Below are 56,368 nucleotides of genomic sequence, written 5' to 3' on the forward strand. Positions count from 1 at the left end.
GTGGAACTGGCCATCTGCGAAGGCTGGCACGCCATGAATGTCATTCCGGCCACGGACATGGCCACCATCAGGGAAAAGGCCGATTTCGAATTGGACCGGATCCTCGAACTCGAAGAGACCACCAAGCACGACGTCATCGCCTTCCTGACCGCCGTGGAAGAAAAGGTCGGCCCTTCCGCCAGATACATTCACCTCGGCTGCACGTCCTCGGATATCGTGGACACGGCCAACGCCGTGCTTCTGACCAGGGCAGGCCGGATCATCCTGGCCGATCTGGACAGGCTGCTCGGCACCCTTGAGACGATGGCAAGGACCCACCAGGGCAGGCTTTGCATGGGCCGCACCCACGGCATCCATGCCGAGCCGACCAGCTTCGGCCTCAAGATGGCTGTCTTTCATGCGGAATTCCAGCGCCACAGACAGCGCTGGGTGGACGCCCTGGAGAACATCCGCTTCGGCAAGATCTCCGGCGCCGTGGGCACCTACGCCCAGCTCGAACCCGAGCTTGAGGAGCGCGCCCTGACCATCCTCGGTCTTGAGGTCGATCCCATCTCCACCCAGGTCATCCAGCGCGACCGCTACGCCCAGTATTTCACCACCCTGGCACTCATCGCCGGCGGCATCGAACGCATCTGTGTGGAGCTTCGGCACCTGCAGCGCACCGAGGTGCTGGAGGTCGAAGAAGGCTTCGGCAAGGGACAGAAGGGCTCGTCGGCCATGCCGCACAAAAAGAATCCCATCTCCGCCGAGAACCTGACCGGCCTTTCCCGCCTGGTGCGCACCAACGCCGTGGCCGCCTTGGAGAACATGGCCCTGTGGCACGAACGCGATATCAGCCATTCATCGGTGGAGCGCGTCATCATGCCCGACTCGACCATCATGGTGAACTACATGCTGAACCGTTTGAACGGGCTGCTCGCGAACCTGCGCATCATCCCCGAAAACATGGAGCGCAACCTGATGGGTTCCTACGGGCTCTTCTTCTCCCAGCGCGTGCTCATCGCCCTGGTGGAAGCGGGTCTCCCGCGTCAGGAGGCGTATGTCATGGTCCAGGCCGTGGCCATGGACTGCTGGCGGGATCGGACCTCGTTCGAGGCTGCCGTGCGTGACAACGCCAACATCACCGCCCATCTCGACGCCGCCCGGCTGGACCAGGCCTTTGATCTGAACTACTATCTGCGGCACGAACAGACCGTGTTCAACCGCGTTTTCTCCCGGGAGAAGAAAAATGATTGATCTGAAGAGACGCCTGGCCAGGCTGCTCATCGAGAAGTCCTATCTCGAGGGCGACTTCACCCTGACCTCGGGCAAGAAGAGCGACTATTATTTCGACTGCAAGCACACGGCCCTGCATCCCGAAGGGGCATGGCTCATCGGCAAGCTCTTTTTGGACATGATCCGCGCCAAGGGCGGGGTCAAGGGCGTGGGCGGAATGACCCTGGGCGCCGACCCGCTGGTGTCGAGCGTGACCGTGGTCTCCCATCTGGAGGGTTACCCCCTGCCCGGATTCATCATCCGCAAGCAGTCCAAGGGTCACGGCACCAACCAGTACCTCGAAGGCCTCAAGAACTTCGAGCCGGGCCACAACGTGTGCCTGCTCGAAGACGTCATCACCACCGGCGGCACGCTGCTCACGGCGGTGGAACGGGTGCGCGACCAGGGCCTCAACATCGTCGGCATCATGGGCGTGCTCGACCGCGAACAGGGTGGCCGGGAGAATCTGGAAAAAGCCGGATTCGACCTGCAGACCATCTTCACCCGCAAAGAACTGCTCGAAACCGCGAAAAGCTAGGGAGGCTTCGGCCTCCCCTCCCCAAAAAATGGGTTCCCGCACCTTCATCCTGCTCGCGGCGTTCCTGTCCGTCCTCTTCGCCGCTCCGTCCAGCTCCCAGAGCTGGACTTCATCCTTTTCCGCACATCCAAGCACCCCTGCGGCATTCATGGCCGTGGACATGGGTCGGCAACGCGCCTTTCTGGTCGGCAACAAAAACGGCGAACTCAAAAAAATGAGGGATATGCCCTGCACGACAGGTATGCGCGGCGGCGGCAAGCTCCTGGAGGGCGACCGCAAAACCCCTGAAGGCGTCTATTTTCTGGAGGGCAAGGCCACAGGGGGCCTTGATTTCGACAGCTTCGGCAACACGGCCTTTCCTCTGAATTATCCAAACCCCGTGGACCGCATCCACGGCAAGACCGGGAACGGGATCATGATCCACGGCCGGGGCCGCAGCTTCGGGCCGCGCCAGACTCTTGGGTGCGTGGTTCTTGAAAACGACGACGTGGACACCCTGGACCGGCATGTGCGCATCCACGCCACGCCTGTCGTCATCGCGGAGTCGGTGAGCCTGACGGGCAAGGCTGGTCCGCCCCCGGAGATTGTCCTTGGCACCTGGGGCTGGATCAAAGCCCGTGAGCGACGCGAGAATGCTTTTTTCGAGATCTACGATCCCGTGCGTTTTGAAAAATCATCAAACATGAGCTTTGCCCGTTTTCGGCAGAAAACCCTGCAGGAATTCGCCGGCGCGAAGTGGGTCGACATCCGAATGGAAAATCTACAGGTCCTGCAGGGACCGGACTACATGGTCTCGGTCTTTGCCCAGCGCACCTTTCCTCAGGGGGAACAGGGCTGGCGCAGGTTGTACTGGATGCGTCAGGTGGAGCTCTGGAAGATCGTTGGCGAGGAGTGGATACCGCGGAACATGGGCGGAAGCGAGGACTACGCCGGGCTGGTCGGCAAGGAGATTCGCGAACGGCTGCGCGAATGCGCAGAGGCCTGGGACAAGGGCGATCTCAAAACCCTGGTGAGGACCTACGACCGGACCGGCAGTCGAAACGGCACCCAGGGCCGCAAAGCCATCGCCGCATCGCTTGAGCGCGACATGGCGGCCAAAAAGAAAAATCCCTACAGCGCCGAACCCGTGGTGCGCGTCACCAAAAACGGCATCGAGGCCAAACTCATGACGGATGGGCATTCCCGGAACATCCTCTTTCTGCCCGGGGCTTTTGACTCCTGGCTCATTGCAAGCGACGGGACGGCGAGGCAGCCATGACCTTCACCAACCTGCCCCTGCGCTACATTGAAGAGCACCCGCGATATCTGGACCTCTTTTTGACCCATGGGCTAAGCCCCGAACTTGGCCTCGACGCCCTGGCCCTCGATACGTTTTCGCCCGATTGGCACAAAAAGACCGCCCGCATTTTTCATGATGCCGGACTGACCTGCGCCGTGCACCTGCCCTTTTTCGATCTGCGTCCGGGAAGCCTCGACCATATGATCCGCAGGGCGAGCAGGGAGCGCCTGCTGCAAGCCGTTGACACCGCCCGGATCTACGACCCGGTCCATTTCATCGCCCATCTGGACTACAACAGCGTCATCTATTCCCATTTCGAGGAAGCGTGGCTTGAAAACTCCCTGCGCACCTGGGAGATGGTGCTGGACCAGACAGCAGATACGCCGCTCTATCTTGAAAACGTTTTCGAACTGAGCCCGGATCAACATGTGCGCGTGCTGCGGGGACTTTCCGGCAAGGCCGGAGCCTGCCTGGACGTGGGGCACTGGCACTGTTTCGCTAAAGGACGCAAACGCCAAAATCTTGCGGAATGGCTTGCGGCCCTGGCTCCCTTTCGCCTGCACCTGCACCTGCACGATAATGATGGCGAGTCCGACGCCCACCTTGGCCTGGGCCAGGGGACGATACCCTGGGACAAGCTCTGGTGTGGCCTGGCCGGACGGAAGGCCTCGGCCACCTTCGAACCGCACACCGAGGCCGCTTTCCTGGCCACCCAGGACTACCTGCGCGCCCACGCCCCGATGCTCTGAGCCGCAAAATTCGCGACACGAATCACGACACGCGCCTTGTAAATCGCGACATATCATGACATATCCATGTCGTGATTCGTCATCATTTGTCACGTCAAGGTTCACGCATGCATATTTCCACCCACAGACATGAAGAGATCCGGCAGCTTTTGCTCCAATATCCTGACGGGCTGACCAGCACCGCCATCTGCGCGTTTTTGCGAAATCCGCCCCATCCACGCACGGTGCAGCGCTGGCTGGCCGAACTCGCTGCGACCGGAATCGTGGCCGTTTCCGGTCGCGCAAGAGCCACCGTCTATCAGTTGACCACCCCGATCACGTCGCCTCCTGCGCTGCTGGCGGAGCCATCGGCGCCGTTTGACGCCACGGACGGCATTCCCCTGTCGGAGCAGGGCAGAGAGATTTGTGCCTACGTCAGGCGGCCACGCACAGGCCGGACCCCGATTGGTTATGATCGAAACTTTCTTGACGATTACGTTCCAAACCAGACCTGGTATCTGAGCGAGACAACCAGGAGGCATTTGCGGAACATTGGCGAGACGGACGCGTTCGGCCGCCCGGCAGGCACCCATGGCCGGGCCATTTTGAACCGGCTTCTGATTGACTTGTCCTGGTCTTCGAGCCGCCTGGAAGGCAACACCTATTCCCGGCTCGATACGCAGAAACTGATCGAGTTCGGTCGGCATGCGCAAGGCAAGGGCGCCCAGGACGCCCAGATGATCCTCAACCACAAGGCGGCCATCGAACTGCTGCTCGATGACGCCGAATCCGTGGGTTTTGACGCACATACCCTGCTCAGCCTGCATGGCCTGCTTTCGGAGAACCTGATGCCTGATCCGGATGCATCCGGACGCCTGCGGTTCCGGCCGGTGCAGATCAGCGGATCAGTCTTCATTCCCCTGGCCATGCCACAGATCATCGAAGAATGTTTTCATGGCATTCTTGATAAGGCAGCGGCCATTGCGGACCCTTTCGAGCAAGCATTTTTCGTGCTGGTCCAGCTTCCGTATCTGCAGCCGTTCGAGGATGTGAACAAGCGCGTCTCACGCCTTGCGGCCAATATTCCGCTTATCAAGAACAACCTTTCGCCGCTGACATTCATCGACGTTCCGGATCGGACATATGTCGATGCGATCCTCGGGGTATATGAAATGAACCGCATCGAATTGCTGCGGGATCTTTTTGTCTGGGCATACGAACGCTCGGCGAAGGAGTACGTGGCGGTGCGCAAGAGTCTGGCCGACCCGGATCCGCTGCGCCTGCGCTACAGGCAGCAGTTGCGGGAGATCGTCGTCGATATCGTGCGCAGCAGACGAGAGGATGTGCTGGAGACCATGGAGCGATTCGCGGATGAACATATCGAGGCCCAGGACCGCGATGCCTTTGTCGAGATGGTTCAGGACGAATTAAAGCGCCTGCACCAGGGAACGCTGGCCAGGTATCGGCTCCGGCTTTCCGAGTTCGAAGCGTGGCGGGAAGCGAGAAAGCTCTTGTGATCCAAGAAATGTCCCGCGCCTGGAGTACGGACCTTCGATGTGCCGCCCCGGTCGTTCTGCATCCGGGGCGGCTTTAGACTCGCAAAGGAAAAAAAACGGCGGGGAGAGGGTCCCCGCTACGTCAAAAAGAACGGCCCTCCTGCTCCGGCCACACGCCCTTGTAGCCCCGGCAAAGGAAGATGGTGAACGTCTGCCCGGTGCGTTTTCCGTGAGAGCTGACCACCACTCTCGGTTCATCCACGCTCTCGAACAGAGGGAGCACCCTGTCTGAAACCTTGTCCTTTTCGCCCTTGTAGACAAAAACCGCGTTTTGCATCCCGCTGTCCGGACCGGGCCACAGGTCGTACTGGTTCATCTTGCGCCCTCCGGCCAGGCAGAATGCCCGCTTCTGGCCCGGGACGTAAAAGGCCAGTTCCGCCGTGACACCGTATTCGCTCCCGAAGAGAAAGACGGTTTCCTCCCCGCCAAGCTCATCTCTGGCCTGCGCCACCTGCGCGCCCAGATCCTGCCAGCCCATGAGCCGGTGCACCGGATTCTTTGGACTATCGAAGGGAATGAATCCCTGCAAATGCAAGAGGATGAAAACGACCGCGCCCAAGGCAGGCCAGGCGAAGCGCCATTTGGGACGCGGATCGCGGTGCACGAACCGCTCCACGGCCAGGGCCGCGAGCATGATGCCCGCCGGGTAAGCCGTGGCCGACCAGTTGGCTTCGACTTTGGTGTGCAGACTCCAGAACAGGAAAAAGAGCCACACGGGCCAGAAAAAAACGGTCAGAATGATGCCCATGGACCGGGAAAGCCAGGGGAACACGGGCTCCTGATCGCTCTTTAAGAGCTGGCGACCGACCAACCAGGCTCCGATGAACAGAAAAACGAACCACCACGGGGTGACCACGCCCAGCTGACTGCCCAGATATTCGGGAAAGTTTTTCAGCTCAAAAAAGATCTTGGCCTTGTCCCCGGCCATGGCCCCACGATAGAGGACGTGCTTGATCCCGACCCAATCGTTGGTGGCGTTCCAGATCAGGATGGGCAGCAAACCGGCCACTCCCCCGATCCCCAGCGTCTTTAAAAGCCGTGGCCAAAAAAGGGCGGGCATGTCCTGTTTGCGACCGATCCAGAACGCGGCCGCAAGAGCCAGGGGCATGAAGAGCACCATGGTGTATTTTGCCGTGATCCCAAGCGTGAGGCACAGCCCGAGCATGATGAAGGCCGCGAGATGTCCCTTGTCCACGGCCACGCCAAGGCAGATCATGCCCAGAAGCCAGAAGACCAGGAGCGGATTGTCCGTGGTCATGAGCAGGCCCCCGGCCATGAAAAGCATGGTCGTGTTCAGCACCAAAAGCGTCCAGAAGGCGGTCCGGATGCGTTTCATATAGATGCCGATCCAACCCAGCACGGCCAGCTGCATGATCAGCGCCCCGATCATGGCGCCGGAGCGCACGCCAAGTTCCGTCGCGCCCAGAAAGGCCGTGCCCACGTAGTTGATGAACGCTATAAGCGGTCCCTTGGAATAATAGGACCACTGCAGACTCCGGCTCCAGTCCCAATACTGGGCTTCATCGGGCGCGAGATTGAGCTGTCCCGAGGCCACGAACCAGTATCTGGCCAGAGTTGCCGCCGTTATCAGAAGAAGACTCAAAGCCCAATACAATGCGGATTCTTGACGGTTGGTCATATGGCCCCCTCCTTGGCGGGAGCGGTTGCGAGAATATCCTTCATGTCCTGCGCGCAAATGCGCTCTATCCGAAACTCTCCCTGCCAGGACGGCAGAACAAAAAATTCGTGTCCGGGCCAGGAAAGGGCGGCTGCATGCAGCAAAAGCCCTCCGCCCCGACCATACCGGGGATCGCCGACAATGGCATGTCCGAGATCGGCCAGATGGACCCTGATCTGATGGGTGCGCCCGGTGCCGAGAACGACCAGCAGCAAACTTTTCTGCCCGTCCCCAAGCAATGGATGCACGTGGGAGACGGCCCGCTTGCCCTGTCCGGAGACCACCTGCTCGCCGCGACCCGTTTCGGCCTTGGCCAGCTTCGAGACGATGGTCCGCCAGCCGGTCGATTCCCAGACCCCTTCCACCCAGCACAGATAGGCCTTGGTCAGCGTGGGCCATGCCGCGTGCATCGAGCGCAGAAAATCATGGGTCTTGGCGCAGAGCAGAAGCCCGGATGTGTCACGGTCCAGGCGATGCACCGGGACGGGCACAAAGGCCTGTCCTTCGAAACAGCCCTTGAGACGGTCGTGCACGGAATCGGTCCAGCCCGTGCCGCCGTGAACGGGCAACCCTGCGGGCTTGTCGATCACGATCATCTCGTCGTTCTCGAACACGACTTGGAGCCCCGGCAGATCGCGCACCAGCTTATCCACGCGCTCCACGTTCACGGGCGGAACGCGCACCATCTGGCCCGCAAGGACGCGATCGAAAGGCTTGCAGCGGCGACCGTCGATGCGAACCTGGCCAGTGCGCACCAGACGCATGAGCAGACCCGTCGGAAGGCTGCCCAGCCGTGCCTCCAGAAAGGAAATGAGCTTGCGGCCGTTTTCCTCGCGCCCGACCTCCACCACCTGAACCGACGTCCTTTCCGACTGCATGGACCCTCCACTTTGACAGGCCCTTTCTTGATGGCTACAGGGGCTCTTGTCAAATAAGCCCTTAACCACCCCCCTATGAAAAATACCACTCGCTCTTTCAGGCTGGTGTGCGCACAGGATCAGATCAACGATGTGGAAGCCCTGCTTCATGCCGAAGGCTTCCGCTTCGAGCCGCAGCCCTGCTTCGCCCTGGCGCGGACCCTCACCGCCGAACCCATGCCGCTTGGCCGAAGCATCGCGGCCAAATTCGGCTACATCTACATTCAGGACAAGTCCTCCATGCTTCCGCCCCTGGCCCTGGCCCCCGAATCCGGGGAGCGCGTGCTAGACTTCTGCGCCAGTCCCGGCAGCAAGACCGGCATCCTCTCAAGCTTGGTTGGGCCCGAAGGGCTGGTGCTGGCCAACGAGCCAAGTCCGGACCGCCTGGCCACCCTGCGCGTGAACATGCGCCATCTTGGCTGCTATAACGTGGCTACCTGCAAATATGAAGGTCAGGCATTGCCCCTTCAGGATGACTCATGGCCGCGCATTCTGCTCGACGCGCCCTGCAGCGGCTGGGGCACTGTGGACAAGAACCCCAAGGCCGCCCAGATGTGGGCTGGGGAGAAAACAGCGCCGCTGGAAGCCCTGCAACGGGAACTTTTGACCAAGGCCGCCGGGCTTCTTGCTCCGGGAGGGCGACTCCTTTATTCGACCTGCACCACAAATGAGCGTGAAAATGAAGATCAGGTCCGTTTCGCCACGCAACACCTGGATCTTGTGTCCGAGCCCCTGACGGAATTCCCCGGATTCAGGTTCGCACCTTCCCTGCCGGGATGCCTGCTCGTGGACGGAGAGGGCAGCCTCGCACAGGGATTTTTCCTGGCCGCCCTGAAGAAGCCGGGCCAAAAAGAAAGGAACGTTCGCGCGCCCAAGGCGGAACTTCCCGGCGAACTTGTCTCAAGGCAGGAATTTTCGGCCCGCACCGGACTGGACACGGACTGGCTCCCGGAGCACTGTTTCCTGCGCGTGGGAGGCCGCATCTACCTTCTCATGAAGCAGGCGGCGGAACTTCCGGCGGAACTCCGCTGGCAGGGTTTCGCCGTGGGCAAGAGCGCCGGGGATGCCATCCTGGCCGACGCCACGCTGCGCATGTTCGTTCCGCCGAGGCCGGACGAAAAAAGCATGGTCCTCGAACAGGTGTCCACCATTCGGGAACTCCTGTCCGGACAAAGTTTGCCATGGTCCGGACCGGGAAAACGCCTCGCGTTCTATTTCAAGGGACTTCCCTTGGGTTTTTTGACGATCAAGGGCAATCGCTGCCTGTGGTCGGATCGATAACAAAAACAGGAGAGCATCATGATCGGATACCTGCGCAAGGCGGCCCGCCTCTTTCATCCGGGATCCAAACGAACCATCATCCTGCCTCTGGATCATGGAATTTCCGAAGGGAACATCCCCGGTCTGGAAGATCTGGGCAGTCTGCTTCGCGAAGTGCGGCATCTGCCCACCCAGGGCGTGATCCTGCACAAGGGCATGGTCATGGCCCACGCCGGGGAGATCCGCCTGGACCAGTCCCTGATCGTGCATCTCTCCGCCGGAACCCGGCACGGCCTGCCCTCGTACAACAAGGCCCTGGTCTGCTCCGTTCAGGAAGCGCTTCGACTCGGCGCGGACATGGTCTCCATGCACATAAACATCGGCAACGACCTCGAAGACCGCATGCTCTCGGATCTTGGCGCCTGCGTGGAAGAGGCGCACCAGCTCGGCCTGCCGCTGCTGGCCATGATCTACGCCCGAGGCGGACAGATCGTGAACGAGAACGATCCTTCCCTGGTCGCGCACAGCATCCGCATCGGCGCAGAGCTTGGTGCGGACGTGGTCAAGGTGCCCTATTGCGGAAACAATCAGAGCTTCGCCCGGGCCATCGCGGCCTGTCCCGTGCCCGTGGTCATGGGCGGGGGACCGCGTAATGGCGAGTTCAAATCCTTCCTGCGCTCGGTGCGCGAAAGCCTGGATGCCGGAGTGGCCGGGATGTGCATTGGACGCAACGTCTTCCAGCAGGAAAACCCTGCCAAGGCCCTGGAAGACATTTGCAACCTCGTGCACGGAAAAGGATAGAGAGCTAGGTGGTGGGTTCGGTATTCCAGGCCATGAGGGGAGTCTGGGCGCGGGGGGCGGTCAGATCGACGCGCACCGCCGTGAAGGCTCCCATCCATGGAAAGGCGGGCGTGCTGTTCAGATAGCGGATGACCGGAGCGGAATTCCAGGTGCAGGGCGGACCCAGAAGAATGGACCTGGCTTCGATGCCGCCCGGGGATAGATTCTTCTGGATCAGCGCGCGCATTTCGGGCCAGGTGAACCAGCGCGCCTCGCCGAGCGAGGATTTTCTTTTTTCAAGCCTAACGGACAGCCCGTACAGGGACATCCGGTTCAAAAAACAGATCAAGAGCCCCTTGCGCGCCACGCGCGCCGCTTCACGCAGGGCCAGGGCCGGATCTTCCACAAATTCGAACACGGTCATGAGCGAGGCGTAATCAAACTCGCGGTCTTCGAAGGGCAGATGCTCCGCGCTCCCAAGATGCAGATCTGCGCGATGACCTATCTTCTCCCGGGCCCGGGCCAGCATGTCCGGACTTTTGTCCATGCCCGTCAGATCAAACCCGCAGGACCAGAAAAACTCCAGAAACATTCCCGTTCCGCAGCCGATGTCCAGGAGCTTCTGCTTGCGCCTGGGCCAGGGCGCGATAACACCCTGCAGCAGTTTTTTTTCCTGCTGCAGGGCGAAACTTCCCCGCACGGTTCCGGCCCATTTGTCGTAGCGGACCGCGCTTTCCCGGTTCCAACGCATCAGATTTTGGTCACCGCTCCCTTGGCCGCGGACGAAGCCATGCGGCTGTAACGGCGCAGGATGGAGGAACGGATTTCCTTGGCAAAGGGTTTGAAATTCTGGCGACGCTTTTCAAGTTCCGCCTCATCGACCAGAAGCTCCAGGCTGCGGGCAGGGATGTCGATCCTGATACGGTCCCCTTCCTGCACCAGCCCTATGATCCCGCCTTCGGCCGCTTCGGGGCTGATGTGACCGATGGCCGCACCACGCGTTCCGCCGCTGAAACGGCCATCCGTCAAGAGCGCCACTTCACCGCCAAGGCCAAGGCCGGAGATGGCCGAGGTCGGGGTCAGCATCTCGCGCATGCCGGGACCGCCCACCGGGCCTTCGTTGCGGATGACGACCACGTCGCCGGCCTTTATCCTGTTGCCCATGATCGCGCTCACGGCGTCTTCCTCGCTTTCAAAAACCCGGGCGACGCCCGTGCGCTGCATCATTTCAGGCGCCACGGCGGACTGCTTCACTACCGCGCCGTCCAGGGCCAGATTGCCCTTCAGGATGGCGATACCGCCTTCATGAGAATACGGATCGGCCACGGTGCGGATGACCTCCGGCCGCAGAATGGCAGGCTTCAGGGCTTCCAGGTTATCCCCAAGGGTCCGGCCGGTCACGGTCATGACATCAAGGTCGATGCGCCCGCTCTGAGCCAATTCGTTCATGACGGCCGGGATACCTCCCGCCTCGTGGAGGTCGGCGATATGGTGCGGTCCGGCAGGAGACAGCCTGCAAAGATTGGGAGTCTTGCGGCTGATGTTGTCGAAAATGTCCAGGGTCAGATCAAGCTCGGCCTCGCGGAAAATCGCGGGCAGGTGCAGGACCGTGTTGGTGGAACAGCCAAGGGCCATGTCCACGGTCACGCCGTTGGCCACACTCTTTTCCGTGACGATGTCGCGCGGGCGGATGTTTTTTTCGACCAGGCTCATGACCTGCATGCCCGCATCCTTGGCCAGACGGATGCGCGCGCTGGTCGGGGCGGGGATGGTTCCGTTGCCGGGCAGGGACAGCCCAAGGGCCTCGGACAGGCAGTTCATGGAATTGGCCGTGAACATGCCCGCGCAGGAGCCGCAGCCGGGACAGGCGCATTCTTCCATGCGCTCAAGCTCCGCTTCGGTCATGCTGCCGCTCTTGACCTTGCCCACGCCCTCGAAGACCGTGATCAGATCGATGGTTTTGCCCTCGAACTTGCCCGGAAGCATGGGACCGCCGCTGATCATGATAGAGGGAATGTTGAGGCGCAGCATGGCCATGAGCATGCCAGGCACGATCTTGTCGCAGTTTGGAATGAAAACCAGCCCGTCGAAAGGCACGGCCGTGGCTGAAATTTCGATGGAGTCGGCGATAAGCTCGCGGCTAGGCAGGCTCATCTTCATGCCTTCATGATTCATGGCCAGTCCGTCGCACACACCGATGGTCGGAAATTCCATGGGCGTGCCCCCGGCCATCCGCACTCCGTCCTTGACGGCCTGGGCGATGATATCAAGATGCATGTGTCCGGGCACAATCTCATTGGCCGAATTGACCACTCCGATCAGTGGCCGCCTCATTTCCTCCCGGGTCATGCCGAGGGCAAAAAGCAGGGAGCGGTGCGGTGCCTTTTCCAAACCTTTGATCATTTTATCGCTACGATTCATTGAGAGATCCTCGAGTAGATTAATTGCGAAAAGCGACAAGGGAGCTCAAAACTCCAACTGACGCCAAAATGGCAAGAATGGCCAGGCTGTGTATCTGGGGCAAAAAGGAGATGGTGATCCACAGCGGTGGAACATTGAACATGTCCTCGATTCCGTGGTGCAAAAGCTTAAGCAGGCCAAGGGCGAGGCCTGCGCCCAAAAGTCCCTGAAAGGCTCCGCCCACGAGCAGCGGGAACTGTATGTATGCCCGGCTTGCGCCCACAAAGCGCAGGATTTCCAGTTCATCGCGCCGGGCCAGAAGAGCGAGTTTTATGGTGTTCCCCACCACAAGGCCGACGACAACAAGCAAAAATCCGGTCACCGGCCAGAAAGCCATCTTGGTCAATCCTACCCAAGAGGTCAACAGATCGACCTGCAGAGGATTGAAGGTCACTTTCTCGACCTTGGGCAAGCCTTCAAGACGCCTGACCATGCCCGCAGCCCATTTCTTCCCGTCTTTGGCGGGCAGATCGCATTCGACCAGAGCCGTCGGCGGCAGGGGGCTTCTGCCTTTCATCCAATCCAGATCCACATTTTTCTGAAATGATTGCTCAAGCACGCCAAGAGCCTGATCCGGGGTGAAGGTGCGCACGTTGACCACGCCCTCCATGGCGGACAGACCGGACCAGACCTCCTTCAATTCATCGGAGGCGACATCGGCCTGCCAGTAGACCTGAAACTGGACATTGCCCTGCCTGTTGCCGATCTGCAGATCGAGATTGTGCACGAGCATGAGAAAAGCCCCGCCCAGAAAGGACACCAGGGTGATGGCCGCGATGGTCATGCACAGGGACCACGGAGCCCGGAACAGGTCCCGCACGCCTTGCCCGATGAGCTGAAAAAATACGTTCATGGCCGCCCTCCGACCTGGGCGCATCCTTCGCGCATGACCCCGTCCTCCAGAGTCACGATGCGCGCATCGGCCATGCGTTCCATGATTTCACGGTTATGGGTAGCTATCATGATTGAAGTTCCAAACTTATGAAATTGTTGAAAAATATCCATCATGCGCATGGACAGCTCATGGTCGAGATTTCCCGTGGGCTCATCGGCCAGGAGCAGCTTGGGTTTGACCACCACGGCCCGGGCCACGGCCACCCGCTGCTGTTCGCCGCCGGACAGTTCCTCGCAGGGCGCTCCGGTCTTGTGATCGAGGTGCAGGCTTCTGAGCACCGCCCGGACACGTTTCTCGATGATGTGCTGCCCGATGCCGCGCACCTTCAACGGCAGGGCCACATTGGCGAAAACGGTCTGGTTGGTCAGGATCTTGAAATCCTGGAAGACCACGCTCACGTCGCGGCGGAGCAAATGCTTGCGGCTCTCGGGCAACGTGTTCAAATCATAGCCGGCCACATCGGCCTTGCCGCGTTGCACCGGAAGCGAGCCGTGCAGAATGCGCATGAAGGTCGTCTTTCCGGCACCGGATGGGCCGCACAGAAAGACGAACTCGCCGGGCTTCATGCAGAAATTTATGTCCTTCAATGCCAGCTGCCTGCCGAAGGAGTAGGAAAGTTTGGAAATGCTGATCATGTTTCGTCCCCGGATTTCTCGGCTTCGTCGTGTTTGTGCTCATGGGCGCTGATTTGCTTCAGGAGCGCCTTGGCTTTTTCAAAATCAGGATCATTGCCCAGGGCGTGGGCCAAAAGCGACTTGGCCTTGCCGTATTGTTTTCTGTTCACATAGGCCACGGCGGCGTTGAAGAGAATCTTGGGATTGTCGGGTTCCTTGGACAGCGCCGCGCGGTAGATTTCTATTGCCCGGGCCAGTTCACCCTTGCGCCGGTAGGCCACGGCCATGTTGTTCAGAGTGTCGCAGGTCAGGGATGAGAAAATATACGAACCGAAATCGCGCTGCACTTCATCGACCATGTCCAGATCGACATAGGCGTTCCAGATGTCCTGCTTGATCTGATCGTTCTTGCGATCGATGTTGAGTGCCGTCATGAAACTATTCCGGGCCGCGTGCAGATCTTCCCTGTGCAAGTTTATGGAGCCGCGCAGAATGTAATATTCGGTGTTGTTGGGGCTGATGGAGACAGCCTTGTCCACGGCGGCCAAAGCCTGATCGGGTTTTCCCTGCCAGCACTGGATCTTGGCCATGGTTTCCCAGCCTCTGGCGAAAAGCGGATTCGCGGCCAGAATTTCGCAAAGCATTTCCTCGGCCTTGGGAAAATCAGAAAATTCCATCATCACCCGCACATGCGCAAGCCGTATTCTCTGCATCTGGGAAGGATAGAGCAGTTCAAAGCGGCGCAAAAGATCGAGGGCCTTGGCCTGTTCCTTTGCCGCGCACAAATTCTGGATCTCAATCTTAAGCAGTTCAAAATCCTGTTCGAAGCCGCCATCGAAAACCGTGTTCAAGGCCTCGGACAAAGCCTTGATAGTCACGGGTTTGACCAGATAGGCCGAAGCGCCACCGTCCGAGGCCAGGGCCACGTCCTCCACCTCGGATTTGGAAGTCAGAAATATGAAGGGTATGTATGGAGTTTCCGGTCGTGAACGCACAGCGCGCAACAGGTTCAGACCGTTCATCTTCGGCATGTTCCAGTCGGAAATGATCAGGCCGGGAACGCCTTCCTTGATTTTTCCAAGAGCCTCCTCCCCGTTCTCCGCCTCCAGAAAATGAGTGAACCCAAGGGCACGCAAAAGATTCAAGACCGTCTCCCTGGCAGACAGGATATCTTCAACCACCATCACGGTGATATTTTTGTCCATCTCAAGTTTCCTCGGGGATGAAAAGAATGACGCAAAATCTGCTGCCATGCGGAGTGACATCCTCCACCCAGATCTTGCCTTGAAACATGTTCACTATCTTGCGACAGATGAAAAGTCCGATACCGGTTCCCTTTATCCCGCTTTCAACTGATTTTTCCGTGCGTACGAACTTGTCGAAAATGGATTCCTTGTAGCGATCCTCGATCCCCTCGCCATCATCCTCGACCCAGAACTTGAGCACCGTATGCGTGGGATCCGCTGTTCTGCGCGATTCCCAGGTGCCCATCCCCACCCTGATCCGCCCATTCACGGGCGTATACTTTATGGCGTTTGAAATCAGGTTCTGAACCAGATGTCCAAGCAGCATGGGATCGCCCAGAACCTGAACATCAAGCTCGCACCGGTTTTCGATGGTCATGTTCTTTTCACGGGCCAAGGGCATGAGAGCTTCGACCTGCTCATGCACCAGGGGCAGAAAAGAGACCGGGCAGGGGATGACTCCACGCTCCTGACATTCATCGACACGCGCTATGTGCAGGAATTCGTCGATCATTTCCAGAAGCTTGTTCGCTCCCTTGAAGGCCGTCTCGATGATCGGTTTCTGGGATTCGCTGGGCCCGAGATACGACAACAGATCCATGTTGGAGATGACGGCCGAAAGGGGGCTTTTAAAATCGTGAACCACCATCTGCACCAGTTCGGAGCGCTCGGTGGAGGCGATGATCAGCTCTTTTTGCTTGATCTCAAGCTCCTGCGCCAATTCCTGATACCGCTCCTTTTCCGCCTCCAGCCTTTCAAACATGCCAAGGCTCTCGATCAGGGGAGTGATCCAGCCCGCGTATTCGAGGAGGGCGGACAAATCGGACTTGGTGAAGGGCCCCCCGCCTTCCTTGTCGGAAACGTTTATGACCCCGATGACCCGTTCCTGATCGGAGAGCAGGGGCACGGAAATGAGCGACTTGGTCTTGTAGTTGCCGTTACGGCAGCAAAAACGGGAATCGGTTTCAATATCCTCGATCAGAAGAGGCACCTTGTGCGTGCAGACATACCCGGAGATGCTTTCCGGAGAGAGAGGCTGAGTCAGCCCCACTATCTCCTTTCTGCTGGCGGCCACTACTTTCAGTTCCAGCTTGTCCTCGTCGAACAGCATGACCGAGGCGTTGCGGCTTTTGATCCGTGTCTGGATGAGCATGCCGCCGCAATGCAGTTTTTCGGCCGCGTTCATGGCCCTGCTGGCCAGAATGGCCATCATGCTGCGCAGAAACTGCTCTATCCCGTTAGACTGCTCCATGATCCTGTCCGATCAGCCGCACTTGGTGAAGCCGCAGGACGGACAGACAAAACACCCTTCCTGAAAGACCAGCTCCGTGGTGCATTCCGGGCATTCGGTCTTGGACAGGGATTTGTAGGAACTGCTTGATGTCGTCCCCTGCAAATACTTGTTTTCAAGCACCCAGGACACGGCGTCGGGAATGGAGAGAAGCATGCCCTTTTTCTGAAAAACCGGGTGCTCTCCGCCGATCCCCTTGAGCTGCTTGACTATTTCACGAACATGCACCCCGGAACGCAGCGCCAGGGAAACCAGTCGTCCAATGGCTTCGGCCTTGGCCGTGATGGATCTGCCCGACCGGCCGATGGTGGTGAAAACCTCGAAAGGCTTGCCGTTGACCTCGTTGACCGTCAGATAAAGATCGCCAAGGCCGGTGCGCACCTTCTGCGTGAAACCGTAGACGATGTCGGGCCGGTCCATGGGACGGCAATTGTCATCGCCCTTTTCATCCTTCTGACCCTCTCCGGTGCACAGGACCTGCACGCTCTTGCAGCCGTCGCGGTAGACCGTGACGCCTTTGCAGCCCTCTTCGTAGGCCATCCAGTAGATCTTGTAGATGTCTTCCTGGGTGGCCGAATTGGGCAGGTTGACCGTCTTGGATACGGCATTGTCGGTATGCTTCTGGAAAGCCGCCTGCATCTTGAGGTGCCACTGCGGATCGATGTCCATGGAAGTGACATAGACGCTGCGCAGTTCTTCGGGAAGAAATTCCATGTTTCGGACCGAACCCTTTTCGATCACCTCGGCCATGAGCTTTTCGGAATAACAGCCCTGATCGTGCAAGGCCTTGACAAAGAAGCTGTTGGCCTCGGTCAGCTTTTCGCCGTCCATGACTTGGCGCACGAAGCACAGGGCAAAAAGAGGCTCCACCCCGGACGAACATCCGGCGATGATGGACAGGGTGCCCGTGGGGGCGATGGTCGTGGTCGTGGCGTGGCGATAGGGCCCCAGATTCTGTTCCTTGTAGATGGAGGTCTCGTAGGACGGAAAGGGTCCGCGCTCCATGGCGAGTTTCTTCGACGCCGACCTTGATTCCTTCTGGATGAAATCCATCATCTGCTCGGCGAGCACGATGGCCCGGCGGCTGTCGTAGGGCAGGCCAAGCTGGTAGAGAAGATCGGCCCAGCCCATGACGCCAAGTCCGATCTTCCTGTTCTTGCGCACAGTCTCCGTGATGCGTTCCAGCGGATATTCCGAAGCGTCGATGACGTTGTCCAGAAAGCGAACGCTGAGTTGCACCACTTCACGCAACCTGTCCCAGTCGACCTCGATCCCGCCGTCCTTTTCGAGCACGAACCGGGCCAGATTGATGGAGCCGAGGTTGCAGGCTTCGTAAGGCAGCAAGGGCTGTTCGCCGCACGGATTGGTGCTCTCGATCTCGCCCTGGTCGGGGTTGGGATTGTCGCGGTTGATGCGGTCGATGAAGATGATCCCCGGATCTCCGCTCTCCCAGGCCTTGCGCACCAGAAGCTCGAAGACCTCGCGTGCCTTCAGCGTTTCGATGACCTCCTGCGACTGCGGGGCGATAAGGGGATATTCCTCATCGTGTTCCACGGCCTGCATGAATTTTTCGGTCAACGCCACGGACAGGTTGAAATTGTTGAGGTCTCCCTCGCGTTCCTTGGCTCGGATGAATTCCAGGATATCGGGATGGTCGACGCGCAGGATGCCCATGTTGGCCCCGCGTCTGGTTCCGCCTTGTTTGACCTGCTCGGTCGCGGTGTTGAAAATCTTGAGAAAGGAGATGGGCCCGGAAGCGACGCCGCCGGTTGAACCGACCCGGCTGTCCTTGGGGCGCAGGCGAGTGAAGGAAAATCCCGTTCCTCCGCCGGACTTGTGGATCAGCGCCGCGTGCTTCACCGCATCGAAAATTTCGTCCATGGAGTCGCCGACAGGCAGAACGAAGCAAGCCGCCAGCTGTCCCAATTCCGTACCGGCGTTCATGAGCGTCGGGGAATTGGGCAGAAAATCGTACTGCGTCATCAACGTATAGAATGTGCGGGCCAGATCCTTGGTCTTGAACGGCGAAGAGGGGTAGTTCTTTTCCATGGATGCTATGCTTGCCGCCACCCTCCAGAACATTTCCTTGGCGGTCTCGATGGGCGTCCCATCCAGTCCCTTTCGCTGATAACGTTTTTTCAACACCAACTCGGCGTTGGAATTGAGATTCACGTCGGGCAGATCAGCCGGCATTTTCATAACGTCCATGGATACCTCACTTTCCTTGAAATTATTGTATAGCTATCGAAAATAATTGATTCTTCTTGATCGGTTTTTCTCTGTACTGGAGAAGGGCCCAGACTTCAATCGTGAGAAAAAGAGTTCAATCTTCAAGGTCTTTCAGGCCTCTTAAATAAAGAAAAGATTAGGTTATTGGGATTATTAGTGGGCACATTATGTGCGTTTCTTTATTAAGATACTGAAATATTTATGACTTAATAGTTTGGTAATTTTCAGGTTGATTGTTTTTCAGGTTGCCTGATTTGGGCTTCCTGAAAAACAAGGAACATGGGGACATGTTTGGAACAAAGTTTTCACCAGGTGTTCCTTTGTTTATCAACAATCTGATTTATATACATTTAAATAGACTCATCCGCGATTTCGTCGAGATATTTTCCGTACTCGTTTTTTTTGAATCGTGCGGCCAGCAGTTTGAGCTGGTCTGCATCAATGAACCCTTTTGAAAAGGCGATTTCCTCGATGCAGGCGATCTTGAACCCCTGCCTGTCCTGGATGGCCTGAACAAAACTGCCCGCCTGTTGCAGGGATTCGTGGGTTCCGGCGTCGAGCCAGGCATATCCCCGGCCGAGCAATTCGACCTTGAGGCTGCCGCGACGCAGGTACTCGCGATTGACATCGGTGATCTCAAGTTCCCCGCGTGGGGAGGGGCGCAGGTTTTTCGAGATTTCGACGACTTCGTTGTCATAGAAATAAATGCCCGGAACAACGTATTTCGACTTAGGTTTTTGCGGTTTTTCCTCGATGCTGATCACCTCGCCCGAGGCGTTGAACTCGACGACCCCATAGCGTTGCGGGTCCTTGACCGGATAGCCGAAGACGATGCCGCCTTTGTCGAGCCTGGCGCAGCTGTTCAGAACCTTGGACAGGCCTTCGCCGTAGATGATGTTGTCGCCCAGGACGAGGCAGACGCTGTCCGTACCGATGAAGTCCGCGCCGAGGATGAAGGCCTGGGCCAATCCGTCGGGCGAGGGCTGCACGATATAGGAGAACTTGAGGCCAAGTTCACTGCCGTCTCCGAGCACGTCCTTGAAGCGCGGCAGATCCTGAGGGGTGGAGATGATGAGAATGTCCCGTATCCCTGCCAGCATGAGAATGGAGAGGGGATAGTAGATGAGGGGCTTGTCATAAACGGGGAGAAGCTGCTTGCTGGTGCCGAGAGTCAGGGGATAGAGGCGTGTTCCCGAGCCTCCGGCCAGAATGATTCCTTTCATGGGATTGATCCTTTTGATGCTGTTTCAAGACAACAAAGCACTACTCCAGACCCACTTCACGGACAAGTGTCGACTGATTGCGGTAATGACAACCGCGTCGGGCTTTGGTAGGCAAAACAGGTCAATACAAAAATAATTCGAAGCACAAGGGGCCTGCATGCACGTTACCTGGAAGGATGCCTATACCGCCGGTACGGTGATCATTGGTCAGGGGCTGGATCATCCGCTGATTCACGGCTGGTTCGATGCTGATGCGGAACTGCGGGCCGGAGACATTGTTCACGATCCAAACTGTTCCGTGCAGCTTGAAAACCGGATTCGGCTCTGCCGGGAAGATGGACTCTTCATGCCCGCCTGGGTTGCACGAAAGGAAAAGGGCGTGTTCGTACCGGGAGAATTTTCATGCACGCGGTCCCGACGGGGTTTTTCCCTGGCCTGGATCACCCTGAGCGACAAGGGTTCCCGGGGCGAGCGCGTCGATGCCAGCGGCCCGGCCATTCGCGACGCGGCCATGGAAGCCATGGAGATAGGACTTGCCCGGGGAATGATCATTCCCGACGAGCCTGAAATCCTGAAAGCAGCCCTTGTGGACTGTTGCCTCTTCCAGGGCTTCGATCTTGTCTTCACCACCGGCGGAACCGGAGTCGGCCCCCGCGACATCACCCCCGAAGTGACCCTGCCCCTTTTGGACAAGCGCCTGCCCGGGTTTGAACGCGCCATGACCCAAACCTCCCTCGCCAAAACCCCGCATGCCATGATTTCCCGCGCCGTGGCCGGAGTCATGGGCCTCTCCCTGATTGTGAATCTGCCCGGAAGCCCCAAGGCCGTGCGCGAAAATCTGCACGCCATTTTGCCCGCGCTCAAGCATGCGGTGGAAAAACTACAGGGAGATCCTAGGGATTGTGGACAATAACCCTGAACTGAAACCTTCTGACGAATTCAAAAATTTCTACATAAAATTCTCCGTGATCCGTCTCGGGATCATGGTCTTTCTTTTGTTTTTGGCCTTGGCCGAGATCGTCAATATCTCGGATAGAGGCATGAGACTGGAAGTAAATCGAGATTTTCAGTATATTCTCTTTTTTATCAGCGGTTTTTCATTAAGTATCATATATCTGCTGGCAACAAAGAGATTCATTGGTTCTTTTCTGTTATTCAGGATTCAACTTTTCGCAGACATTTTTTTAACGACTTGGTGGGTTGTATTAACTGGTGGATCATTTAGCGCATTTGTTTTTCTTTATATATTATGTCTTTTTTTCTATGGACGGATAATCGGTTTTAAAACCATAATAATATCCTCATTTCTCGTCTGGATTCTTCTTTTCATCATCTCCTGTTTTCAATTCTACTTTCCACACTATTGGGCTCAGACTCACATTCGCGGTTCCGACCTTGCCTATAACTACAGCTTGTTGACGCTGGCGCTCATTCTGGTCAGTTCTTTGGTCAAATTGAGCCGCACGGCGGAGAATCGGCTTTTATACAGGATCATCGAGCAGGAAGAAGCCCTGCGCAAAGCCGAGGAGATAAAATACCGCGTTTTCGACTGGATCGATGCAGGACTTCTGGTCTTGAATGATAAAGGCAGAATCACGACCGTGAATCAACGCACCCTGAACTGGCTTCCCGGACACGATCGCAATGAGATGATCGGCACCAGATTCGATGTCTATTTCCCGGAATTTCTTCCCTTCTGGAATGATCGTGAACTTGCCTGTCTGCGTCGGAACATGGTCATAAGCAATGAACGTGGACTGGTTTTCGGGTTCAAGATCACCGAATTGCCCGAGAATCAGGGCTGGATGATTCTTTTTTCCGACATTACCGAAGTGCAAAGGCTCGAACGGCAGGTCAAGGAAATGGAGAAGCTGGCCAGCGTCGGCGAACTTGCAGCTGGCCTTGCCCATGAAATGAAGAATCCGCTGGCCGGGATCAAGACCAGTCTTCAGCTTCTTCTCTCGGATGATCTGGAAAAGGAATTTTCCGACAGGCTCTCACGGGTCATACTGCGAGATATCGACCGGCTTGATTTTCTACTCAAGGATTTTCTGATCTTTGCCCGCCCCAAGGCGCCCGAGCCGGAAGCCCTTGATCTGGCAAGGGAGCTGGAGCATGTACTCATGCCCCTTCGCCTGCAATACCCTGGAATTGCCATCGACATCGAGGTCGGGGACGAGCCGTTTTATTTTGATCGCAACCAGCTGCATCAGATCCTCATAAATCTTTTGGTCAATGCCTTGCAGGCTCTTGAAAATACGGAAGATCCGAAGATCAGCATCCGTGAGACGCACGGGCAGGACAGCAGAACCCTGATCATCGTCGACAATGGTCCGGGGCTGGCGCCGAATATGCTGGACAAGTGTTTCGATCCTTTCGTGACCAGCAAGGCCGTGGGTTCGGGGCTAGGCCTGGCCATCGCCCGCAGGCTCGCGGCTCAGAATGGAACATTCATTGATCTCGTCAATATTCCCTCTGGAGGAACCCGGGCCGTGCTGGTTCAGGACCTCTCCTTTTTCCGGACCCAAAAGGATCCCCAGGATACAACGTGAACAATTTCATCGCCGACCTGCACATTCATTCCAAATTTTCCCGGGCCACGAGCAAGAACCTCACACCCAGAAATCTGGTCGCCTGGGCCGGGATCAAGGGCATCGACATTCTGGCCACGGGCGACTTCACCCATCCGGGCTGGATGGACATCATCACCGAACAGCTCGAAGCCGAGGAAAGCGGACTGCTGCGCCTGCGCGACGACAGGGCGCTCGAACAGGAATTGCCCTGGTATTCCGGGAACATGAACACGGCGCACATCCGTTTCATGCTCTGCACTGAAATCAGCTCCATCTACAAGAAGAGGGGCAAGGTCCGAAAAATTCACAATCTGGTCTTCATGCCGAGCATCGACGCAGCCGTCAGGTTCAACACACGCCTGGCTCAGGTCGGCAATCTCGCCTCGGACGGCCGCCCCATTCTCGGGCTCGATGCGCATGATCTCCTCGAAATGGTTCTTGAAACCGATCCGCTGGCCTATCTCATCCCCGCCCATATCTGGACTCCGTGGTTTTCCCTTTTTGGCTCAAAGTCGGGCTTTGATCGTATCGAAGACTGTTTCGAGGATTTGAGTGGAGAAATCTTCGCTCTGGAAACCGGCCTGTCTTCCGATCCCGAGATGAACTGGATGGTCAGCGCCCTGGACCGTTTTACCCTGGTGTCCAATTCCGATGCCCATTCCGGGGAAAAACTGGGACGGGAAGTCAATGTCTTTTCAGGGGAAATGTCTTTTGCGGGCATTCGCGCCGCCCTGGGACGCAAGAGCGAGACGACGCGTTTTGAAGGCACCCTTGAATTCTATCCCGAGGAAGGGAAATACCATCTTGACGGCCACCGCAAATGCGGGGTGATGCTCGAACCCCAGGAGACCGCAGTGCATCGCGGGCTTTGCCCGGTCTGCGGCAAACCTCTGACAATCGGCGTGCTCAATCGCATCTTTGCCCTCTCGGACCGGGATCTGCCCGTGCGTCCCGCCCATCATCCGGGATTTTCGTCCCTGGTACCCCTGACCGAAGTCCTTTCGGAAATTCTGGGAGTGGGCCCCGGCACAAAGAAAGTGCTTGGCATGTACAATCAGCTGGTGCGGGATTTCGGTTCCGAATTCAACATATTGCGCAGCGTCCCCGAAGAAGATCTGCGGCGCTCCTCCGCTGTTTTGGCAGAGGCGGTGCGCAGGATGCGTCAGGGCGTGGTGCACAGGCATTCGGGCTATGACGGCGAGTATGGGCGCATTTCCATGTTCGCTCCTCAGGAACTGCTCGAATTCAAACACGGACGCATGTTGTCCATGGCCGCCCGGTCCGGGCCGCCGGAGGTCTTGGGACAGCGCTGGCGAAAGACCAGCGCGGAGACGCCCCCCTTGCCGGAGGACACGGCCCTGGCGGCCAATGAAATGCAGATGGCCGCGATTCTGGCCGGACCCGGGCCGGTGCTGGTCCTGGCCGGTCCCGGCACGGGCAAGACCCAGACCCTCATGGGCCGGGTGCGGCACCTGCTCGAACAGGGCGCCGATCCGTCGCGAATGCTGATCCTGACCTTCACCCGCAAGGCCGCGCGGGAGTTGAAAGACCGCCTGCAGCGGCTTTGTCCGGGCCTGCCCGTGCTGCCCAAGACCGACACCCTGCACGCACTGGGGCTTGAATACTGGACCTCCGTCATGGGCGAGGCCCCGATCCTTCTCTCCGAGGAGAGCAGCCGCAGGCTTTTCGCGGCGGCCAATCCCGATCTGCAGGGCAAGGAGCTAAGGACCGCGTGGAGTGAGCAGTCCCTGGCCCGCGAAGACGGGGTGCGCATCCCTGGCGAACACACAAGACGCTATCTGGACGACAAGGTCCGCTTCAATCTGGTCGATTACACCGACCTGCTCGAATTCTGGTTTGAACACCTGGAGCTTGGCCAATGCGTTCCGGACTACGATCACGTTCTGATCGACGAGGTGCAGGATCTCTCCGCCCTGCAGCTCGGACTGGTCACGATGCTTTGCTCCCAGGGCGGGCGGGGTTTTTTTGCCATCGGGGACCCGAACCAGGCCATTTACGGATTTCGTGGCGCGGTGCGCAATGTCGAGGCTAGGCTGCGTGATCTTTGGCCGGATCTCAAAAGGATCAGACTGGTTCACAATTACCGCTCGGCGCAGCAGATCCTGAGCCTTGCGGCGCATCTTTTCACGGAGAGGCAGACCCTGGTGGCCCGGAAATCCCTGTCGGCGTCCCTTGTGCTGTTCGAAGCCCAGGGCGCCGAACAGGAGGCGGGCTGGATCGCGGGGCGGGTGCGCGAACTTCTGGGAGGCACGGGGCACTGGCAGGCCGACACGCACGAGGGAAAAAACATTTCCCTCGGCGACATCGCCGTTCTGGTGCGTTTCAAGGCCCTCATCCCGCCCATCGCCAAGGCTCTCGAAAGTGCGGGAATACCCGTTTCCGTGCCCGAACAGGAATCGTTTTTCGTCGATGCGCGGGTGGACCTCATCTTGCGCATTGCCGGAAACGTGCTCGGACTGCCAGACGCCCTGGACGAACAGATCCCGTCCTGTCCGGAGGACGTGGTCGAGAAGGGCCCGCTGGCCATGGCCGTCCATTTTTCCGCAACTCCTCCTTTTGACGCGCTGTTCTGGAAGAGCAGGGCTTTCGTGGATCTGGTCAAGGCCTTCCAGGTCTGCTCGGGCTGGCGCGGGCTCTTGAACATGGTCAGGCTTGAAACCGAGCTCTGCGCCATCAGGGCCAAGGCGCAGAAAGTGCAGATCATGACCATGCACGGAGCCAAGGGGCTTGAATTCGAGGTCGTGTTCCTGCCCGGCCTTGAAGAGGGCATCCTGCCCTTTGCGGGGATGGACATGCTCCTTGGCAAGCCCGGCGACGACAACGTGCTCGACATGGACGAGGAACGCCGCCTCTTCTACGTCGGCCTGACCCGGGCCAAGTCCATGCTCTTTCTCAGCCACTGCGCCAGCCGGCGCGTTTTCGGCAAGACCCTGAAACTCGCCCTGTCGTCCCTGGTGCGCCGTTTGCCCCAGGACATGCTGCGCAAGAGTGCCATCAAGCGTCATGTGCGCCGCAATGAACGGCAGCTGAGCCTCTTTTGACTCCCATGCGCTTTCGACTGGCTGCCCCATCCTGCGTCATTCCCGACCGGGTCGGGCCCAATTGCCGGGCACTTTCCTCCATGGTGGGGGAGGTCGCGCTCATGCTTCTTGAGACTCGCGGTTGCCTGGAGTACGACGAGCTTGATCTGCCCGCGGATCTCCCCGGACTTGGCCTTGGTTATCATGCCCATCTGCCCCTCGACCTGCCCTGGAAGGACGGTCCGGCCGCCGTGGGCGACGTCATTTTCGCTCTTGAGCAAAAAATTGCCTTTCTGCGCCCACGCGGTTATGTGCTCCATCCTCCCGAGCCCGGGGATCTTTCCGGACTGCTGCGGCACAGGCCAAGCCTGTCGTCCAAACTCTGGCTGGAAAACACGCGCGAGGGGGATCTTTGCAAGCTCTGGGACGAGATAGGCGCCCTTGGCCTCGGTGTCTGCCTGGATGTGGGGCACATGGTCAGTTACGGGCAGGAAAGAGTGATGGATCTGCCCGGATTTTTCGAGCGCGTGCGTATTCTCCACATTTACGGCGGAGAATCGGAGCGCGGGCATGCGGGCCTTGACCGGTTGCCCGATCCGAACCAGTTGCGCGACATCCTGTTGCGTCTGAAGGGAGATGAAACGCTGGTGGTTGAAATCTTTTCTCTTGAAGAGCTCGGGCGTTCCCTGAATCTGCTTCAATCCTGGCTGCTTGGGTGGGGTTTGCATCATGATTGATCTGATCCTTGGGGGCAACAAGTCCGGCAAATCCGATTTCGGGCTTGAGCTGTTGTGCCGGGGGCCGCGCCCCTGGACGCTTGTGGCCACGGGGAAATCCCGGGACCTTGCCTTTCGGCGGCAGATCATTACCCATCGCCTGAGCCGGGATGCGGAAATAGCGGTGCGGGAAGTGGACACCGACCTGGCAGGCGCGCTTGGAGCCCTGGCCCCCCTTGGCGGCAGCGTCCTGGTGGACAGCCTTGATTTCTGGATGTTTTCGCTGGCGGGTCAAAGCCGGGAAGACGCCAGGCGCAAGAGAGAGGAGTTTTTTGCCTGCCTTCAGTTTCACGAAGGCGGAAATCTGATTTTAGTCTCGACTGAAATGGGCCTTGGGCCTCTTGCATTCGATGGCGAAATACGGGCATTTGCCCGTGATCTGGGCCAACTCAACCGTGAAATTGCCAGTGTCAGTACAAGTGTGTATCTGGTCGTTGCCGGGTTGGCCCAAAAACTCAAGTGAGAAGGTCATGGCCTATTTTCGAAAGCTGGATCCGAAGCTAGCCAAGCTTCAAGAATTGCTGAATAAAAATGAGCGCTGGCTGATCCTCATCAATGCCGATCCTGATGCCCTGGCCTCGGCCATGGCTTTGAAGCGCATCCTCGCCGGTCGTGTGGAGCAGGTCGCCATCGCCCACGTCAACGAGATCACCCGGCCCGACAATCTGGCCATGATCCGCCTTTTGCGCATCGCGACCAAGAAGCTCAACCCGCTTCTTCTGGCCCAGTACGACCGCTTTGCGCTGGTCGATTCCCAGCCGCACCACCACCCGGATTTCGCGAACATCCATTTTTCCGTGGTCATCGACCATCATCCCAAGGTCGCGGGGACGCCCGTGGAGGCCGATTTCGTCGAGATCGTGTCCGAGTACGGTTCCAACGCGACCATCATGACCGAGTATCTCTACAATCTGGGGCTGCGTCCGGGGAAACTGCTGGCCACCGCCCTTTTGTACGGGATCAAGACCGACACGCAGAGCTTCGAGCGCGAGTTTCATGACAACGACATGAAGGCTTTTCGCTATCTCTCGAAGTTCTACAACAAGCCCCTGCTGCACAAGATCATCCGCTCGGAATTTCGCCTGGAGTGGCTCAAGTACTTTACCCAGGCTTTCCGCAAGATGCGCGTCACCGGCAAGACCATCACCATCTTCATGGGCAAGGTCGATTCTTCCGACATTCTGGTCGTCTTGGCCGATTTTTTCCTGCGCGTGCACGGGCTGTCCACGACCATGATCAGCGGCATCAGCGAGGACAAGCTCGTTGTCGTGTTTCGCGGCGACGGCCTGCGACGTGACATGGGCAAGTTCGCCAAGCGCCTTTTTGGCGATGTGGGTTCGGCCGGAGGACACAAGTCCATGGCTCGGGCCGAAATTCCCATGGAGAAGCTGGGCTGTCAGCATGCCAGCCAGTTTGTGTGGGAGCGCCTGCATGGCGGCGCGGATGTGAAGAAAAAGAAGAAAGAGCTGGAGACAGCACCGAACGGGGCCTCATAACCGGCCCCGCTTCCCCCAAACCGGAGGGCGCATGAGTTTGCAAACAAGGCTCGGACTGAAAACCGAGCCGCTTTTTTTGATCGACGGCCACGCCTTCATCTATCGCGGTTTTTACGCCTATCCCGATTTCAAGCGCTCCGACGGGTTTCCGACCAGCGCCATGTATATCGTTTTCAAGCTGGTCCTGAAACTCCTGCGCGAAGAGAATCCATCCCACCTCGTTTTTGTCACCGACGGCCGCGCCCCCACGTTCAGGCACGAGCTTCTGCCCTCCTACAAGGCCAACCGGCCCCGCATGCCCGAAGGGCTTGCCGCGCAGCTCGAACCGTTGAAGGCTGGACTCAGGCTGCTGGGCATCCGCGTGCTTGAAGCCGAGGGTGGAGAGGCCGACGACTGCATCGCCTCCCTGGCTTCCCGTTTCAAGGAAGATCGCAGCGTGGTCATTGTCGGCGCGGACAAGGATCTGCGGCAGTGCCTGGATGAGAACGTGGTCATGTGGGACCCTGCCCAGGGCAAGGAGAAGCTCGTCACCCGGGATGGCTTTGTGGAGGAGACGGGCCTCAAGCCGGACCAGTGGGCGGATTTTCAGGCCATGACCGGCGACGCGGCGGACAACATTCCCGGCATCCCGAAAGTGGGGCCGAAGACGGCCATGGGCTTTCTGCGCCGCTTTCCGAGCCTTGACGCGCTCAAGAAAAATTTCGACCGGCTTACGGCCAAGGAGCAGACCCTGCTCGCCCCGCACATGGAGCAGGTCTTCGTGTATCGGGAGCTGACCACCCTGCGCACGGACATGTGCAGGGAGTACGGCCTTGACGATCTGGCCGTGGGCGAGATTGACGGCGGGGCGCTGGATTTTTTCAAGGAATATGAGTTCCGCTCCCTGTTGTCGGAATTTCAGGCCCTGGCCCGCAAGAACGGGCGTACCAGTACGAACGGTGCTCAGGCAGAAGCGGCCGTCAAGACCGATCCGGCCCCGGACAGGGAAGAAAAACCCGGCCCGGCGCGGGTCGAACCGCGTCTGGCGCCGAGTCTTGAGTCCATGGCCGGAAAGGACGTGGGCCTTTACGCCGAGGGCGAAAAGTGGATTCTGGGCACGGACGCCGAAGAGCTCCTGTACATGGGCGCGGCCTCGGATCTGTGCCGTGCGCTGGCCGGGGCGCATGTGTTCGTGACTTCCTACAAGGGCGTGCTCGAACAGGGCCGTCTTGATCTCTCGGGCTGCGCGGAAGTCTTCGACATAGAGCTTGCCGCCTATCTTTTGAGCCCTGAAGAGCGCAATTACACCCTGGAGCGGATTCGCGACGGGCTGGGGGACGAGATCGACGTGCACCGGGAAAATCACGGACAGGCAGTGCTCGCCGTAGGCCGCCTGTTGCGTGCGCGGCTTGCCGGTTCGGAGCTGCTCGGGCTTATGCAGGGTCTTGAACTGCCCCTGACCGAGGTGCTGGTGCGCATGCAGAAACGCGGCATCCGCATCGACGAGGCCAGGTTCCAGGATTTTCTCTCCATGGTCCAGACCGAGCTGGATCGACTGACGCAGAAAATTCATGAGCAGGCCGGAGAAGAGTTCAACATCCGCTCCAGTCAGCAGCTGGGCGAGGTGCTTTTTTCAAGGCTCGGCCTGACCAGCAAGCAGAAGACTCCGGGCGGGGCCCAATCCACGTCCAGCAGCGTGCTTGAAGGATTGGCCGGGGATCATCCCATCGTTGCCGATGTGCTTGAATTCAGGATGTACGAGAAGCTGCGCTCCACATACCTTGAGCCCATGCCCCGGCTGGCCGACAGGAACGGGCGCATCCACACCACCTTCAACCAGCTGGCCACGGCCACCGGCCGCCTTTCGAGCAGCAATCCCAACCTGCAGAACATACCCATAAGGGGAGTGCTCGGCCCGCGCATGCGCTCCTGTTTCGTGGCCGCTCCGGGCAACCGGCTTGTGGCTGCGGACTATTCGCAGGTCGAGCTCAGGGTGCTGGCGCACATGTCTGGCGATCCGACCCTCACGGACGCCTTTGCCGCCGGTGACGACATTCACGCCCGCACGGCCGGGATCCTCTTCGACAAGGCCGAGGTCAGCGCCGACGAGCGGCGCAAGGCCAAGACCATCAATTTCGGTCTGCTCTACGGCATGGGCCCGCAGAAGCTGGGGCGGGAGCTTGGCATCAGCCTGAAGGAGGCCAAGGAGTTCATCGCGGTCTACTTCAGCAAACTGTCCCGCGTGCGGGAGTTCTACGAGGAGATCGAGGCCGGGGCCAAGTCCCTGGGCTATGTGACCACCCTGGCCGGGAGAAGGCGCATGCTGCCCGGGATCAATTCCCGCAACGTGAACATGGCGCAGCAGGCCAGGCGCATGGCCATCAACACCGTGGTCCAGGGTTCGGCGGCGGATATCATCAAAAAGGCCATGCTCGAAGTGGACAAGAGCCCGGTTATTGGCGAATTAGACGCGAGCCTGATCCTGCAGATTCACGACGAACTTCTGCTCGAAGCCCCGGCGGCAAAGGCCCGGGAAGTGGGCCAGGCCGTCGCCGGGATCATGTCCTCCGTGCACAGCCTCAGCGTTCCCCTCGTGGTTGATTGGGGCGTTGGCGAGGACTGGGGCGCGGCTCATCAATAAACATTTGCAAACATCTTTTGCGGATACGATATGCTCAATAAATCAAGATTGTTGACTCCCGGACCCACTCCCTTGCCGGAGGAGGTTCGGCTGGCCCTGGCCAAGGACATGGTCCATCACCGCAAGCGCGATTTCGTGCAGGTCATGGAGCGCATTCAGCCCGGCCTCAAGTATCTCTTCGGCACCGCGCAGCAGGTCCTGCCCCTGTCCTGTTCGGGCACGGGAGCCATGCACGCGGCCGTGACCAACCTCTTCGCGCCCGGTGAAAAGGTGCTCGTTATCGAGGGCGGCAAGTTCGGAGAGCGCTGGCGCGAGATCGCCGAGGCTCATGGCCTTGTGGTCACCTCCCTGGTTTTTGAAAACGGCAGCGCCGTTGCCGCCGAGGATGTGCGGGCGGCCCTGGCGGCGGACCCCGAGCTTCGCGGCGTGCTGGTCCAGGCCTCGGAGACCTCCACCGGAGTGCTGCACCCCGTGCACGAACTTGGCGCGGTGACCCGTGACAAGGATGTGCTCCTTGTCGTCGACGGCATCTCCGCTGTCGGAATTTCTCCTTGCCCCATGGACGCCTGGGGCATCGACTGCCTGCTGACGGGGTCCCAGAAGGGTCTCATGCTTCCGCCCGGCCTGGCCTTGCTGGCCCTTAGCGAGCGCGCCTGGGACAAGGTGCGCGCGGTCGGTTCCACCAATTTCTATTTCAACCTGCTGGCCGAGCGGGACAAGAGCCTGGGTCATCAGACCCTCTTCACGTCCCCGGTCAATCTGCTGCAAGGGCTGGCCGTGAGTCTCGATCTGTTCAGGGAACAGACCCTTGAGGCCGTGTACGCCAAGCAATGGGCCCTGACCTCCATGGCCCGGGCCGGAGCGGCGAGCATGGGGCTTGAACTTCTGGCCAAGACACATTTCACCTGGGGACTGACCTCCATCAAGATCCCGTTGGGCGTCGATGGAAGCGAAGTGCTCAAGGTGGCGGCGGAACGCTGCGGAGTGATCATGGCCGGGGGCCAGGGCGAACTCAAGAAGAGCCTCGTCAGGCTGGGTCACATGGGTCATGTGGATTGGAGCGACGTCCTGGCGGGACTTCACGCCCTGCGCGTGGGTTTGCACGCGGCCGGAGGATATTGTGCCGCAAGGACGTATATGGAAGACGCCGTCAATGCCTATGAAGAAGCGCTGCGCGACGGTTGCCCCGAAATTCGGGCGTAAGGAGTGAATATGAGCGAAGAGAAGAAACTGGCCGAAGAATATGAGGAATTGTCCTGTTCCTGTCCGGAAATGCCGCAGTTGGATTTTGGGACCTTTGTCCTGTCCATGAGCTCTTCCGCCCTGGTCTATCTGGGCGAGGTACCCGAGCCCGAGAGCGGGCAGACCATGGAGAATGTGCTGGCCGCCAAACAGACCATCGACATCCTGTGCATGCTCGAAAGCAAGACCAGGGGTAATCTGACGGATCAGGAAGCCCGACTGCTTCGGGACATGCTTTTTGAACTGCGCATGAAATACGTGCAGAAGGCAAAATAGGGGGATCGAGGATGATGAAGCGCGTCGGTCTGGTCGGGGTTACCGGCTACACGGGAATGGAGTTGACCCGCATCCTGCTTGGCCATCCCAGCCTGCGTCTGACCAAGGTCACGTCGCGCAAGGAGGCCGGACAGCCCCTGCAAAGGATTTATCCCTTCCTGCAGGGCACAAAGCTTGGCGATCTTGAGATAACAACTCCGGACTGCACGGTGCTGGCGGCTGATTGCGACCTCGTCTTTCTGGCCGTTCCTCACTGCACGGCCATGGAAATGGCCGCCGAGCTGCGCGGGCTTGGAACCAGAGTCGTGGACTTGAGCGCGGATTTTCGTCTGCGCGACCACGAGGTCTACGAGAGCTGGTATCAGGTGCCGCACACCCAGTCCGCCCTGCTGGCCGAGGCCGTTTACGGACTGCCCGAGCTCTACGCCGAACGCATCGCCGGAGCCGGGTTGGTGGCCAATCCCGGCTGTTATCCGACATCCGCCATCCTGGCCCTGTATCCGGCGCTGGCCGCCGGACTCATCTCGCCCGAGGACCTGGTCATCGATTCCAAGTCCGGAACCACCGGGGCCGGGCGCAAGGCCGGGGTCGGCACTCTCTTCTGCGAGGTCTCGGACACGTTTCGGGCCTACAACCTGACCAAGCACCGTCACACCCCCGAAATCGAGCAGGAGCTGGGCGTGGCCGCAGGGCGGGAAATACGTCTCTCCTTCAACACGCACCTTCTGCCCATCAATCGCGGCATCCTGACCACCGCCTACGCCAAGCTTTCCCCCGGCGCGGATTTGGAAAAAATCCGGGCCTGCTACCAGGAGTTTTATGCGGGCAAACGCTGGGTGCGTCTTCTGCCCCAGGGCACCCTGCCTGAAACCAGATGGGTGCGCGGCACCAATTTCTGCGACCTCGGGCTGGTCACGGACCCGCGTACGGACAGGCTCATCGTGGTCTCGGCCATAGACAACCTTTGTCGCGGCGCCTCGGGCCAGGCCGTTGCCAATGCCAACCTCATGCTGGGCCTGGAAGAGGGTGCAGGCCTTCCTTTTGCGCCACTCATGCCTTAGAGGCTTTTAATGCCAGAACAAATGCCTGAACAGTTTTATGACAAGATCTTTGTTGCCAGGCAGCCCATTTTCACTGCCGAAATGAAGATTTGGGGCTATGAGCTGCTTTTCAGGCATGGGGATACCCAGTCCGCCGTGTTCACGGACGGCGACCAGGCCACGACTCAGGTCATCGCAGACGGCTTCGCCCTGGGAGTCCGGGGCATGGAGAACAGGATCAAGGCGCTGATCAACTTTCCGCGCAATGTCCTTCTTGGCCATGCGCCCTATGTGCTTCCTTCCGAGCGTTGCGTGGTGGAAATCCTGGAGACGGTTCTGCCCGAGGATGATGTCATGGAGGCGTGCCGGGAGCTGAAGGCAAACGGCTACACCCTGGCTCTGGATGATTTCGTGGGAGATCCCGGTTTTGAGCCGCTGTGCGAGATCGCGGACATCATAAAGGTCGATATCCTGGGCAAGACACCGAGCGAGGTCAGGGCCATCGTCAACGGCCTCAAAGGGTACAAGGTCCGGCTCCTGGCCGAGAAGGTCGAGAACATCAACATGTTCAACGTCTGCCAGCGCCTCGGCTTCGAATATTTTCAGGGGTATTTCTTCAGCAAGCCCGAGATCGTCCCCGGACGGAAGCTCTCCGCCAGCCAGAGCACCAAGATCAAGCTTTTGAAGGAACTCAACGAATCCGAGGCGGAGCTGTCCCGATTGGTGGAAATCATTCAGACGGACCTGTCCATTTCCTATCGCCTGCTCAAATACATCAATTCCGCCCGCTTCAGCCTGCGCGGCAAGATCGAATCCATCCAGCGCGCCGTGAACATGCTCGGTCGTCAGAACCTGCGCCAGTGGCTCCAGGTGGTCATTTTGTCCGATATCAATTCCACGGACAAGGGCCAGGAACTGGTCCGAATATCCGTGCTGCGTGGACGCTTCCTCCAGCTTCTGGCCGCATCCGGCACCGCTCCGTTTTCCTCGGACAGCATGTTCGTGATGGGCTTTTTTTCCGTGCTCGACGCCATCCTCGATCAGCAAATGGAGCAGGTCCTCGACGAAATTTCCCTTGACCCGGACATCAAGGCCACTCTGGTCGACCCTCAAAGCGAGCACGCCGTCTGGGTCGGGTTCTTGAACGAGCTTGACCGTGGCAGTTGGGCCGGACTTGAGGACAAGGCGAGGCAGATGGGCATTCCCATGGAGCTGGTCGACAACGCCGCCATCGAGGCCGCGATATGGACCGATGAAGTCATGGGAGATGCGTCCTAGGGTGGGCCCCAGATACTCGCGTTTTGATTCTGGGGAGCCTTTTTCACTGTTTCAAGGTCTGTAATTTGCGAAGGGACGCGCGATGCGCTCCTCAAAAAGGACCCGGTGATGGAAGAGACGTATCCTGAGCAGCTTTACGACAAGTTTTTTGTCGCCCGGCAGCCCATATTCACGGCACGGATGCAGATCTGGGGCTATGAGCTTCTTTTCCGTCACGGCGAAAACATCCAGGAGGCCGTGTTCGCCGACGGGGATCAGGCCACGACGCAGATCATCGCCGACGGCTACAACCTCGCGGTACAGGGGTTGCGTCAGGGAGCCAGGGCGCTGGTCAATTTTCCTCGCAGCGTGCTCCTCGGCGAGGCTCCCTATGTCCTGCCCGCCGATCAGTGCGTGGTGGAGATCCTTGAGACCGTCCTGCCGGAAGCCGAAGTCATCTGCGCCTGCCGGGAGCTCAAGAGGCGCGGCTACATGCTGGCCCTGGACGATTTCGAAGGCGGACCGGGCCTTGAACCCCTGTGCGAGATCGTCGACATCATCAAGGTCGACGTCCTCGGCAAGACTCCGGCGCAGGTCGAGGCCATCGCCAAGGGGGTCAAAAAGTTCGATGCGCTGCTGCTGGCCGAGAAAGTGGAGAATCACGACGTCTTCAAGGTGTGCAGGAAGCTGGGCTTTACGTATTTTCAAGGCTTTTTCTTCAATCGTCCCGAGCTTATACCCGGTCGAAAACTTTCCGCCTCGCAAATCAACAAGGTCAAACTGTTAAAGGAATTGAGCGCCCCGGACGTGGATACTTCCCGTCTGGTGGAAATCATCCAGACGGACCTTTCCATTTCCTACAGGCTGCTCAGATATATAAATTCCGCATTCTTCGGCCTGCAGGTCAAGATCACCTCCATCCCGCGCGCGGTCACCATGCTCGGATCCCGGAATCTGCGACAGTGGCTTCAGGTAGTCGTCCTGTCCGATGTCGGCACCGAGGACAAGGCTCACGAGCTGGTCCGTATTTCCGTGCAACGGGCGCGTTTTCTGCATCTTTTGGCAATGAGCCGTCCTACGGTGTTCGACCGGGACGGCATGTTTTTTCTGGGCTTTTTTTCCCTGCTCGACGCCATTCTGGATCAGTCCATGGACCTGGTGCTGGAGGAGATCCCCCTGGATCCCGCCATCAAGCGGGCGCTGACCGATCCGGATGACACCAACGCGGTCTGGATAGCGCTGCTTGACGAAATAGACCGCTGCAACTGGAAGCGCCTGAACAGGAAGGCCGAGCAGCTCGGGGTGCCCATCACTCTCGTCAACAGGCTCTCCGCCGAAGCCTCGATCTGGGCGGTCTGGGTCACGAGTTGAGCGGTGCAACCCTGCTTGACGGAGCGATGTGATGGCGTGTCAACGAATCGTAACAACTTTACATTATTCCAAACATAATCAGCTTCCAAGGTGTTCGCATGGTTGAGCTTTTTTCGTATCCCGCGTTTTTTTACACCATGGCCCTCATTCTGGGCCTATGCCTGGGCAGTTTCTACAACGTCTGCGTGCACCGCTATCTGGTGGGCAAGTCCGTGATCAGCCCCGGCTCGCATTGTCCGGCCTGCGGTCACGTGCTGTCCTGGTGGGAAAACATCCCGGTCCTGTCCTATCTTCTGCTTGGAGCCAAATGCCGCTCCTGCAAGGGGAAGATCCACTGGCGCTATCCGGCCGTGGAGCTGCTCTCCGGAGTCCTGGCACTGCTCTTTGCGGTCAAATTCGGCCCGACGGCGCAGTGGTTGACCTATATGGTATTTCTGGGGATTTTTCTGGTGGCTTCCTTCATCGATCTGGACTCCTTCATCCTGCCCGACGTCCTGACCTATCCGGCGGCCGTCCTGGCCTTGTCCACCCCGCTCTTTCTGCCCGTCGATTGGCTTGAAACCCTGCTTGGCGGTTTTTTCGGCGCTGGAATATTTCTTCTCTTGCAGCAGGCCTATCTGCGTCTGCGCGGGATCGATGCCCTGGGCACCGGCGACATAAAACTCATGCTCAGCCTTGGTGCGCTGGTCGGGCTGTCCCTGCTGCCGCTCATGATCCTCCTCTCCGCCCTGTGCGCCCTCATGGTCGCCGTGATCTACCTGCGCCGTCCCGAAGGGCAGGGCCTGCGCACGGCCGTCCCCTTCGGCCCGTTTCTCTGTCTCGGGGCGGTGCTGACCCTGCTCTGGGGAGAAGAGCTGCTTCTGATGATCATGAACCTTTGAAGCGGGCTACACGTCCGGGGCGCGCAAGGGGATAGTCCGGCATGGCCGGGTCGTGGAGGAGCGTACGCCGCCATAATGAATCTTGGGTTGTTTTACGGTCAGGTCAGGGCAGGAAGGCCTTGGCGATGAGATAGAGGTCGTTGAAGGGCGTCCCGGACTTGATGGCGGACATCATCTGCATGGACAGGTCCATCTTCCTTTCCGTGGCTTCGAGGATTTCCTTTTTGACCAGATTGAGGCGGAATTTGACGAAGTCGTAGTCGAATCCGTCATGGATGAGCATCAGGCCGTCCTTGAAATATCTGGAGGAGATGTATTCCTGAAACCCAAGAAGATGCTCCACCCCGTTTCTTCTGGCCAGCATGCAATAGAAGATGAGGTTTATGATGAGCGCCTCGATTTTTAGCTTGTGGTCGATATTGAGAAACTTGGTCTTGTTCAGCTCGGCGTTGTCCAGATTCCTGAGCATGAGCTGTGCGACCTCGAAGACCTGTTTCTCGAAAATGGGCGCGATGTGGAACTTGGACAAAAAGCGGACCATCACTTTTTGCGGGTTCTCCTTGGACACGATGCCCAAGAGGCCAATGGCCATGAGTACGTATTTGCGATGCAGTTCGCCCAGGATGTTTTTCTTTCTGACCTGAGCCAGCTCTTCGCAGCGGGTGGGCGAAAACGAGGAGGCGGCCAGTTCCAGGAGAAACCTGACGTGGGGTTCGCGGGTGTGCTTTGCCTCCTCAAGCAGGAATTCGTCGCCCCTTTTCTTGGAGTCCATGGTTTTTTTAACGGACAGCCAAAAAGCGGCCACTCCCTCCAGCGGCATCTCCATGAGGTCGAATTCCTTGGGAGCCGTCAGCGACTTGGCACTGGCCCCGAGCAGGAGCTCGGCGACCTGTTCATTGATGTTGCCCGCGCCGTTCATGGGCCTATTCGAAGCAGAATTCCAGGGTGAAGGTCCCGGCTTCGCAGGAGAAGGGGATGGCGATGGCCAGGGCCGAGCTCATGTGCGCGATGGTGTGGTTGTCGCCCATGATGACCGAAGGGGTGGAGCCTTGCAGCTTGAGGCCCATGTCCACCAGCCCGACGCGGGCCTGGCCGGAGATCATGTTCGTGATCTCGCCCATGGCGTCCTGCACGTCCTGCAGGATGTCCTCGATGGCGTCGCCGAGCATCTGCTTGACGATGTGCACGGCGGTCTTGCGGTCAAAGGAAATGGAGAAGGTGCCCTGCTTGTCTCCGGTGATGCCGATCACGGCAGAAACGTCGCCCCGGGCCATTTTGTCCTTTTTGACGTAAGGCGTGCCGGCCACGACTTCAAGGGCGGCCATGGCGGCGAGAACATCTTTTGTTGCTTTTATGAAGGGTTTGGCCAGCGAAGGGTCCATGTGATTCTCCTTGGGGGGTGCGTGGATGGAAAAACTTCACACCGTGGAATTTCATAAAGAAAATTTGTGGGCGGGGTCAACCACAAGACGGGAGCAAGTCCTGGATTTTTTGGCGGGCAGAAGGGTTTCGATGTCCGCCAAACACTTCAGGCCGGGTGCTCTGCCTCGGTGCGTCTTGAGCGGGCATGATGGAGGCGCGACCTTTGTCTGCATTTGAATTTCACGCGTTATGACGAGATGCTTGCCAGTCGTTCCCAGGCTCTCTACATGGTGCTGATTCGACATTCTAAGGATTTTGTCCGGACAAGCGATGCACGGAGAAAAGCATGAAGCAGCGGGTCAAGGAACATTTATGCCGGGTCTACGGCTTGGGCATGGATGACATCGATGAACTTTACGGCCTTGGTTGCCAGACGGTGGCCGCGACGCTGAGCCGCCTTGAAACTGCCTTTTCCGGCGCGGGTGACGAGCAGGAGATCGCGGACGCGGGACATATGCTCAAAGGGGCCCTTTTCAACATGGGGCTTTTGGAACTCGGGGAAATGGCCCGGGCCTTGGAACTGGCCGGCAAGGACGGGTACATGGAAGAGGCGCGTGCCGTGTACGAGAGGCTCCGCCCTGCCTTGAAATTCTTCTGAGGTCCCCATCGTTTTCGGCGCTCTTCCCTCCTGCGCCGGGCATCCCGAGGACGTGCCCATTCGCGTCCGCATGGCGGCTGCTCTAGTCGTGGTGATGATGCGGCTCGTCGCCCAGGGGGTGGGCATGCACATGCCGGTGCGGCAAGTGCGGCACGTCGGTCACGAGGCGGCCGTCCTTTATGGTCATGAATCGTGAGGTCGTTTGCGCCAGAAAGTCCCAGTCATGCGAAATGATGATGCGGGCCGTGGGCAGGGCGGCAAGGATCTCGATGATGCGTTCCCTGGTCTGCGGGTCCAGTCCGTTGGTGGGCTCGTCCAGCAGCAGCACCTTGGGCTGCATGGACAGGATCGTGGCCAGTGACACCAGCTTCTTTTCCCCTCCGGACAGGCGGTGGGTCAGGCGATTTTCGAACCCATCCAGGCCCAGCTCCTTCAGGGTCGCAAGAGACCTCTCCCGTGCTTCGTCCACGGACATTCCCAGATTCAGCGGGCCAAAAGCCACGTCGTCGAGCACTGTGGGGTTGAAGAGCTGGTCTTCGGCGTTCTGCAGGACCATGCCGACCTCGCGGCGCAGGGCCTGAAATTCCTTTTCACCACGCACCGCCCTGCCATGGAAAAGGACCTTGCCGCGTTGCGGAGCCATGAGGCCCATGACAATATGGAAAAGAGTGGTCTTGCCGCTGCCGTTGGTGCCGTAGAGCCCGATTTTCTGTCCGGGTTCAAAGGCGAAGTTCACGTCATGCAGCACCGCGTGGCCTGAAGGATAGGCAAAGGACACGTCCTGCAGGGCGAAAATGGGCGTTTCAGACAAGGCGTATCTCCGGAAAAAAGTCCATGAGCACGATGCCGACCGTGGCCGCCATCCACAAAAAGGCGAAGATCGCGTCCCTCGGGCGCGCCCTGAAGCGGACCACGGAGACGAAACGTCCCTGGAATCCGCGCAGGACCATGGCCTGATAGACCCGGCTTGAGCGGTCGAAGCTGTTGACCAGGACCATGGCCAAAAGGTTCCCGATGGTGCGGTAGGTGTGCATGCCGGTGCGGGGAGTGAACCCGCGCAACCTGGCCGCCGTGACCAGCCGTTGCCATTCGTCGGCGATGACGTGCAGGTAGCGGTAAGTGAAAAGGAACAGGAATACCAGCTTGGACGGCACGCCGAGGCGGTCCAAGGCGTGCCCCATGGTCGGGGAGTCCATGGTCGTGACCAGGGCCAGGAATGTCAGCAGGATGGCGTTGGACTTGAGGGTGGCGAGCAGAACCAGCTCGGCGCCCTCTCGGCTTGCCGTCAGCGGGCCCAGGGTCGCCAAGGGCGTGCCGGGCATGGTCAGGGGCACGGTCAGCCACAGGAAAAGAATGAAGACGTTGACCAGGGCCACGCGTTTGCAAAGCATTTGAAGGGGCGGCGCGCTCAGGCTCAGGACCGCCACGGCCGGAATCAGCGCCGATCCGGCCGCTATTGGGTCTTTGAGCAGGGCCACGCAGATGGAGAAAAGGGCGGCCATGGCCAGGCGCATCCTGGGGTCGAGGCCGTGCACCAGGGAGCGGCCCCGGGCAAAGGGTTCGTCAAACACGCGGACGGCTCTTGAAATAGGCGGCTATGCCGACCAGGCCGAAAATCCAACCGATGCCACCGATAATTTCCTGCATTCCCGGCCCGGCCTGGCTTTGTTCGAGCAGGCTGCGCTTGATGGGGGCAAGCTTGGCGTCGAGGGCGGCACTCACCACTTCTTCCACGTCGGCCCGCGATAGCCCCTGTGCATTGGAGGCCGCGTCAGCCGGGCTCCCAGGGGCAACGGCAGCGGTCGCCTTCTCCCCGTTCGGCGCAGGAGTCTTGGGAGCCGAGGCTTTCATGAATTCCGCAGCTTCCACGATCCACTCGTTTTGATGCCCTTCTCCGGCCTGAAGCAGGATGCGCAGGTCGGCTCCTGTTTTTCGCGCCTGGTCCGGGACGGGGAAACGGAACAGGCCCTCTTCGTCTGTCCTTCCCTGCAGCAGCGTTTGACCGGTGACGGCGTCACGGACCTCGATGGTGCCGTGCCTGACTCGTTTGGATTTGCTGTAGCTGCACTCGGCGACAATCTCATTGCCATCCACGTAGGCGAAAATGTTGACCCGGTGCGCCAGGGCCGGGCCCGAAGTCAGCAAGGCGAAGACAAGGAGCAGGAAAAGGCTACGCACGTGTTCCTCCTTCAAAACTTGATGCAAAATGCAGGAGTTCGGGTCGGACCCTGGACAGAAAGGATACGGCCAGCGTGGTCACGATACCCTCGACGATCATGATCGGGACATGGGCCAGGAAGAGCAGCCGTGCGGCCTGGAGGAAGCCTTCGTCCGTCTGGGCCAGGGAGAGGGCCGTGAGCAGGCCCGCGCCGGCCACGGACAGGGCCCCACAGCAAAACGCCGCCAGCGTGCGTATCCGCCCGGGACGGGACAGGAGTGGGCGCAGGAGCAAAAAACAGAGCACGGCCGGAAAAGCCATGTTGAAGGCGTTCACGCCCAGGACAGTGAAGCCTCCATACTGGAAGAGCACGGATTGCAGCATGAGCGCCACCAGGATGGCCGGAAAAGCGGCCCAGCCGAGAATGGCTCCGAGGAGTCCGTTCAGGATCAGGTGGGCGCTGGAGGGCCCGATGGGTATGTGGATGAGCGAGCCGACAAAAAAGGCCGCGGCCAGGATGGCCACGGTCATGAGCCTGTCGTAGTCGAGTCGACGCAGGCCAAGGGCCGTGCCGCCGACGGTCAGGACCGCGCCCAGGCCCAGTATGGCGGGAGATAGAACCCCTTCGGAAATGTGCACTTTTCTGCCCTCTCTTCAAGTGGTTCGGCGAGGCATGACAAAAAGCCGGGCATGTGTCCATGCCCGGCGCATGTTCCGGGTCCCGGAGCGGGACCCCGCAAGGCTCCCTATTTGCGCACGGGATCGAGAAACTGGGTCCACAGCACCGCGCCCAGCTCCACATCCTTGGGCGTACCTTCGTGGTCCATCTTTTCCGCCGCCGTGTTCAGGGCCGCAAAGCCCCACCATCCGGCGAAAGGCACGGCATAGGTGAACACGCCGTCGGCGTCGGTCCTGACTACCTGAGTGATCATGTAGTCGTTTGGCGCTTCGTACTTTTTGTCCTTGTTGTAGAATTCCACCTCGACGTCCGCGCCTGCCACGGGCTTGCCGTCAAGGAGCACCTGGCCCTGGAAGACATTGCCGGCATAGTTTCCGAAAGGCCGGGTCAGGGGAACGATCTCGGTCTTGAGGCCAAGGGGGGCGCCCCAGCCTTCTTCCTCGCCGAAGGCGGCGATCACGGTCTTGGTGTAATGGATGATGAAGCAGTCCTCGGCCGGTTCCCAGTAGGGTGTGGGTTCCATGACAAACTGGTACACGCCGGGTCTTTTGATCATGTACTCGGCGGTCCAGGACGGATGTTCCATGATCGTGGCGGGTTTCAGGGCATCCTTCATCTCCTGCGCCTCTCCGTCCTCGAAAACCTTGAACGAGGCCGGAGAGGCAAGGGGCATGCCGACCATTTCCATGGGATGGGAAAAGGACAGGGCAAGGGAAACGGTCGCATCCTTTTTTTCCATGACGATGTCAGATGAAGGGATGACCATTCCGAAATGGGCCAGGGCCGCGCCCGAAAAACAGAAAATCATGGTGAGACAAAGCGCGAGAGTTCTGAACATGGCAATGCACCTCCCCTCCTGGCCGGTCTTTGGCAATACGGATCGCGCCAGGACTTGCGAGTTGAAACTATGGAATTGGAAAACCGGCCTCAAGAATAACACCAATTGAGAAATAATAACATCGATGACCATAGGTATGCGGGAACTCGCGTTTTTGTCAACAACCGGATTTTATTGGGAGTCTGGATGCGGGGATATGCGGCGGGCTTGGTTTGTCTAGGGCGGCTCAAGGACGGTGCAGGCAGAAAGGGCCCGGCGCGTATGCTACGCGCCGGGCTGAAAGAATCAGGCGGGTTTGTTCCGCTTGGGTCCTGACCATACCTTTTGTCCGGCCTTGCCGGATTTCGCGCCGGGGAGCGCGGGCCCGCGTTTGCGGGCCACGGGTGGCGCGGCCTTGTCGTGGGATTGTGGTTGCCTGGCGGAAGTGGGCGGAGTCGTGGCGGCGGATTCCTTGCGAGTTTCAGGGCCTGCGGGGTCTGGCCTTTTCTTGCCGCCCCGGCCGGGGCCGAAAGGACGCGGAGCCGGGCGCAGGGTCTGCGCGGAGTCGCCCGTGGCCGGGACAAGGGCGCCGCGCACGAGCTGCACCTGTTCCAGGGCGATGTCCAGATCCTGGGCGTAACGCTTGGCCAGACGGCTCTCCGCCTCGGTCATGAGCGACAGCACAAGGCCCTCGGCCCCGGCTCGTCCTGTACGCCCTGCGCGGTGCAGGTAATCGCGGCTCTGGCTTGGCACGTCCACGTTGACCACCAGTTCCACACCGAAAATATCGAGCCCCCGGGCCGCGATGTCCGATGCGATGAGCGTCTGGGCCTTGCCTTTGCGGAAATCATCCAGGGCGGCCTGGCGCTCGAACTTGTCGTGCGCGCCGTGCAGATCGGCCACGGCCAGCTGGTGATGTTCCAGGCGTTCGGACATGCGCTCGGCGCTGGCCCCCCGGTGCACGAAGACCAGGGCCCGCTCGGGGGAAAGGCCGCGCAGCACCTTGCGCAGCCAGTCGGTCTTGTCGCGTTCCTCGCAGACCAGATAGCAGTGCCGGATGGCCGGGCTGATTCCGTCCTGCGTGCGCACGAAGTCAAGGTTCGGGGCCAGCCCGCGAGCGATGCGGGTCGTGGCCGGGCCCTCGGTGGCGGAGACGAAGACGAAACGAGTCTCGGGACCAAGCTGGCCCGTGATCTTGCGGATGTGCTCCAACCCTTCCTCGATGAGCAGGCGATCCGCTTCGTCAAGGACCAGCCATAGGGTTTCCTTCAACTTGAGTTTTCCAAGCTCCATGAGGTGCGTCATGCGGCCGGCGGAGCCGATCACCAGATGGGGCTTTTTCTTGAGCCCCTCGATCTGGCGACTGACTGCGGCCCCGCCGATGAGGGACTGCACCCGTACGCCAAGGCCGGCGTCCCGGGACAGGTCCGTGGCCACGCGGTGGATCTGCATGGCCAGTTCGTGAGTGGGAGCCAGGACCACGGCCTGCACGTGCATGCTCTCGGCGTTGATGCCCGCCAGAATGGGCAGCAGATAGGCGAGCGTCTTGCCCGAACCGGTCCGTGAGACCAGCATGGCCGATTTTCCGGCCATCAGCACCGGCAGCGCGGCCTCCTGCACGGGCAGGGGCGTGTCGAGTTTGCGGGTTTGCAGGGCCTGAACCAGAGCGGGCGGGAGCCCAAGGGAATCAAAAGACATATATATCCTTGTCGGCATGGAGCCGTGACTATGGAGAAAAGGAACCGCGCCGGAACATCCGGAGCGGAGGAAAAATCATTCGGAAGGCATGGCGGGCTGCTCATCACTTGAGGCCACGACCCGGTTGCGCCCCGATCTTTTGGCCTGGTACATGGCGCTGTCCGCTTTCTGCAGCAGCTTCGCCATGCCGTCATCACCGTCTTCAAGCCGAGGGGTCATGGACGCCACGCCAAAGCTCACGGTCACGAAGGGCGCCACCTGGGATGCGCCATGTTCCAGGTGCAGGTCCAGCACCGCCTGGCGCAAGGCCTCGGCCACATGCGTCACGCCCTCGGCGTCGGTGTCGGCCAGGATGACGGCAAATTCCTCGCCTCCGAAGCGTGCGACCAGATCCGCCGGGCGCTGCATCATGTGCTGCATGACCGCCGCCACGGCGATAAGGCACTGATCACCCTGCAGATGTCCATGTTTATCGTTGTAATCCTTGAAAAAATCCACATCCGCCAGGATGATGGCGATGGGGGTTTGATCGCGCATGGCCCGCCGCCATTCCTGCTTCAGGCAATTGTCGAACATGCGGCGGTTGGCGACTCCCGTCAAGCCGTCCAGGAGGGACAACTGCTTCAACTGTTCGTTGGCGCGCTTGAGATCCTCGGTGCGTTCGCGGATGGTTTGCACCATGTTGTCGAAGCTTTTGGCCAGGATTCCGACCTCGTCGTTGCGCCGCAGGTCGATGCGCAGGGAATAATCCCCTTCCTTTTGCAGCCTGGCCGCATGGCTGGTCAACCTTTGCAGGGGCCTGAGCACAACGGCCTGCAGTAAAACGTTCAGCAAAACGAGCACTAAAAGTCCGGACGAGACCACCAGGACCATGGCGTAGCGGATGCTCGAGATGCCCTTTTGGGTAATATCCCGGAGAAACAGATAGTTGATGCCGAAGATGGGCGACCCTGTCGGATCGAGATATGTCCCGCAAACCTTGACGAATTCGCCTTCGTCCAGGGTGAAGTAATCGAGGTCGTCGATGCTGGCGGAAGTGACTTCATTTTTGCCGCATAGCGTCTGTTCTTGTGTGTAGGGGTAGACGATTTCAAAGTCGATGCGGGTTTGTTCGCCCAGGGTTTTGACCATGTCCTGGTTCAAGATTCGCCCGATGACCAGGAAGCCGTTGCCGGGACCGCTTCCATCAGAACGCAGGATCTGCCGTGTGGCAAAAAGCAGGGGGCCAAGCTCGGTATTGACGACTCCGTTCATGCCTTTTTGCCCTTCTTCCGCGCCCGGAATTTTCAGCAGCGGGTGGTCCGGGGCGATGCGTCCCTGCTTCAGCAGGTCAAGAGAGATGGCACTTTGTTGAGTCGTGTCGCGGGCATTGCTCCAGACGATCGTTCCGTCCTGCGCGCAATAGATCATTACATTCACCGAAATGCTGTCCAGCGCTTCGTCGTAGAGATTGCTTGTTTTGTAGGTCTCGGAACGTGTGTTCATGAAGTCGTAGGTATCGTCCCAGGTCGCCCAGTCGCGGCAGATGCGCTCCAGATGATAGTTTTCCCTGTCGATGGCGTGAAATATGCGTTGCAGGTTCTGTCCCGCCTGCTGATGTTCGAGTTCCAGAAAATTGGGGTAGACGACAAAACGTTGGACGAAAAAATCCGCCACGCCCAGAGAGGCGAACAGGACAAGGATGATGGTGAACACTTTGGCGCGGATGGACATGAAGACTCCTTGAACCGGCGATGCAATCAATAACGATAAAGATTACCCGAGTTTTTTTACAGGTACAAGCCGCAAGAACCCCGGGCTTGCGCTAAGCATGGGCCGAGGCGTAAGAACAAGCCCTTCAGGCGGGCTTGTTCTACAGGAGTTGACCTGGACCCGGTCACGTTCGCGCCGGGCTGCCCCTTGACTCTCCGCACGTCAGCCAAGGAGGATTTTTGTGGCTTCGGAACTCAAACCGTCAGTGAATTTTGAAGAATCCCTGGGGCTTTTGGACATTCGCGTCGGGCGTGTCGTTTCGGCTGAACCCTGCGACGTGACGCCAAAGCCCACGTACAGGATGGTCATCGACTTCGGAAAATACGGCCGACGCGTCAGTTACGGCCGCTTCACCGCGCATCCGCCGGAAGAGGTGGTCGATCGACTGGTGCTTGCGGTGCTCAATTTTCCGCCGCGTCGGATGGGGGAGGTTGTCTCGGAAGTGCTGGTTCTTGGCGTTCAGTACCCGGGCAGGGACAGCGGCGAAGCGACATTCGTTTCCCCGGCGGTCAACGCCAAGATCGGCAGCAAGCTTTTCTAGGACGGCCATGAAACCCTACCTCTACGCATTCGGCGCGGTGCTCTGCTGGGCGAGTCTGCCGGCGGCCACCGGCAGCGGTCTGGACGGACTCGATGTCACCGAGCTGCTTTTTTTCAGCTTTGCCCCGGCGGCGCTTTATCTCGTGGCGCAGGAGATGATCATCTCCCGGCGGCGGGCCATCCCCTGGCCGGATCTGAAGCTCACGGCGCTGGGCATGGCCGGCATCTTCGGCTACCATGCGCTGTACTATCTGGCCCTCGACCACGCGCCCCTGGTGGAGGGAGCCATTCTGACCACGACCTGGTCTTTCTGGATAGTCGTCATGTCCTCCATTCTGGCCAATAAGCGCCTGTCCCCTCCTGTTCTGGCCGTGGCGCTGGTCGGACTCGTGGGCGCGGGCCTGGTCGTGTCCGGAGGCAAAGGCCTGCATTTTGAAGCACGCTATCTGCCCGGCTACCTCATGGCTCTCGGTTGCGGGCTGGTCTGGAGCAGCTTTTCCGTGGCGCTGTCCCTTCTTCGGCTCACCCGTGACTACATGCCGGCCTTCACGGTCCTGGCCGCCCTCTTTTCCTCCCTGCTCTACGCCGCAAGCGCTCCGCAGGCCCTGCCTCCGGTGGGGGCCCTGCTCTCGGCCCTTTATCTGGGCCTGGTGCCGCTGGGGCTTTCGTTCACGCTCTGGAACCGTGCCGTGACCACAGGCAACATGACCCTCATCGGTTATCTTTCGTACCTGACCCCGCCTCTGGCCGTGCTGCTGGCCGCCCTGACCCGGGGCGCCACCGTGACCCCGCACGCCGTGATAGGCATGGCGATCATTCTTGCGGCGGCCTTTGTCGGGAGAAGACTGAGCTGATCGCTCCGTATTTTTCGGTTTGCATATTTACAGAACGGGTAAATCCGGGCCAAGAGAAGATCCATGCCTTTCGCGTCGACGAGTCCGTGGTGGGCTTGCCCGGCGCCGGTCGGAAATTTCCGTTGATGGGCGAAAATCGGATCTGGTCTGCCATGAATACCCAAGACGTCTACGACAGCGCTTCCGGACTGGGCGCTGTACACATGTCCGTCGAGGACCTCCTGAGCTTCATGAACGATTTCCCGGCGCTGCTCTGGCGCATTGAAATCGCGAAATCCCGCATTGAATTCCTGAACAACAACTACATCGTCTCCAACGGCCTGGACGGAAAGCTGCTGTTGAAAAATATCCGGTATCAGCAGGACGTGGTCGTGCCGGAGGATGCATACCTGATCGGCGCCTTCATGGAATCCGTGAAGAAGGGAAAGACGGCGGCTACCATTTTTCGTGCGCGGTGCGCGCAGAACAGGATCGCCTGGCTCAAGATCACCGGGGCGACGAATTCCTGGGACCCTCGCTACTACTATGGATTCCTGCTCAATGTGACCGATACCGTGGAACAGATAAAGGCCATCCTGGACAAGGACGTCGACATCTGGTCCCTCCTCGACGACACCTACAACGCGGCTCTGGTCCTGGACTATGATTCGCGCAAGGTTCTGTGTTGCAACGCCGCTGCGTGCGACCTGTTCGAGATGAACCGGGGGGAACTGTTGAGGCTGACCCTGAACGATCTGTACCGCGAATCCATGAAGACGGCGGTGGAGAGCATGCTGGAGCAGGTTCTGCTGCTCCGCAAGTGGACCGGGAAACTGGACTTCTATCAGAGCGGCAAACGTGCTTTTTTCACCTCGGAGACCGTGGTCCGCCATATGAACTGCGGCGGCAAGAGACTCTTGCGCGTGAAGTTCGCAAATCCCAAGATCGGCCGGGAGAGAGCGCGTCCGCGTCGCCTTTTTTCCGATGATTCACGCCGGGAACGATTGATTCACGAACTGTCGATGGTCAGGGACGACATCGAGGCCGTCATGCGGGTGGCGTTCGAGTCCGCTCTCGACGACGAGAAGTACGACGTGATCATGTTTTCCGACGTGCATGTGCGCAGGAACCAAGTCTATGTATATTACGCCGGAAATCAGCCCATGTCACTCGAACAGGGACACAGGTTCGCCTACTCCGGGACCATTGCCGAGGATATCAGCCGCTTCCAGCTCTCCCACCTGACCGTGGACGACACCCAGGAGAGCATCAAGCCCATCGACTGGGCACTTTTCGTGCCCCAGGGCATCCGCTCCTATTTCGCCAGGCCTTTTTTCAGCCGAGGCGCCCTGCGCACCGTCCTTATCGTGTGTTCGCGCAGGCCAAACACCTTTTCGGGAGTCACTGTCGGCGATTTCGAAGATCTTCTGGCGCCGATCAACGAAGCCGTAAAGATGTGGCGTCAGTCCGGGCGGCGCTGAATTTCCCTGCATTCGCGGATATCTTCCGGTTCTACCAAAAAACCGTTTTTAAGCGCATATCCGGTATCATGGTGCAACTGTCCGATTAAATTGCGGACGGCGTTGCCATGGATCGATATTTTCCTGTATGGGTTTACCAAATCAATCTTTGAAGGAACCAATGCGCGATGGAAGATCATGGCCGTCTACTGAATCAGCTGGAGCTGGTTGTTCTTGAAAAAGGGTTGCAACCCGGCGACAAGCTGCCGCCCGAAAGAGAGCTTGCCGGGCAAATGCTCGTCAGCCGCAACACGCTGCGCGGGCTTTTGCGTACCCTTGAGGCCCAGGGCCTCGTTACCATCAAGCCGGGCAGCGGAACATTCCTGCGCAGCAGACTGGCCGGGATCGCTCATCTTCACCGATCATCGCGACAGGCCGCGGCCGATCAGATCAAGGCCGCCTTCCTGTTTCTGCCGCCCATTCTGGGCAAGGCCCTGCAAACCATCTCCGTGCCGCGAATCAACGATCTGCAGGCCGGCAACATCGCCCTCAGCCAGGCGATGTGCGACGGAGACCCGCTCAGGGTGTGGTCAGAGATCGCCCTTTTCTTCCGTCTCATCGCCCAGGAGACCGAAAACTATTTTCTGGTCAAGACCGTGGAGCAGATGTTCAGCGTCGACCCCTCGTTCGTGGATCATTTCTTTCAGACCGACCGCGACATTCTCGAGGATATCTTTGCTGGTCACGTCAGCATCCTGCAGGCGCTGCGAGAGCGAAACGCCGGCAGGATCTCCTCGCTGACCGGGCAATACCTCCTGAGCATCTGCCGGGCTCTGGAGGCGGGCAATAAATTTTCCGTCTGGGAGTCCGTGTCGCACAGGTCGCACGGAGAGGATGCACATGAATAGTGATGTTCAGCTGAATCGAAGGTTTTTTTTCAGGAAAAGCGTGGCGCGCATTATTGATTCCGTATGCAATGTATGCAGCAAAGAAGATGCACATTCATCAATAAATGAACAAAAAAATGAAATAAATGCATTGTGGAGTGATTTTACTCCTGAAATGATAAAATTAGAAGCGGATCGTCTTGGGATTGATCCTGAAGACAAGGCCGCGCTTTTCGACAGGATTCAGCAGGAAATGCTGAGTGCAAAGAGCTGATGTATTAATTTTGAAAAAAGAGAGGAATTCTTGTTGAGCACATGAATTAATCAGACCGTATAAAAAAGAGTCGGGGCGAGTTGTTGGTCGCAGGACGCCCCGCTCTTCACCTATGCCACAAATTCCAACCCAACCAAGGAGGACTTATGGAGAGGTACGGAGAAAATTATCTTGAGGAGCGAAAGCTTGTCAAGCGCTGGCCACAGCCGATTCCGGCGATCGTCGCCCTCGTGCTCACGCTGGCGGTGTTCTACGGCTCGTGGTGGATCTTTCAGGATCCCAGAGGACTGATGCGCATGTACACGCCGTACGTGGGTTACATGTATACCCGCTGGTGGCTGATCATGCTCATCTGGATGGTCTACATCTTCAACTTCTGGCCTTTCAGGCGCAAATGGCTGGAGACCACCCACCCCGCCATCAAGGGGGCTGTTCTGACCGGCATCTCGGTGGTCATCCTCTGGGTGCTGATCAAGGGATTCTTTGAATACTTTCTGGGCAATTTCGGACTGGCGTATTTCAATCCCGAGCAGTTGACCAAGCTTCCGGGGATCACCGAGTTCTTTGCCATCGAATACGCGGCGCTGGCCTGTCTCATGTTCGCGGCCATCGCCTCCTGGCTCAGTCCGGCTTGGGTCGTGGCCTTCGAGGAAGTGCCCTGGCAGGGAATGAGCCAGCCGGGCAAGGGCATCAGCATTCTGGTCATGACTTTTTTTCTGAGCACCCTGGTCTATTTCGTGACCATGCATTCGCACATGGGCATCCTCTACTACCCGTGGCAGTATTTCACCTCCATCGCCCCGCCGTACTGGGAGCAGTTCGCCGATACGGTATCCGGGAATTTCCATGTCTCCTGGATCATGTGCGCGACCGTGACCGTTTGGATGGTGGAAACGATCTGGGAGCGTTTTCCCTTCAAGCTGATCAGGACCAACTGGCTGCGCCGGGTGGTGGCTTTTTTCGGCATCATCGCCATTGCCTGGGCCATGCACCTCTTTTTGTACTTCGCCCAGGAACTGACCTGGGGCGAAGCCATCCGCGGCACGCGTCGCGACTTCGCGCCGGACTGGCGCTGGCTGCATGTCGGCGAAATGGCGGTTTTCTGGCTCGTTCCGGCCCTTTTCATCAACTTCTACTGCGACAATTGGCCCCGGCGCTTCAGCCTGCCCGTCAACGTGCTCGTGCGCACGCTGGTGAGCATCGCGGCCGCGATCATGCTCTACCTCTTCTACTACTCCACCTCCCATTTCTTTCTGGGCACGCAAAAGGGATTTTCCCATCCCCAGCAGTTCCCTATGATTCCAACCATCTGGCTGATCAACATCTGGCTGGTCCATCACTGGTTCATGGACAACTGGCCCGCCTGGAAAATGGTCCCCAAGACCGCGACCGAGATCGCAGCAGATCACGCCGCCGAAAAGGCCCAGCTTGACGGCCTGCGCTGGAGTCCCGCCCTGGGGCTCGGGCTCGGAGTGGGGCTGGCCTGCGGCGTGGCGGTGTACTTCATTGTCCTGAAGGCGCTGCCGCTGGCGTATCAATCCATCACCATCATCAAATAGCCGGCCGGGCAGGGAGCAATCATGAGTAACGATCAGAACACGTTCAGCCGACGCAACTTCTTCAAGGGCGCCGCCATGGGTGCGCTGGGCGGAACCGTCCTGGCCATGGGGGCCTATTCGTACAGTCCGTGGCGCAAGTCCTTTCTCTCCAGTGCCGAGCGAAAGATGGTCGACATCGGGGTGTGCAGGAACATCAAGGTGACGAACATTTCCGAGACGAGCTGGTTCAGCAACGCCGATCTCATGGGCGACATCAAGGGCGCGGGCGGACTTTTGGTCAACCAGTACAGCTACAACTGGCCGCCCTTCGCCGACGGCACGGGCCTTGGCAACGGCAGCTACGAGTCGGGCATCGCCAAGATCAGGCACCTCTTGCCTCACGACCTCGAAGAGGCCTGGGCAATCACCGAGAAACTGGCGGTGCATCCCGAGAATGCCGGGGGCTTCGCCTGCCTCATCGAGGTCGAGGACATGGACGGGACCAAGCACAAATACCTGCTCGATAGTGGCTGGTCCTACAAATGGATGGACGAATGTTTCAAGCGCGAGGGCATCGACGTAATGCTGAAGAATCGGGAGATCAAGGCCCTGTTCATTTCGCATGAGCACTTCGATCATTATTGGGGCGTTCCGGTCACCTACAAATACGACCCGACCATAACCACCTATGTCCCGGACGGTTTTTACAAGGAAGGGCTGCAATATCTCAAGGACGCAGGGCACAAGGGCAAGGTGGTCACGGTCAAGGCCGGGCTCCAGCACGTATCCCCGGGATTCGCCTCCTATGTGTTCGGTGTTCCGATCATTTGCCGAGTCTATGGAGAGCAGTCACTGTACTTCAACGTCAAGGATGTCGGCCTGGTAAGCGTGACCGGTTGTTGCCACCAGAGCATCATCCAGTTCGCGGAGACCGCCTACCGGGAAATCCAGTATGAAAACGATCAGCTTCACGGGATATACGGGGGGCTGCACATCTCGCCCTTTGAGGACTGGGACCCCAAATACGACGATCTGGTCATTTCCCTGGGGAAATACGGTTTCCAGAAAATTGGGTGCAACCACTGCACCGGCATTCTGTGCGCCAAGAAATTCGTCGAGGCCGGTTACCCTGTGATCAAAGGGACGGCCCGTTTCGGTTCCAAGGATCCGGTGTATCTCGGCAACGGCGACAAGATCGGCTTTGGCGTGGATGTCTAACCGAAAAAGGATCATGACTCTCTCCGTCGGCGGCGGCCTGTCGCCGACGGAGATCAGCGCCTTGCGGGTGCCTGCGGGTCATGCATGGAGTTGCCATGTTGTTTGACGCTTTTTTGCCGGGGGATTTGTTCAGGCATACCCCGCAGGGCATGCAGGAACTCTTTCGGATCATTTTGATGCGCACGAATTTTGTGCCGGTGCTGCGCCATGTCATCGGATGGCGCGGTCTGAAACAATTGACCGGACCGGTGGAGGGCTGGACCGCAAGAATCCATGGCTTCGACGGTGTGTTCGGAATTTTTTTCGTCGGTCTGGACAATGGCCCGGGCTGGATCCGGGGCGCTTTTCGCCTGCATTATTTTCCTCACCCGGACGAAGAGCTGGTCGAGCGGTGTTCGCTGCAGGCCGCGGCCTTGAGCCAATCCGGTGATTACATGACCCGTGTGCGCGATTTCATGTCGGACCCGGCCTTCGCGGATCTCTTTTACATCGCCGACCTGACCATGGGCGTCGATGCCGAAAGGAAGAGCCTGACGCTGGGTCTTGAGGGGTTTGAGGCGCTGCGCATTGTTTGCGAGGCGGGCGTGACCGTCGAACGGGACGGGCAAAGGATCTGCCTGATCGAGCCCGGCGGACTTGATTCCAATTTTCCGGCCTTTGCCACGGCATTCGGATTTTTTGATATTCTGGCGGCCTCCATGACCTTCAATCTCGGCCAGGCCCCGGGAGGTTTGCTTCTGGTCCGCATGCCCGGTTTCGAACTCAGACGTTGCCCGAAGGGGCAAATTTCCGAGACGATAGCAGATGACAATTGCCGGATACGCTTGACGCTCCGCTACGGGCAGGCGCTGACTGGCGAAGAGAATGGGGCGCAAGACGCGTGCGGCGAGACGTGCCGCATTGTTCATGACTGGGCGTTTGGCGAGCCGGTTCCGGAAGAGTTTGCGGATCGCCGGTGGTGGACCGCACATCGCCTGCAGGGGGCGTCGAGCATCGACAAAAAAGCCCTGGGCGTGGACGCGAGGCCCCCACTTATCGTGCTGACGGGTTTTTTGGGTTCGGGCAAGACCAGCTTTCTGAAACACTTCATCGAATACCAGACCCAGCACAGCCGTTTCGTGGCCGTGATCCAGAATGAGATCGGATCCGTAGGCCTGGACGGCAAGCTGCTGGATTATGCCGTGACCGAGATCGACGAAGGTTGCGTGTGCTGCAGCCTGTCAGGCAGTCTGAACCGGGCCGTGAAGGGCATCGTGTCTTCCTTCGACCCCGATTACATCATCGTCGAGACCACGGGCCTGGCAAACCCCTTCAACATGCTGGAGGAAATGGAGGAACTGACGGAACAGGCCCGTTTCGACTGCATCCTGACCGTCGTGGACGCACCGAACGTGCAAAAGACTCTCGCCGGGCATCCCATCGCCGTCGATCAGATCCGGGCGGCGGATATCGTGATGCTCAACAAACGGGATCTCGTCGGCGTGGAGGGCCTTGAGTCCGTCATGCGAATGGTGAGGGAACATAACCCGCATGCGCCCGTGTTCCCTGCGGTGAACGGCGAACTTCATCCGGCCCTGGTTCTGGATGCGGATGATCGTCCGAACAGGGCTTTGGCGAACAAGGGCGGCGAGCGGCATCATCTTTCGCATATGCACGAGGGACTTTGGTCCAAAAGCGTCCGGCTTGAGCGCCCGCTTGAGCGTGAGGCTTTCCTTGCAACCGTGGATCGCCTTCCTTCCTCCATCTTTCGCGCCAAGGGAGTCATCGAATTCGCGGATTCTCCGCAGGCCCTGCTTTTTCAATATGTGGGCGGACGCTACGAAATATCGATCTTTCCCGAACAGTCCGACACCGACCGGTTCGTGACGCTCATCGGCCAAGGCGGTGATCCCCAAAGCGCGGCCGAGGCCATAACGGCTCTGAGTGCGCTTTGAGGGCTGAGACAAATTCTGGGCGACTGGAAAAAATTCGGATCATTCGGGTGTCGAGAATTTTTCGATGCGATGAAGGAGGAATATCTTCAACCATTTGAAAATATTTCGTTTTTGTGGAGGCGCAGGGGCGATAATTTCATTCCAGTGCGGGGAAGAAAAAGCTGAAAAGGCTTGGGCGGCAAGGGGCCACAAAAGAAAAAGGCTTAAGAGTTTTGCTCTTAAGCCTTAGATTTCTTTGGTAGCGGGGGCAGGATTTGAACCTACGGCCTTCGGGTTATGAGCCCGACGAGCTACCATGCTGCTCCACCCCGCGCCATGTGAGAAGAGCTTTCTATGTAGGTTTACAAGCCTTGTCAAATGCTATATTCACTTTTTTCTTATGAAAAACACAATTAATAAAATTTCTTTAATTATTCCAGTGTATAACGAAGAAGAAAATCTTCGTGATTTGTACTCCGAGATAACCCGTAGTCTGTCAGGATTGACCTGTCCTTGGGAGCTTGTCCTGGTGGATGACGGCAGCACGGACTCCAGTCTGGCCGTCATTCGGGACCTGGCCGGGGCGGATGAGCGTGTCCGCTTCTTGTCCTTTGCCAAGAACTGCGGGCAGTCCGCCGCCTTTGCCGCCGGGTTTCGCTATGCCGCCGGCGACGTGGTCGTGACCCTGGACGCAGACCTGCAGAACGATCCCGCCGACATTCCGGCCATGCTTCAGGTCTATGCCCAGGGCGTCGACATGGTCATCGGCTGGAGGGCCAAGCGTCAGGACAGCGTGGTCAAGCGCTACGCCTCCCGCTTTGCCAACTGGGTGCGGAACAGGATCAGCCGTGAAACTGTCCGTGACACGGGCTGCTCTCTTAAAGTAATGCGTGCGCAGATGGTCAAGCGGATTCCCATGTTCACGGGCATGCACCGCTTTCTGCCCACCCTCATGAAGCTTGAGGGGGCGCGGGTGGCGGAGGTGCGCGTCAACCATCGTCCACGCAGCAAGGGCGTCTCCAAGTACGGCATTTGGGACCGGGCTTGGTCCTCGGCCTATGATCTGCTCGCGGTGCGCTGGATGCAGAAGCGGCACATCGGATACGTGGTCTCTGATACGAACGTGAAATGACTTTTCGGGCTTGACCCTTTTTCTCACGCTTTTGCCGGCGCGCCCTGTATTATAATGATTCGGGGCGAACGGTGGAGGTGCGAAGATTTTTTTATACGGCGCCGGCGCGCCTTGGGCGGAACATGGAATTAACGACACAGTGGTGGTTGCTGGCCATCGGTTTTACGGGCCAGGGATTTTTTTTCATGCGTTTTTTCTGGCAATGGATCGTCTCCGAGCGGGAGAAGAAAAGCGTCATTCCCATAAGTTTCTGGTACTTCAGTTTGCTGGGCAGTTTTTTTCTGCTGACCTATGCCATCCTGCGCAAGGATATCGTTTTCATTGTCGGCCAGTCGACGGGTTCCATCATTTATACCCGGAACCTCTATCTGATCCATCGCGAGCGCAAGCGGCTCCAGAGCAACGGATAGAGCGGGAGCAGGGCCCCGGCTACGGCCAGCCCCGTGGCCCAGCCCGCCAGAACGTCCATGGGGAAATGTTTCCCAAGGTAGATCCGCGAATAGCCGATGACCAGCGGAAGAGCCCATATTGCCTTCTTGCGGAAAGCGGCGAAAAGGACGAGAGCAGCCGCTGCGGAGTTGGCTGCGTGGGCGGAAGGAAAGGACGATCCACTTTGCTTGGTGGTCGTGAAATCCTGCGGCAGGGTCGCCCATGATCCCGAATCCTGGTAGCGGGTTTCGCCGATGCTCTTGTAGGGTCGAGCGCGGCCGACGCTGTCCTTGATCAGGGAGCAGGTCAGGTCGGAGACGCCGATGCTTGCGGCCAGGGCCAGCACGACGACCATGGACACGCGTCCCTGTCTGAGGCCGAAGGCGACCATGGTGATGGCCAGGACCCACAGGAAGGCAGAGCTTGAGAACAGGGGCATGAGATAATCGAAGGGCGGGTTTTGCCAGCTCTGATTGATCCACCGAAACAGGGTTATTTCCC

General features: G+C 58.9%; 51 protein-coding genes and 1 tRNA gene (2 of these 52 cut by a window edge). 31 read left to right on the plus strand and 21 right to left on the minus strand.

Translation table 11 applies throughout. From position 1 onward, the window contains the following. From purB to BMZ40_RS00265, 5 genes are all read left to right on the plus strand, one after another. On the plus strand, positions 1-1,236 hold the 3' portion of the coding sequence (gene purB, locus BMZ40_RS00245) for an adenylosuccinate lyase (protein ID WP_092372152.1). 75 nt of this gene lie to the left of the window's left edge; the window shows 1,236 of its 1,311 coding nt (coding positions 76-1,311); its start codon lies off the left edge, out of view; it ends in the stop codon at positions 1,234-1,236. Next, positions 1,229-1,792: an orotate phosphoribosyltransferase gene (gene pyrE, locus BMZ40_RS00250; protein ID WP_092189825.1), complete on the plus strand. Its 564-nt coding sequence runs from the start codon at positions 1,229-1,231 to the stop codon at positions 1,790-1,792. Before purB ends, pyrE begins: the two co-directional genes overlap by 8 nt. A 28-nt stretch (positions 1,793-1,820) precedes the next feature. Beyond that, entirely contained in the window at positions 1,821-3,050 is a 1,230-nt protein-coding gene (locus tag BMZ40_RS00255) for a L,D-transpeptidase family protein (RefSeq protein ID WP_092372153.1), read from the plus strand. After that, positions 3,047-3,820 (plus strand): sugar phosphate isomerase/epimerase family protein, encoded by a 774-nt coding sequence (locus tag BMZ40_RS00260; RefSeq protein WP_092372154.1) that lies wholly within the window; start codon positions 3,047-3,049, stop codon positions 3,818-3,820. Before BMZ40_RS00255 ends, BMZ40_RS00260 begins: the two co-directional genes overlap by 4 nt. 107 nt (positions 3,821-3,927) lie before the next feature. After that, positions 3,928-5,316 (plus strand): Fic family protein, encoded by a 1,389-nt coding sequence (locus BMZ40_RS00265; RefSeq protein ID WP_092372155.1) that lies wholly within the window; start codon positions 3,928-3,930, stop codon positions 5,314-5,316. 121 nt (positions 5,317-5,437) lie between these two features. Here the strand turns inward: BMZ40_RS00265 and BMZ40_RS00270 are convergent, their stop codons facing one another. Together BMZ40_RS00270 and BMZ40_RS00275 are read right to left on the minus strand one after the other, a co-directional pair. Next, complete coding sequence (locus BMZ40_RS00270) at positions 5,438-6,994, minus strand: ArnT family glycosyltransferase (protein ID WP_092372156.1); 1,557 nt, start codon at positions 6,992-6,994, stop codon at positions 5,438-5,440. Continuing rightward, complete coding sequence (locus BMZ40_RS00275) at positions 6,991-7,911, minus strand: RluA family pseudouridine synthase (RefSeq protein WP_177192934.1); 921 nt, start codon at positions 7,909-7,911, stop codon at positions 6,991-6,993. Before BMZ40_RS00275 ends, BMZ40_RS00270 begins: the two co-directional genes overlap by 4 nt. A gap of 75 nt (positions 7,912-7,986) precedes the next feature. Here BMZ40_RS00275 and BMZ40_RS00280 point away from each other — a divergent pair, with 75 nt between their 5' ends. Together BMZ40_RS00280 and BMZ40_RS00285 are read left to right on the plus strand one after the other, a co-directional pair. Next, positions 7,987-9,231: an NOL1/NOP2/SUN domain family protein gene (locus BMZ40_RS00280; RefSeq protein WP_092372157.1), complete on the plus strand. Its 1,245-nt coding sequence runs from the start codon at positions 7,987-7,989 to the stop codon at positions 9,229-9,231. Positions 9,232-9,249: 18 nt separating this feature from the next. Further along, positions 9,250-10,011: a class I fructose-bisphosphate aldolase gene (locus BMZ40_RS00285; RefSeq protein ID WP_092372158.1), complete on the plus strand. Its 762-nt coding sequence runs from the start codon at positions 9,250-9,252 to the stop codon at positions 10,009-10,011. A 4-nt stretch (positions 10,012-10,015) separates the two neighbouring features. On the opposite strand, the gene BMZ40_RS00290 is transcribed toward BMZ40_RS00285, so the two are convergent. From BMZ40_RS00290 to rfbA, 8 genes are all read right to left on the minus strand, one after another. Next, positions 10,016-10,741 carry a class I SAM-dependent methyltransferase gene (locus BMZ40_RS00290; protein ID WP_092372159.1) on the minus strand — a complete coding sequence of 242 codons (726 nt, stop codon included), beginning with the start codon at positions 10,739-10,741 and terminating at the stop codon, positions 10,016-10,018. Then, on the minus strand, positions 10,741-12,411 hold the full coding sequence (ilvD, locus tag BMZ40_RS00295; protein WP_092372160.1) for a dihydroxy-acid dehydratase: 1,671 nt from the start codon (positions 12,409-12,411) through the stop codon (positions 10,741-10,743). The genes BMZ40_RS00290 and ilvD overlap by 1 nt, the downstream gene beginning before the upstream one ends. A 19-nt stretch (positions 12,412-12,430) precedes the next feature. Next, positions 12,431-13,303, minus strand: a complete 873-nt coding sequence (locus BMZ40_RS00300) for a cell division protein FtsX (protein WP_177192935.1) — start codon at positions 13,301-13,303, stop codon at positions 12,431-12,433. Beyond that, positions 13,300-13,980 (minus strand): cell division ATP-binding protein FtsE, encoded by a 681-nt coding sequence (locus BMZ40_RS00305; protein WP_092372162.1) that lies wholly within the window; start codon positions 13,978-13,980, stop codon positions 13,300-13,302. Before BMZ40_RS00305 ends, BMZ40_RS00300 begins: the two co-directional genes overlap by 4 nt. Continuing rightward, complete coding sequence (locus tag BMZ40_RS00310) at positions 13,977-15,164, minus strand: response regulator (protein ID WP_177192936.1); 1,188 nt, start codon at positions 15,162-15,164, stop codon at positions 13,977-13,979. Before BMZ40_RS00310 ends, BMZ40_RS00305 begins: the two co-directional genes overlap by 4 nt. A gap of 1 nt (position 15,165) precedes the next feature. Beyond that, positions 15,166-16,455 (minus strand): GAF domain-containing sensor histidine kinase, encoded by a 1,290-nt coding sequence (locus BMZ40_RS00315; protein ID WP_092372164.1) that lies wholly within the window; start codon positions 16,453-16,455, stop codon positions 15,166-15,168. Positions 16,456-16,467: 12 nt separating this feature from the next. Beyond that, positions 16,468-18,702, minus strand: a complete 2,235-nt coding sequence (locus tag BMZ40_RS00320; protein WP_092372165.1) for a vitamin B12-dependent ribonucleotide reductase — start codon at positions 18,700-18,702, stop codon at positions 16,468-16,470. A 371-nt stretch (positions 18,703-19,073) separates the two neighbouring features. Beyond that, positions 19,074-19,946, minus strand: coding sequence for a glucose-1-phosphate thymidylyltransferase RfbA (rfbA, locus tag BMZ40_RS00325; RefSeq protein ID WP_092372166.1), 873 nt, complete (start codon positions 19,944-19,946; stop codon positions 19,074-19,076). Positions 19,947-20,103: 157 nt separating this feature from the next. On the opposite strand from rfbA, the gene BMZ40_RS00330 reads away from it, so the two are divergent. The 13 genes from BMZ40_RS00330 to BMZ40_RS00390 all read left to right on the plus strand — a co-directional run bounded on the left by BMZ40_RS00330 (position 20,104) and on the right by BMZ40_RS00390 (position 36,519). Next, the gene (locus BMZ40_RS00330; RefSeq protein WP_092372167.1) at positions 20,104-20,859 is read left to right on the plus strand and encodes a MogA/MoaB family molybdenum cofactor biosynthesis protein; all 756 of its coding nucleotides are present in this window, start codon (positions 20,104-20,106) and stop codon (positions 20,857-20,859) included. A 532-nt stretch (positions 20,860-21,391) separates the two neighbouring features. Beyond that, entirely contained in the window at positions 21,392-22,498 is a 1,107-nt protein-coding gene (locus BMZ40_RS00335) for a sensor histidine kinase (RefSeq protein WP_177192937.1), read from the plus strand. Further along, a complete protein-coding gene (locus BMZ40_RS00340; protein ID WP_092372169.1) occupies positions 22,495-25,581 on the plus strand; it encodes a UvrD-helicase domain-containing protein in 3,087 nt (1,028 codons plus the stop codon). Before BMZ40_RS00335 ends, BMZ40_RS00340 begins: the two co-directional genes overlap by 4 nt. Before the next feature lie 5 nt (positions 25,582-25,586). Beyond that, complete coding sequence (gene cbiR / locus BMZ40_RS00345; RefSeq protein ID WP_143075493.1) at positions 25,587-26,297, plus strand: cobamide remodeling phosphodiesterase CbiR; 711 nt, start codon at positions 25,587-25,589, stop codon at positions 26,295-26,297. Next, positions 26,290-26,799 (plus strand): bifunctional adenosylcobinamide kinase/adenosylcobinamide-phosphate guanylyltransferase, encoded by a 510-nt coding sequence (locus BMZ40_RS00350; protein ID WP_092372171.1) that lies wholly within the window; start codon positions 26,290-26,292, stop codon positions 26,797-26,799. Before cbiR ends, BMZ40_RS00350 begins: the two co-directional genes overlap by 8 nt. 7 nt (positions 26,800-26,806) lie before the next feature. After that, complete coding sequence (locus BMZ40_RS00355) at positions 26,807-27,832, plus strand: DHH family phosphoesterase (protein WP_092189866.1); 1,026 nt, start codon at positions 26,807-26,809, stop codon at positions 27,830-27,832. 31 nt (positions 27,833-27,863) lie between these two features. Then, the gene (gene polA, locus BMZ40_RS00360) at positions 27,864-30,452 is read left to right on the plus strand and encodes a DNA polymerase I (protein WP_092372172.1); all 2,589 of its coding nucleotides are present in this window, start codon (positions 27,864-27,866) and stop codon (positions 30,450-30,452) included. A gap of 30 nt (positions 30,453-30,482) precedes the next feature. After that, positions 30,483-31,655 (plus strand): pyridoxal-phosphate-dependent aminotransferase family protein, encoded by a 1,173-nt coding sequence (locus BMZ40_RS00365; protein WP_092372173.1) that lies wholly within the window; start codon positions 30,483-30,485, stop codon positions 31,653-31,655. A gap of 9 nt (positions 31,656-31,664) precedes the next feature. Continuing rightward, positions 31,665-31,970: a DUF1844 domain-containing protein gene (locus BMZ40_RS00370; RefSeq protein WP_092372174.1), complete on the plus strand. Its 306-nt coding sequence runs from the start codon at positions 31,665-31,667 to the stop codon at positions 31,968-31,970. Positions 31,971-31,981: 11 nt separating this feature from the next. Beyond that, entirely contained in the window at positions 31,982-33,031 is a 1,050-nt protein-coding gene (gene argC / locus BMZ40_RS00375; protein ID WP_092372175.1) for an N-acetyl-gamma-glutamyl-phosphate reductase, read from the plus strand. A gap of 21 nt (positions 33,032-33,052) precedes the next feature. Next, positions 33,053-34,288, plus strand: a complete 1,236-nt coding sequence (locus BMZ40_RS00380) for an EAL and HDOD domain-containing protein (protein ID WP_245750987.1) — start codon at positions 33,053-33,055, stop codon at positions 34,286-34,288. A gap of 108 nt (positions 34,289-34,396) precedes the next feature. Further along, entirely contained in the window at positions 34,397-35,638 is a 1,242-nt protein-coding gene (locus BMZ40_RS00385) for an EAL and HDOD domain-containing protein (protein ID WP_092372177.1), read from the plus strand. Between the two features lie 98 nt (positions 35,639-35,736). Beyond that, positions 35,737-36,519 (plus strand): prepilin peptidase, encoded by a 783-nt coding sequence (locus tag BMZ40_RS00390; RefSeq protein WP_092372178.1) that lies wholly within the window; start codon positions 35,737-35,739, stop codon positions 36,517-36,519. 103 nt (positions 36,520-36,622) lie between these two features. Here the strand turns inward: BMZ40_RS00390 and BMZ40_RS00395 are convergent, their stop codons facing one another. Together BMZ40_RS00395 and BMZ40_RS00400 are read right to left on the minus strand one after the other, a co-directional pair. After that, a complete protein-coding gene (locus BMZ40_RS00395) occupies positions 36,623-37,438 on the minus strand; it encodes a MotA/TolQ/ExbB proton channel family protein (RefSeq protein ID WP_092372179.1) in 816 nt (271 codons plus the stop codon). A gap of 4 nt (positions 37,439-37,442) precedes the next feature. Next, complete coding sequence (locus BMZ40_RS00400; protein ID WP_092189884.1) at positions 37,443-37,901, minus strand: chemotaxis protein CheX; 459 nt, start codon at positions 37,899-37,901, stop codon at positions 37,443-37,445. A 326-nt stretch (positions 37,902-38,227) separates the two neighbouring features. On the opposite strand from BMZ40_RS00400, the gene BMZ40_RS00405 reads away from it, so the two are divergent. Next, a complete protein-coding gene (locus BMZ40_RS00405) occupies positions 38,228-38,539 on the plus strand; it encodes an Hpt domain-containing protein (RefSeq protein ID WP_092372180.1) in 312 nt (103 codons plus the stop codon). An 82-nt stretch (positions 38,540-38,621) separates the two neighbouring features. Here BMZ40_RS00405 and BMZ40_RS00410 read toward each other — a convergent pair whose 3' ends face one another. From BMZ40_RS00410 to BMZ40_RS00440, 7 genes are all read right to left on the minus strand, one after another. Then, the gene (locus tag BMZ40_RS00410; RefSeq protein ID WP_092372181.1) at positions 38,622-39,350 is read right to left on the minus strand and encodes an energy-coupling factor ABC transporter ATP-binding protein; all 729 of its coding nucleotides are present in this window, start codon (positions 39,348-39,350) and stop codon (positions 38,622-38,624) included. After that, positions 39,343-40,110, minus strand: coding sequence for a cobalt ECF transporter T component CbiQ (cbiQ, locus tag BMZ40_RS00415; RefSeq protein WP_092372182.1), 768 nt, complete (start codon positions 40,108-40,110; stop codon positions 39,343-39,345). The genes BMZ40_RS00410 and cbiQ overlap by 8 nt, the downstream gene beginning before the upstream one ends. Next, positions 40,103-40,717, minus strand: a complete 615-nt coding sequence (locus tag BMZ40_RS00420; RefSeq protein WP_092372183.1) for a cobalamin biosynthesis protein CbiL — start codon at positions 40,715-40,717, stop codon at positions 40,103-40,105. Before BMZ40_RS00420 ends, cbiQ begins: the two co-directional genes overlap by 8 nt. Continuing rightward, positions 40,710-41,336 (minus strand): cobalt transporter CbiM, encoded by a 627-nt coding sequence (gene cbiM / locus BMZ40_RS00425; protein WP_092372184.1) that lies wholly within the window; start codon positions 41,334-41,336, stop codon positions 40,710-40,712. Before cbiM ends, BMZ40_RS00420 begins: the two co-directional genes overlap by 8 nt. Before the next feature lie 107 nt (positions 41,337-41,443). After that, entirely contained in the window at positions 41,444-42,214 is a 771-nt protein-coding gene (locus tag BMZ40_RS00430) for a DUF4198 domain-containing protein (RefSeq protein ID WP_092372185.1), read from the minus strand. A 285-nt stretch (positions 42,215-42,499) separates the two neighbouring features. Then, positions 42,500-43,891 carry a DEAD/DEAH box helicase gene (locus BMZ40_RS00435; protein ID WP_177192938.1) on the minus strand — a complete coding sequence of 464 codons (1,392 nt, stop codon included), beginning with the start codon at positions 43,889-43,891 and terminating at the stop codon, positions 42,500-42,502. Positions 43,892-43,966: 75 nt separating this feature from the next. Then, a complete protein-coding gene (locus BMZ40_RS00440) occupies positions 43,967-45,604 on the minus strand; it encodes a sensor domain-containing diguanylate cyclase (RefSeq protein WP_092372187.1) in 1,638 nt (545 codons plus the stop codon). Between the two features lie 220 nt (positions 45,605-45,824). On the opposite strand from BMZ40_RS00440, the gene BMZ40_RS00445 reads away from it, so the two are divergent. The 8 genes from BMZ40_RS00445 (at position 45,825) to BMZ40_RS00480 (ending at position 54,327) form a co-directional block, all read left to right on the plus strand. Next, on the plus strand, positions 45,825-46,184 hold the full coding sequence (locus tag BMZ40_RS00445) for a tRNA-binding protein (protein WP_092372188.1): 360 nt from the start codon (positions 45,825-45,827) through the stop codon (positions 46,182-46,184). A 7-nt stretch (positions 46,185-46,191) separates the two neighbouring features. After that, positions 46,192-47,037, plus strand: coding sequence for a DMT family transporter (locus BMZ40_RS00450; RefSeq protein ID WP_092372189.1), 846 nt, complete (start codon positions 46,192-46,194; stop codon positions 47,035-47,037). 152 nt (positions 47,038-47,189) lie between these two features. Further along, the gene (locus BMZ40_RS00455; protein ID WP_092372470.1) at positions 47,190-48,497 is read left to right on the plus strand and encodes a nitrogen regulation protein NR(II); all 1,308 of its coding nucleotides are present in this window, start codon (positions 47,190-47,192) and stop codon (positions 48,495-48,497) included. 167 nt (positions 48,498-48,664) lie between these two features. Next, positions 48,665-49,384 carry a FadR/GntR family transcriptional regulator gene (locus tag BMZ40_RS00460; RefSeq protein WP_092372190.1) on the plus strand — a complete coding sequence of 240 codons (720 nt, stop codon included), beginning with the start codon at positions 48,665-48,667 and terminating at the stop codon, positions 49,382-49,384. After that, on the plus strand, positions 49,377-49,637 hold the full coding sequence (locus tag BMZ40_RS00465; protein WP_092372191.1) for a hypothetical protein: 261 nt from the start codon (positions 49,377-49,379) through the stop codon (positions 49,635-49,637). The genes BMZ40_RS00460 and BMZ40_RS00465 overlap by 8 nt, the downstream gene beginning before the upstream one ends. A 146-nt stretch (positions 49,638-49,783) precedes the next feature. Further along, positions 49,784-51,196, plus strand: coding sequence for a hypothetical protein (locus BMZ40_RS00470; protein ID WP_092372192.1), 1,413 nt, complete (start codon positions 49,784-49,786; stop codon positions 51,194-51,196). A 21-nt stretch (positions 51,197-51,217) separates the two neighbouring features. Beyond that, positions 51,218-52,393, plus strand: coding sequence for an MBL fold metallo-hydrolase (locus tag BMZ40_RS00475; protein ID WP_092372193.1), 1,176 nt, complete (start codon positions 51,218-51,220; stop codon positions 52,391-52,393). Between the two features lie 95 nt (positions 52,394-52,488). Continuing rightward, entirely contained in the window at positions 52,489-54,327 is a 1,839-nt protein-coding gene (locus BMZ40_RS00480) for a CobW family GTP-binding protein (protein ID WP_177192939.1), read from the plus strand. 236 nt (positions 54,328-54,563) lie between these two features. On the opposite strand, the gene BMZ40_RS00485 is transcribed toward BMZ40_RS00480, so the two are convergent. Continuing rightward, positions 54,564-54,640: transfer RNA gene (locus BMZ40_RS00485), tRNA-Met, on the minus strand. Between the two features lie 66 nt (positions 54,641-54,706). Here BMZ40_RS00485 and BMZ40_RS00490 point away from each other — a divergent pair. Beyond that, positions 54,707-55,438, plus strand: a complete 732-nt coding sequence (locus tag BMZ40_RS00490; protein ID WP_092372195.1) for a glycosyltransferase family 2 protein — start codon at positions 54,707-54,709, stop codon at positions 55,436-55,438. A gap of 122 nt (positions 55,439-55,560) precedes the next feature. Further along, positions 55,561-55,848, plus strand: a complete 288-nt coding sequence (locus BMZ40_RS00495) for a lipid-A-disaccharide synthase N-terminal domain-containing protein (protein WP_092190224.1) — start codon at positions 55,561-55,563, stop codon at positions 55,846-55,848. Here the strand turns inward: BMZ40_RS00495 and BMZ40_RS00500 are convergent. Next, on the minus strand, positions 55,803-56,368 hold the 3' portion of the coding sequence (locus tag BMZ40_RS00500; protein ID WP_092372196.1) for a phosphatase PAP2 family protein. The gene runs 22 nt beyond the window's last position; only the last 566 of its 588 coding nucleotides appear in the window; its start codon lies off the right edge, out of view — the gene reads right to left on this strand; the stop codon is at positions 55,803-55,805. The genes BMZ40_RS00495 and BMZ40_RS00500 overlap by 46 nt on opposite strands.

Origin of the sequence: Desulfomicrobium apsheronum (assembly GCF_900114115.1) — a bacterium.
Lineage (GTDB): Bacteria > Desulfobacterota > Desulfovibrionia > Desulfovibrionales > Desulfomicrobiaceae > Desulfomicrobium > Desulfomicrobium apsheronum.

What these genes read in the sequence shown, in the direction of transcription:
- pyrE (WP_092189825.1), top strand. Translation starts at nt 1,229, where the DNA reads ATGATTGATCTGAAGAGACGCCTGGCCAGGCTGCTCATCGAGAAGTCC.
- BMZ40_RS00255 (WP_092372153.1), top strand. Translation starts at nt 1,821, where the DNA reads ATGGGTTCCCGCACCTTCATCCTGCTCGCGGCGTTCCTGTCCGTCCTC.
- BMZ40_RS00260 (WP_092372154.1), top strand. Translation starts at nt 3,047, where the DNA reads ATGACCTTCACCAACCTGCCCCTGCGCTACATTGAAGAGCACCCGCGA.
- BMZ40_RS00265 (WP_092372155.1), top strand. Translation starts at nt 3,928, where the DNA reads ATGCATATTTCCACCCACAGACATGAAGAGATCCGGCAGCTTTTGCTC.
- BMZ40_RS00270 (WP_092372156.1), bottom strand. Translation starts at nt 6,994, where the DNA reads ATGACCAACCGTCAAGAATCCGCATTGTATTGGGCTTTGAGTCTTCTT.
- BMZ40_RS00275 (WP_177192934.1), bottom strand. Translation starts at nt 7,911, where the DNA reads ATGCAGTCGGAAAGGACGTCGGTTCAGGTGGTGGAGGTCGGGCGCGAG.
- BMZ40_RS00280 (WP_092372157.1), top strand. Translation starts at nt 7,987, where the DNA reads ATGAAAAATACCACTCGCTCTTTCAGGCTGGTGTGCGCACAGGATCAG.
- BMZ40_RS00285 (WP_092372158.1), top strand. Translation starts at nt 9,250, where the DNA reads ATGATCGGATACCTGCGCAAGGCGGCCCGCCTCTTTCATCCGGGATCC.
- BMZ40_RS00290 (WP_092372159.1), bottom strand. Translation starts at nt 10,741, where the DNA reads ATGCGTTGGAACCGGGAAAGCGCGGTCCGCTACGACAAATGGGCCGGA.
- ilvD (WP_092372160.1), bottom strand. Translation starts at nt 12,411, where the DNA reads ATGAATCGTAGCGATAAAATGATCAAAGGTTTGGAAAAGGCACCGCAC.
- BMZ40_RS00300 (WP_177192935.1), bottom strand. Translation starts at nt 13,303, where the DNA reads ATGAACGTATTTTTTCAGCTCATCGGGCAAGGCGTGCGGGACCTGTTC.
- BMZ40_RS00305 (WP_092372162.1), bottom strand. Translation starts at nt 13,980, where the DNA reads ATGATCAGCATTTCCAAACTTTCCTACTCCTTCGGCAGGCAGCTGGCA.
- BMZ40_RS00310 (WP_177192936.1), bottom strand. Translation starts at nt 15,164, where the DNA reads ATGGACAAAAATATCACCGTGATGGTGGTTGAAGATATCCTGTCTGCC.
- BMZ40_RS00315 (WP_092372164.1), bottom strand. Translation starts at nt 16,455, where the DNA reads ATGGAGCAGTCTAACGGGATAGAGCAGTTTCTGCGCAGCATGATGGCC.
- BMZ40_RS00320 (WP_092372165.1), bottom strand. Translation starts at nt 18,702, where the DNA reads ATGGACGTTATGAAAATGCCGGCTGATCTGCCCGACGTGAATCTCAAT.
- rfbA (WP_092372166.1), bottom strand. Translation starts at nt 19,946, where the DNA reads ATGAAAGGAATCATTCTGGCCGGAGGCTCGGGAACACGCCTCTATCCC.
- BMZ40_RS00330 (WP_092372167.1), top strand. Translation starts at nt 20,104, where the DNA reads ATGCACGTTACCTGGAAGGATGCCTATACCGCCGGTACGGTGATCATT.
- cbiR (WP_143075493.1), top strand. Translation starts at nt 25,587, where the DNA reads ATGCGCTTTCGACTGGCTGCCCCATCCTGCGTCATTCCCGACCGGGTC.
- BMZ40_RS00350 (WP_092372171.1), top strand. Translation starts at nt 26,290, where the DNA reads ATGATTGATCTGATCCTTGGGGGCAACAAGTCCGGCAAATCCGATTTC.
- BMZ40_RS00355 (WP_092189866.1), top strand. Translation starts at nt 26,807, where the DNA reads ATGGCCTATTTTCGAAAGCTGGATCCGAAGCTAGCCAAGCTTCAAGAA.
- polA (WP_092372172.1), top strand. Translation starts at nt 27,864, where the DNA reads ATGAGTTTGCAAACAAGGCTCGGACTGAAAACCGAGCCGCTTTTTTTG.
- BMZ40_RS00365 (WP_092372173.1), top strand. Translation starts at nt 30,483, where the DNA reads ATGCTCAATAAATCAAGATTGTTGACTCCCGGACCCACTCCCTTGCCG.
- BMZ40_RS00370 (WP_092372174.1), top strand. Translation starts at nt 31,665, where the DNA reads ATGAGCGAAGAGAAGAAACTGGCCGAAGAATATGAGGAATTGTCCTGT.
- argC (WP_092372175.1), top strand. Translation starts at nt 31,982, where the DNA reads ATGATGAAGCGCGTCGGTCTGGTCGGGGTTACCGGCTACACGGGAATG.
- BMZ40_RS00380 (WP_245750987.1), top strand. Translation starts at nt 33,053, where the DNA reads ATGCCTGAACAGTTTTATGACAAGATCTTTGTTGCCAGGCAGCCCATT.
- BMZ40_RS00385 (WP_092372177.1), top strand. Translation starts at nt 34,397, where the DNA reads ATGGAAGAGACGTATCCTGAGCAGCTTTACGACAAGTTTTTTGTCGCC.
- BMZ40_RS00390 (WP_092372178.1), top strand. Translation starts at nt 35,737, where the DNA reads ATGGTTGAGCTTTTTTCGTATCCCGCGTTTTTTTACACCATGGCCCTC.
- BMZ40_RS00395 (WP_092372179.1), bottom strand. Translation starts at nt 37,438, where the DNA reads ATGAACGGCGCGGGCAACATCAATGAACAGGTCGCCGAGCTCCTGCTC.
- BMZ40_RS00400 (WP_092189884.1), bottom strand. Translation starts at nt 37,901, where the DNA reads ATGGACCCTTCGCTGGCCAAACCCTTCATAAAAGCAACAAAAGATGTT.
- BMZ40_RS00405 (WP_092372180.1), top strand. Translation starts at nt 38,228, where the DNA reads ATGAAGCAGCGGGTCAAGGAACATTTATGCCGGGTCTACGGCTTGGGC.
- BMZ40_RS00430 (WP_092372185.1), bottom strand. Translation starts at nt 42,214, where the DNA reads ATGTTCAGAACTCTCGCGCTTTGTCTCACCATGATTTTCTGTTTTTCG.
- BMZ40_RS00435 (WP_177192938.1), bottom strand. Translation starts at nt 43,891, where the DNA reads ATGTCTTTTGATTCCCTTGGGCTCCCGCCCGCTCTGGTTCAGGCCCTG.
- BMZ40_RS00440 (WP_092372187.1), bottom strand. Translation starts at nt 45,604, where the DNA reads ATGTCCATCCGCGCCAAAGTGTTCACCATCATCCTTGTCCTGTTCGCC.
- BMZ40_RS00450 (WP_092372189.1), top strand. Translation starts at nt 46,192, where the DNA reads ATGAAACCCTACCTCTACGCATTCGGCGCGGTGCTCTGCTGGGCGAGT.
- BMZ40_RS00455 (WP_092372470.1), top strand. Translation starts at nt 47,190, where the DNA reads ATGAATACCCAAGACGTCTACGACAGCGCTTCCGGACTGGGCGCTGTA.
- BMZ40_RS00460 (WP_092372190.1), top strand. Translation starts at nt 48,665, where the DNA reads ATGGAAGATCATGGCCGTCTACTGAATCAGCTGGAGCTGGTTGTTCTT.
- BMZ40_RS00465 (WP_092372191.1), top strand. Translation starts at nt 49,377, where the DNA reads ATGAATAGTGATGTTCAGCTGAATCGAAGGTTTTTTTTCAGGAAAAGC.
- BMZ40_RS00470 (WP_092372192.1), top strand. Translation starts at nt 49,784, where the DNA reads ATGGAGAGGTACGGAGAAAATTATCTTGAGGAGCGAAAGCTTGTCAAG.
- BMZ40_RS00475 (WP_092372193.1), top strand. Translation starts at nt 51,218, where the DNA reads ATGAGTAACGATCAGAACACGTTCAGCCGACGCAACTTCTTCAAGGGC.
- BMZ40_RS00480 (WP_177192939.1), top strand. Translation starts at nt 52,489, where the DNA reads ATGTTGTTTGACGCTTTTTTGCCGGGGGATTTGTTCAGGCATACCCCG.
- BMZ40_RS00490 (WP_092372195.1), top strand. Translation starts at nt 54,707, where the DNA reads ATGAAAAACACAATTAATAAAATTTCTTTAATTATTCCAGTGTATAAC.
- BMZ40_RS00495 (WP_092190224.1), top strand. Translation starts at nt 55,561, where the DNA reads ATGGAATTAACGACACAGTGGTGGTTGCTGGCCATCGGTTTTACGGGC.